44 protein-coding genes and 1 pseudogene (1 of these 45 running past the window's edge) are annotated in these 57,671 nt (G+C 72.1%); 22 read left to right on the forward strand and 23 right to left on the reverse strand.

Annotation, left to right across the window (positions count from 1 at the left end; genetic code table 11):
* Positions 1 to 134: 134 nt before the first annotated feature.
* The gene (locus AAFN69_RS08845; protein ID WP_347727791.1) at positions 135 to 2,471 is read right to left on the reverse strand and encodes an MMPL family transporter; all 2,337 of its coding nucleotides are present in this window, start codon (positions 2,469 to 2,471) and stop codon (positions 135 to 137) included.
* Between the two features lie 673 nt (positions 2,472 to 3,144).
* Here AAFN69_RS08845 and AAFN69_RS08850 point away from each other — a divergent pair.
* The 3 genes from AAFN69_RS08850 (at position 3,145) to AAFN69_RS08860 (ending at position 6,666) form a co-directional block, all read left to right on the forward strand.
* On the forward strand, positions 3,145 to 3,780 hold the full coding sequence (locus AAFN69_RS08850) for a TetR/AcrR family transcriptional regulator (protein WP_347728090.1): 636 nt from the start codon (positions 3,145 to 3,147) through the stop codon (positions 3,778 to 3,780).
* Positions 3,781 to 3,887: 107 nt separating this feature from the next.
* A complete protein-coding gene (locus tag AAFN69_RS08855; protein ID WP_347727792.1) occupies positions 3,888 to 4,205 on the forward strand; it encodes a cation transporter in 318 nt (105 codons plus the stop codon).
* A 196-nt stretch (positions 4,206 to 4,401) separates the two neighbouring features.
* The gene (locus AAFN69_RS08860; protein ID WP_347728091.1) at positions 4,402 to 6,666 is read left to right on the forward strand and encodes a heavy metal translocating P-type ATPase; all 2,265 of its coding nucleotides are present in this window, start codon (positions 4,402 to 4,404) and stop codon (positions 6,664 to 6,666) included.
* Positions 6,667 to 7,979: 1,313 nt separating this feature from the next.
* On the opposite strand, the gene AAFN69_RS08865 is transcribed toward AAFN69_RS08860, so the two are convergent.
* From AAFN69_RS08865 to AAFN69_RS08895, 7 genes are all read right to left on the reverse strand, one after another.
* The gene (locus AAFN69_RS08865; RefSeq protein ID WP_347727793.1) at positions 7,980 to 9,269 is read right to left on the reverse strand and encodes a citrate synthase; all 1,290 of its coding nucleotides are present in this window, start codon (positions 9,267 to 9,269) and stop codon (positions 7,980 to 7,982) included.
* Positions 9,270 to 9,495: 226 nt separating this feature from the next.
* Positions 9,496 to 11,703, reverse strand: coding sequence for an ATP-dependent RecD-like DNA helicase (locus AAFN69_RS08870; protein ID WP_347727794.1), 2,208 nt, complete (start codon positions 11,701 to 11,703; stop codon positions 9,496 to 9,498).
* A gap of 365 nt (positions 11,704 to 12,068) precedes the next feature.
* Positions 12,069 to 12,863 carry a hypothetical protein gene (locus AAFN69_RS08875; protein WP_347727795.1) on the reverse strand — a complete coding sequence of 265 codons (795 nt, stop codon included), beginning with the start codon at positions 12,861 to 12,863 and terminating at the stop codon, positions 12,069 to 12,071.
* Positions 12,860 to 13,444 carry a SigE family RNA polymerase sigma factor gene (locus AAFN69_RS08880; protein WP_347727796.1) on the reverse strand — a complete coding sequence of 195 codons (585 nt, stop codon included), beginning with the start codon at positions 13,442 to 13,444 and terminating at the stop codon, positions 12,860 to 12,862. Before AAFN69_RS08880 ends, AAFN69_RS08875 begins: the two co-directional genes overlap by 4 nt.
* Before the next feature lie 222 nt (positions 13,445 to 13,666).
* Complete coding sequence (locus AAFN69_RS08885; RefSeq protein ID WP_347727797.1) at positions 13,667 to 14,464, reverse strand: sugar phosphate isomerase/epimerase family protein; 798 nt, start codon at positions 14,462 to 14,464, stop codon at positions 13,667 to 13,669.
* Positions 14,465 to 14,505: 41 nt separating this feature from the next.
* Positions 14,506 to 15,687: a dihydrodipicolinate synthase family protein gene (locus AAFN69_RS08890; RefSeq protein WP_347727798.1), complete on the reverse strand. Its 1,182-nt coding sequence runs from the start codon at positions 15,685 to 15,687 to the stop codon at positions 14,506 to 14,508.
* The gene (locus tag AAFN69_RS08895) at positions 15,684 to 16,829 is read right to left on the reverse strand and encodes a Gfo/Idh/MocA family oxidoreductase (protein WP_347728092.1); all 1,146 of its coding nucleotides are present in this window, start codon (positions 16,827 to 16,829) and stop codon (positions 15,684 to 15,686) included. Before AAFN69_RS08895 ends, AAFN69_RS08890 begins: the two co-directional genes overlap by 4 nt.
* A gap of 226 nt (positions 16,830 to 17,055) precedes the next feature.
* On the opposite strand from AAFN69_RS08895, the gene AAFN69_RS08900 reads away from it, so the two are divergent.
* Positions 17,056 to 18,123, forward strand: a complete 1,068-nt coding sequence (locus tag AAFN69_RS08900) for a LacI family DNA-binding transcriptional regulator (protein ID WP_347727799.1) — start codon at positions 17,056 to 17,058, stop codon at positions 18,121 to 18,123.
* A 1,227-nt stretch (positions 18,124 to 19,350) separates the two neighbouring features.
* Positions 19,351 to 20,139, forward strand: coding sequence for a sugar phosphate isomerase/epimerase family protein (locus AAFN69_RS08905; protein WP_347727800.1), 789 nt, complete (start codon positions 19,351 to 19,353; stop codon positions 20,137 to 20,139).
* Here the strand turns inward: AAFN69_RS08905 and AAFN69_RS08910 are convergent.
* Positions 20,024 to 20,971 (reverse strand): annotated as a pseudogene (locus AAFN69_RS08910) (EamA family transporter); the annotation flags it as partial. The gene AAFN69_RS08905 and the pseudogene AAFN69_RS08910 overlap by 116 nt on opposite strands.
* An 89-nt stretch (positions 20,972 to 21,060) precedes the next feature.
* Here AAFN69_RS08910 and AAFN69_RS08915 point away from each other — a divergent pair.
* The 3 genes from AAFN69_RS08915 (at position 21,061) to AAFN69_RS08925 (ending at position 25,682) form a co-directional block, all read left to right on the forward strand.
* Positions 21,061 to 21,996: a LysR family transcriptional regulator gene (locus AAFN69_RS08915; protein ID WP_347727801.1), complete on the forward strand. Its 936-nt coding sequence runs from the start codon at positions 21,061 to 21,063 to the stop codon at positions 21,994 to 21,996.
* Between the two features lie 880 nt (positions 21,997 to 22,876).
* The gene (locus AAFN69_RS08920; protein WP_347727802.1) at positions 22,877 to 24,703 is read left to right on the forward strand and encodes a glycoside hydrolase family 3 protein; all 1,827 of its coding nucleotides are present in this window, start codon (positions 22,877 to 22,879) and stop codon (positions 24,701 to 24,703) included.
* A gap of 352 nt (positions 24,704 to 25,055) precedes the next feature.
* Positions 25,056 to 25,682 carry a hypothetical protein gene (locus tag AAFN69_RS08925; protein WP_347727803.1) on the forward strand — a complete coding sequence of 209 codons (627 nt, stop codon included), beginning with the start codon at positions 25,056 to 25,058 and terminating at the stop codon, positions 25,680 to 25,682.
* A gap of 112 nt (positions 25,683 to 25,794) precedes the next feature.
* Here the strand turns inward: AAFN69_RS08925 and AAFN69_RS08930 are convergent, their stop codons facing one another.
* The 6 genes from AAFN69_RS08930 to AAFN69_RS08955 all read right to left on the reverse strand — a co-directional run bounded on the left by AAFN69_RS08930 (position 25,795) and on the right by AAFN69_RS08955 (position 35,647).
* Positions 25,795 to 27,264 carry a S28 family serine protease gene (locus AAFN69_RS08930; RefSeq protein ID WP_347727804.1) on the reverse strand — a complete coding sequence of 490 codons (1,470 nt, stop codon included), beginning with the start codon at positions 27,262 to 27,264 and terminating at the stop codon, positions 25,795 to 25,797.
* Between the two features lie 127 nt (positions 27,265 to 27,391).
* The gene (locus AAFN69_RS08935; protein WP_347727805.1) at positions 27,392 to 28,042 is read right to left on the reverse strand and encodes a hypothetical protein; all 651 of its coding nucleotides are present in this window, start codon (positions 28,040 to 28,042) and stop codon (positions 27,392 to 27,394) included.
* 682 nt (positions 28,043 to 28,724) lie between these two features.
* Positions 28,725 to 32,552, reverse strand: coding sequence for an ABC transporter ATP-binding protein (locus AAFN69_RS08940; RefSeq protein WP_347727806.1), 3,828 nt, complete (start codon positions 32,550 to 32,552; stop codon positions 28,725 to 28,727).
* A gap of 91 nt (positions 32,553 to 32,643) precedes the next feature.
* Positions 32,644 to 33,609 (reverse strand): serine hydrolase, encoded by a 966-nt coding sequence (locus tag AAFN69_RS08945; RefSeq protein WP_347727807.1) that lies wholly within the window; start codon positions 33,607 to 33,609, stop codon positions 32,644 to 32,646.
* A 320-nt stretch (positions 33,610 to 33,929) separates the two neighbouring features.
* Positions 33,930 to 34,724, reverse strand: a complete 795-nt coding sequence (locus AAFN69_RS08950) for an ABC transporter permease (RefSeq protein ID WP_347727808.1) — start codon at positions 34,722 to 34,724, stop codon at positions 33,930 to 33,932.
* A gap of 2 nt (positions 34,725 to 34,726) precedes the next feature.
* Positions 34,727 to 35,647 (reverse strand): ATP-binding cassette domain-containing protein, encoded by a 921-nt coding sequence (locus AAFN69_RS08955; protein WP_347727809.1) that lies wholly within the window; start codon positions 35,645 to 35,647, stop codon positions 34,727 to 34,729.
* Between the two features lie 117 nt (positions 35,648 to 35,764).
* Here AAFN69_RS08955 and AAFN69_RS08960 point away from each other — a divergent pair, with 117 nt between their 5' ends.
* Both AAFN69_RS08960 and AAFN69_RS08965 read left to right on the forward strand, forming a co-directional pair.
* Complete coding sequence (locus tag AAFN69_RS08960; protein WP_347728093.1) at positions 35,765 to 36,943, forward strand: histidine kinase; 1,179 nt, start codon at positions 35,765 to 35,767, stop codon at positions 36,941 to 36,943.
* A 254-nt stretch (positions 36,944 to 37,197) separates the two neighbouring features.
* Positions 37,198 to 37,761, forward strand: coding sequence for an HAD domain-containing protein (locus AAFN69_RS08965; RefSeq protein ID WP_347727810.1), 564 nt, complete (start codon positions 37,198 to 37,200; stop codon positions 37,759 to 37,761).
* A 124-nt stretch (positions 37,762 to 37,885) separates the two neighbouring features.
* On the opposite strand, the gene AAFN69_RS08970 is transcribed toward AAFN69_RS08965, so the two are convergent.
* Positions 37,886 to 38,662 (reverse strand): sulfite exporter TauE/SafE family protein, encoded by a 777-nt coding sequence (locus tag AAFN69_RS08970; RefSeq protein ID WP_347727811.1) that lies wholly within the window; start codon positions 38,660 to 38,662, stop codon positions 37,886 to 37,888.
* A 137-nt stretch (positions 38,663 to 38,799) separates the two neighbouring features.
* Between AAFN69_RS08970 and AAFN69_RS08975 the strand changes: the two genes are divergently transcribed.
* A complete protein-coding gene (locus AAFN69_RS08975) occupies positions 38,800 to 39,450 on the forward strand; it encodes a response regulator transcription factor (RefSeq protein ID WP_347727812.1) in 651 nt (216 codons plus the stop codon).
* Between the two features lie 66 nt (positions 39,451 to 39,516).
* On the opposite strand, the gene AAFN69_RS08980 is transcribed toward AAFN69_RS08975, so the two are convergent.
* The gene (locus AAFN69_RS08980) at positions 39,517 to 41,199 is read right to left on the reverse strand and encodes a thiamine pyrophosphate-binding protein (RefSeq protein WP_347727813.1); all 1,683 of its coding nucleotides are present in this window, start codon (positions 41,197 to 41,199) and stop codon (positions 39,517 to 39,519) included.
* On the reverse strand, positions 41,196 to 42,167 hold the full coding sequence (speB, locus tag AAFN69_RS08985; protein WP_347727814.1) for an agmatinase: 972 nt from the start codon (positions 42,165 to 42,167) through the stop codon (positions 41,196 to 41,198). Before speB ends, AAFN69_RS08980 begins: the two co-directional genes overlap by 4 nt.
* 204 nt (positions 42,168 to 42,371) lie before the next feature.
* Here speB and AAFN69_RS08990 point away from each other — a divergent pair, with 204 nt between their 5' ends.
* The 5 genes from AAFN69_RS08990 (at position 42,372) to AAFN69_RS09010 (ending at position 48,121) form a co-directional block, all read left to right on the forward strand.
* Positions 42,372 to 44,348 carry a PucR family transcriptional regulator ligand-binding domain-containing protein gene (locus tag AAFN69_RS08990; RefSeq protein ID WP_347727815.1) on the forward strand — a complete coding sequence of 659 codons (1,977 nt, stop codon included), beginning with the start codon at positions 42,372 to 42,374 and terminating at the stop codon, positions 44,346 to 44,348.
* A 158-nt stretch (positions 44,349 to 44,506) separates the two neighbouring features.
* Positions 44,507 to 45,664, forward strand: a complete 1,158-nt coding sequence (locus AAFN69_RS08995) for an acyl-CoA dehydrogenase family protein (RefSeq protein WP_347727816.1) — start codon at positions 44,507 to 44,509, stop codon at positions 45,662 to 45,664.
* A gap of 101 nt (positions 45,665 to 45,765) precedes the next feature.
* On the forward strand, positions 45,766 to 46,755 hold the full coding sequence (locus AAFN69_RS09000; RefSeq protein ID WP_347727817.1) for a cation diffusion facilitator family transporter: 990 nt from the start codon (positions 45,766 to 45,768) through the stop codon (positions 46,753 to 46,755).
* Between the two features lie 51 nt (positions 46,756 to 46,806).
* Positions 46,807 to 47,706, forward strand: coding sequence for a hypothetical protein (locus AAFN69_RS09005; protein ID WP_347727818.1), 900 nt, complete (start codon positions 46,807 to 46,809; stop codon positions 47,704 to 47,706).
* A gap of 154 nt (positions 47,707 to 47,860) precedes the next feature.
* Positions 47,861 to 48,121 carry a hypothetical protein gene (locus AAFN69_RS09010; protein ID WP_347727819.1) on the forward strand — a complete coding sequence of 87 codons (261 nt, stop codon included), beginning with the start codon at positions 47,861 to 47,863 and terminating at the stop codon, positions 48,119 to 48,121.
* Positions 48,122 to 48,209: 88 nt separating this feature from the next.
* Here AAFN69_RS09010 and AAFN69_RS09015 read toward each other — a convergent pair whose 3' ends face one another.
* Entirely contained in the window at positions 48,210 to 48,341 is a 132-nt protein-coding gene (locus AAFN69_RS09015) for a hypothetical protein (protein ID WP_347727820.1), read from the reverse strand.
* An 813-nt stretch (positions 48,342 to 49,154) separates the two neighbouring features.
* Here AAFN69_RS09015 and AAFN69_RS09020 point away from each other — a divergent pair.
* Together AAFN69_RS09020 and AAFN69_RS09025 are read left to right on the forward strand one after the other, a co-directional pair.
* On the forward strand, positions 49,155 to 50,048 hold the full coding sequence (locus AAFN69_RS09020; protein ID WP_347727821.1) for a DUF5753 domain-containing protein: 894 nt from the start codon (positions 49,155 to 49,157) through the stop codon (positions 50,046 to 50,048).
* A gap of 31 nt (positions 50,049 to 50,079) precedes the next feature.
* Positions 50,080 to 50,250 (forward strand): DUF397 domain-containing protein, encoded by a 171-nt coding sequence (locus AAFN69_RS09025; protein WP_347728094.1) that lies wholly within the window; start codon positions 50,080 to 50,082, stop codon positions 50,248 to 50,250.
* A gap of 95 nt (positions 50,251 to 50,345) precedes the next feature.
* On the opposite strand, the gene AAFN69_RS09030 is transcribed toward AAFN69_RS09025, so the two are convergent.
* Positions 50,346 to 51,149, reverse strand: coding sequence for a serine protease (locus AAFN69_RS09030; RefSeq protein WP_347727822.1), 804 nt, complete (start codon positions 51,147 to 51,149; stop codon positions 50,346 to 50,348).
* Between the two features lie 478 nt (positions 51,150 to 51,627).
* On the opposite strand from AAFN69_RS09030, the gene AAFN69_RS09035 reads away from it, so the two are divergent.
* From AAFN69_RS09035 to AAFN69_RS09050, 4 genes are all read left to right on the forward strand, one after another.
* Positions 51,628 to 52,071 carry a tyrosinase family oxidase copper chaperone gene (locus AAFN69_RS09035; protein WP_347727823.1) on the forward strand — a complete coding sequence of 148 codons (444 nt, stop codon included), beginning with the start codon at positions 51,628 to 51,630 and terminating at the stop codon, positions 52,069 to 52,071.
* Between the two features lie 16 nt (positions 52,072 to 52,087).
* Positions 52,088 to 52,906 carry a tyrosinase family protein gene (locus AAFN69_RS09040; RefSeq protein WP_347727824.1) on the forward strand — a complete coding sequence of 273 codons (819 nt, stop codon included), beginning with the start codon at positions 52,088 to 52,090 and terminating at the stop codon, positions 52,904 to 52,906.
* 437 nt (positions 52,907 to 53,343) lie between these two features.
* Positions 53,344 to 53,757: a tyrosinase family oxidase copper chaperone gene (locus AAFN69_RS09045; RefSeq protein ID WP_347727825.1), complete on the forward strand. Its 414-nt coding sequence runs from the start codon at positions 53,344 to 53,346 to the stop codon at positions 53,755 to 53,757.
* Positions 53,758 to 53,774: 17 nt separating this feature from the next.
* The gene (locus AAFN69_RS09050) at positions 53,775 to 54,593 is read left to right on the forward strand and encodes a tyrosinase family protein (protein WP_347727826.1); all 819 of its coding nucleotides are present in this window, start codon (positions 53,775 to 53,777) and stop codon (positions 54,591 to 54,593) included.
* A 146-nt stretch (positions 54,594 to 54,739) separates the two neighbouring features.
* On the opposite strand, the gene AAFN69_RS09055 is transcribed toward AAFN69_RS09050, so the two are convergent.
* The 3 genes from AAFN69_RS09055 to AAFN69_RS09065 all read right to left on the reverse strand — a co-directional run.
* Positions 54,740 to 55,369 carry a DUF6879 family protein gene (locus tag AAFN69_RS09055; protein WP_347727827.1) on the reverse strand — a complete coding sequence of 210 codons (630 nt, stop codon included), beginning with the start codon at positions 55,367 to 55,369 and terminating at the stop codon, positions 54,740 to 54,742.
* Positions 55,362 to 55,631, reverse strand: a complete 270-nt coding sequence (locus AAFN69_RS09060) for a hypothetical protein (protein WP_347727828.1) — start codon at positions 55,629 to 55,631, stop codon at positions 55,362 to 55,364. Before AAFN69_RS09060 ends, AAFN69_RS09055 begins: the two co-directional genes overlap by 8 nt.
* 163 nt (positions 55,632 to 55,794) lie before the next feature.
* On the reverse strand, positions 55,795 to 57,671 hold the 3' portion of the coding sequence (locus tag AAFN69_RS09065; RefSeq protein WP_347727829.1) for a S8 family serine peptidase. 733 nt of this gene lie beyond the right edge of the window; 1,877 of the gene's 2,610 nt are visible here — the last part of the coding sequence; its start codon lies off the right edge, out of view; its stop codon occupies positions 55,795 to 55,797.

Here is a 57,671-nt window from a genome sequence, read left to right on the forward strand (position 1 = left end):
ATCGGTGACCCGGAGTCCCGCACCCCGATCAAGGGGTGCGGGACTTCCCCGTACGGGACTCCCTCCGCAGGGGACATCCGGGGCCGGCTCTCCCGGCCGGGAGCCGCAGGACCGCAGGACCGCAGGACCGCAGGTCAGGAACCCCCTCCGGGGGCGGTTGATGCCACGGTCTCCCGGCCGGGTGGCGCCGCGCCGCCGGTGCCGGAGGCGTCCGGGACCTCTTCCCCGGAGGCGGCGGGCGGCGCGGGCGGGGCTATCTCCTCCCCCTCACTCAGCCCGAAGCGCTGGTGGAAGCGGCGCAGTGGAGCGGGCGCCCACCAGGACCGGGCCCCCATCAGCTTCATCACCGAGGGAACGAGCAGACTCCGGACCACCATGGCATCCATCAGCACGGCCAGCGCGATCCCCAGACCCAGCATCTTGGTGTTGGTCACCCGCGAGGTGCCGATGGCCACCATCACCACGGCGAGGATCACCGCCGCGGCCGTGATCAGCCCGCCGGTGCGCTGAAGCCCGAACCGGACAGCGGCGTCATGGTCATGAGTGCGGTCGTACTCCTCCTTGATCCGGGAGATCAGAAAGACTCCGTAGTCCATGGAGAGCCCGAAGGCGATGCAGAACATCAGTACCGGCAGATTGGTCTCTATGTCCCCGGTGGGTGTGAAGCCCAGCGCCCCGGAGAAATTGCCGTCCTGGAAGATCCAGACCATCGCCCCGAACATGGCCGTCAGGCTCAGCGCATTGAGCACCACCGCCTGGAGCGGTATCAGCACACTGCCGGTGAGCAGGAAGACGATCAGCAGGGTCGTCACCACGATGATCCCGAGCGCGAGCGGCAGCCGGTCGCCTATCGCGGTCTTGGAGTCCTCCAGGACCGCGGCCCGGCCCGTGACCGCGGTGGCGAACGGCGCGGGGGTGTCGCGCAGCTGATGCACCAGCCGCTGAGCTCCCTCACCCACCGCCTCTCCCCTGGGCTGTACGGAGTAGTGGCCCGTGCCGCCGGCGGTGAAGACCGGGCCGTCGACCCGCAGCACACCCGGCAGGGCGGCGACACGGTCGCGGTACTCGGCATGGGCGGCGGTCCGCGCCGCTTCCCCGCTCTCCCGGCGCTCCTCGGTGAGGATCTGCAACCCGCCGTCGGGGCTGCCCGGGAAGCCTTCCCGTATCTGCTGCTGGACAAGGTGCGACTCGGCGGTCGTCGGGAGCTGGCGGTCGTCGGGCGTCCCGAACTTCACCCCGAGGAAGGGCAGCCCGAGAAGGAGAAGGGCGGCGATGGTGGAGAAGGCGAAGAGCGGGGCCCTGCGCATCACCAGATCCGCGAACCTCCCCCATCCCGCACCGCTCGCGGCTCCTTCCCCGGCGGCGGGCGCGGTCTTCCCGGCCGCGCCGGCCCGGCGGCGCCGGAAGAGCCGGCGCAGGTCCAGGGCATTGACCCGGTGTCCCAGCACGATCAGCGCGGCCGGGAGAACGAGCAGCGCGGCGGCGGCGGCCAGCAGCACCACGGCGATTCCGGCATAGGCGAAGGAGCGCAGGAAGTACTGCGGGAAGACCAGCATCGCGGCCAGCGAGACGGCCACGGTGAGCGCGGAGTAGAGAACCGTGCGGCCCGCGGTGCGCAGGGTCGTCGCCACCGCTTCGCGCACCTCCGCGCCGCGCTCCAGCTCCTCGCGGTACCGCCGGACGATGAAGAGGGCGTAGTCGATGGCGAGACCGAGCCCGAGCGCGGTGGTGAGGTTCATCGCGAAGACCGAGACATCGGCGAACTCCGTGATGCCGCGGAGCACGGCGTTCGTCCCCAGGATGGCGACGATGCCGACGGCGAGCGGCAGCATCGCGGCGACCGCGCTGCCGAAGACCATCACCAGCAGGATCAGGGTGACCGGCAGGGCGATCATCTCGGCCAGCAGCAGATCCTCCTGGACGATGGTGGTCATCTCATGGGACACGGCCACCGGGCCGCCGATGGTCACCTCCACCGGGCCGTGGTCGCCCCGGAAATCGGGGGCTATCCGCTCCAGCACCTCGGCCGCGGTCTTCTCGTCCCCCAGGATGCGGGCGGCGATCAGCGCCTGGCGCCCGTCCTCGGCGCGCAGGGCGGGCGAGGGGGTCTGCCAGTACGACCCGACCCCGGTGATGCCCTCCTCGGCCGCCAGCGACTCCGCGAGCCGCCGCCCCTCGGCGGCGACCCCGGGGCTGTCCACCCCCTGCCGCCCGCCGTCCACCAGCAGCAGCAGATTCGGCTGGGAGGCGGGGAACTCCCGCTGGAGCGCCTTGGTCGCATAGCTCGATTCCGCGGCCGGGTCCTCCCAGCCGCCACTGCCCATCCGGTCCGCCACCCCACTGCCGGCGAATACCGCGAGCGCGGTGAGCACCAGGGCCGTGAGCAGGGCGAGCCTCGGCCGCGCGACGACGAAGCGCGTCCATCGCCCGATCGGCGGCCCTCCGGGAGGCGCAGTGTTGACTTCGGACATGGTGCGATGTCCCCTTCACCGTGGCCCATGCGCAGGCGTGCAGTCAGCCGGTCCTTCAGGCAGTCGGGCAAGCGGACAGGCAGCATGGGTCGACCATTGCCATCAACTCGGCAAATACGAGTGATCACTCGCATTAACCCAAGAATGCGAGCGCTGACTCGCGTTTGTCAACCGCATGAGGAAGCTGGGGATTTCAGTGCCGGAGCCGACACAGCCGGAGCCCGCGAACGATTCGGGGCCCGCGAACCACTCGGGATCCGCGAACGGTTCAGGGCGCGCGGCCGGCTCAGGACGCGCGGGCAGTTCAGGACGCGCGGCCGGCGAGGCGCCCGCGACCGGCGACGGCGGGTTCACGACTGACGGCGGGCCCGGGGCGGCCCGGGAGCACCCGTCGGACCCCGGCGCCACGTCCGGCCCCGGTCCCGCGCGGAGCCATGGCCGTACCGGCGCCCGGAAGCCCCCGGCCCGCCCCGGGCGCGCGACGGGCGCCCGCCCCGAGGCGGCGGCCACCGCGAGCGAGCCGGGCAGACCGGACGACGCCGACACCGACATCGACATCGACATCGACACCGGCGACGCAGGCACGGACACGGGCACAGGCGCCGGCACAGGCACAGGCACGGACTCGGCCGCCGCCAGGCCGCGCCGGCGCCAGGCGCGGGGCGAGCGCCGGATCGCCCAGCTGCTGGAAGCGGCGGCGGATGTCTTCGCCACCAGCGGATACGCCGCCGCCAGCACCAACGCCATCGCCCGGCGGGCGAAGGTCTCCCCCGGCACGCTCTATCAGTTCTTCCCCAACAAGGAGGCCATCGCCGTCGAGCTCGGCGGGCGCCTGCTCCACCAGTGGCGCGAGTCCCACGGCGCGGCCCTGGTCACCGCCGGGCTCGATCTGCCGCTGGACGAACTGCTGGACGCGATGCTCGACCCGCTCTTCGCCTTCAACTACGAGAATCCCGCCTTCGCCGTGCTGATCCACGGCCCCGACACCCCGGGGCAGATCGCCGAGGAGTTCCACACCATCCATCAGGGACTGCTCACCCGGATCGAGACGATCCTGGGCATGTACCTGCCCGAGACGCCGCCCGCCGAGCTCTCCCGGATCGCCCATGTCTCCCTGACCCTCTTCAAAGCGGGGCTCGATCTGGCCCTCACCCATGAGGGCGAGGAGCGCCAGGCGTACGTCCGGGAGATCAAGAAGGTGATGTTCCGCTACCTGGAGCCGCTCTTCCCCGACCACGACACCTGCCCCTTCAGGAACGGCGGCGGCACACCGGTCGAAAATCCCCCAGGACCTCGCGATACCCCCTAGGGGTATTGTATAGTGAGTGTCACAGGGTCCCGGGAGTCACACGGGCCCCGGTACACCACGAGTGCGCGCTGCGATGCGCACCTCATCCGCCCTGCGAGGAGAGCGATATGACCGCGAAGACCGAGATCGAGATCACCGAGGCGACTCCGGCCTCCGGCTGCTGCGGCGGCAGCTCCTGCGGCACCGGCGCGGCCGAGGCCGGCGAGGGCGCCGTCACCACCGTCTACGAGGTCTCCGGCATGACCTGCGGACACTGCGAGGGCGCGATCTCGGCCGAGATCTCCGCCATCGCCGGGGTGACCTCCGTGACGGCCGTCGCCGCCACCGGCAAGGTCACCGTGGTCTCGGCCGCCCCGCTCGACGAGGCCGCCGTGCGCGAGGCCGTGGACGAGGCCGGATACGAGCTGGTCGGCACCGCCGCCTGAACCCCGCGCGCCGGGCCGTACCCGACCCGTCGGAGACTGGTTCCGTACGGCCCGGCCACGCCCCGCCCCTCTTGGAGTCCCGATCATGGAATCGCACCGGACGGAATCGGCCCCGGCACCACGGGCGGCCCAGGAGCCGGGCACCTCGCCGGCGCCTCCGGCGGAGACCTCCCGCGTCGAACTCGTCATCGGCGGCATGACATGCGCCTCCTGCGCCGCGCGCGTGGAGAAGAAGCTCAACCGCATGGAGGGTGTGGAGGCCACGGTCAACTACGCCACCGAGAAGGCGCGCATCTCCTGTCCGCCGGATCTCGCGGTGGCCGATCTGATCGCCACCGTCGTACGGACCGGCTACACCGCGACGGAGCCCCCGCCGCCGGAACCGGAACCCGAAGCGGAACTCGAAGCGGAACCGGAAGCGGAACCCCGGCCGGAAGCGGGAACGGAGCGCTCGGCGGACTCCGGGGCGGGCCGTTCGCGTACCGGCGGCGATGATGACGGACCCGCGGGAGAAGACCCCGGGACCGCCGCCCTGCGCCGGCGCCTGACCGTCTCCGCCGTGCTCTCCGCACCGGTGATCCTGCTCGCGATGGTCCCGGCCCTCCAGTTCGACAACTGGCAGTGGCTCTCGCTGACCCTCGCCGCGCCCGTCGTCGTCTGGGGCGGCCTGCCCTTCCACCTCGCCGCCTGGAAGAACCTCCGGCACGGCGCGGCCACCATGGACACCCTGGTCTCCGTCGGCACCCTCGCCGCCTTCGGCTGGTCCCTGTGGGCCCTCTTCTTCGGTCATGCCGGAATGCCCGGAATGCGGCACGGCTTCGACTTCACCGCCTCGCGCGGCGACGGCTCGTCCGCGATCTATCTGGAGGTCGCCGCCGGTGTGGTGACCTTCATCCTGCTCGGCCGGTATCTGGAGGCCCGTTCCAAGCGGAAGGCCGGGGCGGCACTGCGGGCCCTGATGCGGCTGGGCGCCAAGGACGTGGCCGTCCTGCGCGACGGTACGGAGGTACGGATTCCGGTCGGCCGGCTGGTGATCGGCGACCGGTTCGCCGTCCGGCCCGGGGAGAAGATCGCCACCGACGGTGTCGTGGTCGAGGGATCGTCCGCGGTGGACACCGCCATGCTCACCGGCGAGTCCGTGCCCGTGGACGTGGCGAGCGGGGACGCGGTCACGGGCGGCACCGTCAACACCTCCGGCCGGCTCGTCGTGGAAGCCACCCGGGTCGGCGCGGACACCCAGCTCTCCCGGATGGCGAAGCTGGTCGAGGACGCGCAGAACGGCAAGGCCGACGTGCAGCGGCTGGCCGACAGGATCTCCGCCGTCTTCGTCCCGGCCGTGCTGCTGATAGCCGCCGGCACGCTGATGGTCTGGCTGCTCACCACCGGCGACACCACCGCCGCCTTCACGGCCGCCGTGGCCGTGCTGATCATCGCCTGCCCCTGCGCCCTGGGCCTGGCCACCCCGACCGCGCTCATGGTCGGCACCGGCCGGGGAGCCCAGCTCGGCATCCTCATCAAGGGACCCGAGGTCCTCGAATCCACCCGCAAGGTCGACACCGTCGTCCTCGACAAGACCGGCACCGTCACCACCGGCAAAATGACCCTGCTCGGCATCCACCCCGCCGACGGCGTCACCGAGAACGAGATCCTGCGGCTCGCCGGCGCCCTGGAACACTCCTCCGAACACCCCATCGCCCAAGCCGTCGCGGCGGGAGCGCAGGAGCGGATCGGCACGCTGCCGGTGCCGGCGTCGTTCGAGAATGTGCCGGGGCTCGGTGTGCGCGGGGTGGTGGACGGACACACCGTCCTGGTCGGCCGGGCCCGGCTGCTCACGGAGGCGGGGATCGAGCCGTACGGGATCACCGACGGCGGCGGCACGGCCGTCCACGCCGCCCGGGACGGCGGGGCGCTCGGCGTGCTGACCGTCGCCGACGCGGTGAAGGAGACCAGCGCGGAGGCGATCACCGAGCTGCGGGCCCTGGGGCTGACCCCGATCCTGCTCACCGGCGACAACAGGGCCGTCGCCGAGGCCGTCGCCGCCGAGGTCGGCATCGACGAGGTCCACGCCGAGGTCATGCCCGAGGACAAGGTCGACGTCGTCAAGCGCCTCCAGGCCGAAGGACGCAGCGTCGCCATGGTCGGCGACGGAGTCAACGACGCCGCCGCACTCGCCCAGGCCGACCTCGGACTCGCCATGGGCACCGGAACCGACGCCGCCATCGAAGCCGGCGACCTCACCCTCGTACGCGGCGACCTCCGGACCGCGGCCGACGCCATCCGTCTCGCCCGCCGGACACTCGGCACGATCAAGGGCAATCTTTTCTGGGCTTTCGGCTATAACGTCGCCGCACTGCCGCTCGCGGCATCGGGCCTGCTCAACCCCATGATCGCTGGATTTGCCATGGCCTTTTCGTCCGTCTTTGTGGTGACGAACAGCCTGCGTTTGCGGTCCTTCAGGTGACTACATGTGACGCACAAGACCTTCACAAAGAGACCTAGATCACAGATATTTGGGGGTAACCATTCAGACTCTCTGAGAGTCTAAGTGGGCGATGCCAAGGACGTCTTGGGGGACGTCCGGGGAGTGTCTTGGGGGACACTCCGGGCAAGCGTTGGCCGGGGCACGTGCCCGGGGAGCTTTGAGCGGCCCTCCCGTGCGTACGTACCCCGGCAGACCGCGCAAGCGTGTGTGCGACAGAGTGTGTGCGACAGAGTGTGTGCGACACAGACACCCGGCCGGATCCCGTGGGGGGAATCCGCTCCGGGGATATGGGAAGCGCCCCGCTCGCCGACCCGTGGGGGGATCGGCGGCGGGGCGCTTTCGTCGTCTGCGGGCCGTACGGGGCGGGGTGGGCCCCCGGAGGCACCTCGGGGGCGTACGTCCGTCACGAGGCCGCACAGGGCCGTACAGGGGCCCGCGTGGGCCGCCGGGTGCGGCTCAGGGACGGCGGGGGCGGTCTCCGCGTCCCCGCGGAGGGGCATGCGGCACTCAGTGCCGCGGGCGGGGGTTCCGGGCGCGCGGTGAGGGCTCTCGCGCCGCCCGCGACGGGGCCGGCCTTGTCCTCGGGCGGACCGCGGCGGAGGGCGATCCGGAATCGCCGGGAGGGGTACGCGACCGTGTTTCCCGGGGCTCCGCGCCGGACCCGGCGCCTCGAACTCCGCCGAAGCCTCGCCCGGGCGGGGGCCCCCGGCACAGTTGGGGAAGCGCCCCCGGCGGGGCTCGCATGTACTCGACCCGGGACCCGAGTCCGGCGCCTCGGACCCCCCGAGGCTTCGCCCGGAGGCGCCCCCGGTCGGGCCGCACCGCTCGGCGCCGGCCCGCGCGTACGGGACGGTGGCTCGGGGCACTGACGGGCCGGGGTGCGCGCTCGCCCCACTCAGGGGGACTCCAGAGGGCTCCGCGGCGGGCCGGGATCACTCAGCCCGATCCCGGGCGGGTTTCCGGGGCTCCGCACGAGCCCGGCGCGCTCCGCCGGAGCCTCGCCCGGAAGGTGCCCCCAGCGGGGCCGGCTTCGCCCGCCCCGCCCGGAGTGCGGGGCAAGGGGCAAGAGGGCGCTCGCCCTGCTCAGGAAGGCCGCGGAGGGCTCCGTGCCGCCGGCGGGGCCGGGATCCATCACCCCGCGCCGCCGACGGGGGCGGGGTGGCCCGGCTCGCCCCCGGATGCGATTCCCGGGGGCGGGATCGCGGTGCGGGCGGGGGCGCGGGAGCCGGGTTGGCCGGGACCTTGTAGGTCCCGGCCGGGGGGCTTGCGGGGTGGGGCGGGGGGTGAGGGCGTCAGCGGGCCTCGACCGGGACGAAGTCGCGCTCGACGACGCCCGTGTAGATCTGGCGCGGACGGCCGATGCGCGAACCGGGCTCCTTGATCATCTCGTGCCACTGGGCGATCCAGCCGGGGAGCCGGCCGAGCGCGAAGAGCACGGTGAACATCTCGGTCGGGAAGCCCATCGCCCGGTAGATCAGACCGGTGTAGAAGTCGACGTTCGGGTAGAGCTTGCGCTCGACGAAGTAGTCGTCCGAGAGCGCGTGCTCCTCCAGCTTGAGGGCGATGTCCAGCAGCTCGTCGGACTTGCCGAGAGCGGAGAGGACGTCGTGCGCCGCCGCCTTGATGATCTTCGCCCGGGGGTCGAAGTTCTTGTAGACGCGGTGCCCGAAGCCCATCAGGCGGACGCCGTCCTCCTTGTTCTTCACCTTGCGGATGAAGGTGTCGACATCGCCGCCGGATGCCTGGATGCCCTCCAGCATCTCCAGCACCGACTGGTTGGCGCCGCCGTGCAGCGGGCCCCAGAGGGCGGAGATGCCGGCGGAGATCGAGGCGAACATGTTCGCCTGCGAGGAGCCGACCAGACGGACGGTGGAGGTCGAACAGTTCTGCTCGTGGTCCGCGTGCAGGATGAGCAGCTTGTCCAGCGCCGCCACGACGACCGGGTCGAGGTCGTACTCCTGCGCGGGGACCGAGAAGGTCATGCGCAGGAAGTTCTCGACATACCCGAGGTCATTGCGCGGGTAGACGAACGGGTGGCCGATCGACTTCTTGTACGCGTACGCCGCGATCGTGGGCAGCTTGGCGAGCAGCCGGATCGTGGAGAGGTGGCGCTGCTTCTCGTCGAACGGGTTGTGGCTGTCCTGGTAGAACGTGGAGAGCGCGCTGACCACGGAGGAGAGCATGGCCATCGGGTGGGCGTCGCGCGGGAAGCCGTCGAAGAACCGCTTGACGTCCTCGTGCAGCAGCGTGTGCTGGGTGATCTCGCCCTTGAAGGCGGCGAGCTCGTCGACGGTCGGAAGCTCACCGTTGATGAGCAGGTAGGCCACCTCGGTGAAGCTGGAGCGCTCGGCCAGCTGCTCGATCGGGTACCCGCGGTACCGCAGGATGCCCTCTTCACCGTCGAGGTAGGTGATCGCGGACTTATAGGCGGCGGTGTTGCCGTAGCCGCTGTCCAGGGTCACCAGACCGGTCTGGGCTCGGAGCTTCCCGATGTCGAAGCCCTTGTCGCCGACGGTGCTCTCAGCCACCGGGTAGGTGTATTCACCGTCCGCGTACCGCAGTACTACAGAGTTGTCGCTCACGTCATCCCTCACCGACGTAGTGCCTCTTCTTCGAGGTGCCCTGACTGTCTCTACCATCCCCCATTTGGCTCAGCAGAGTGCACTCGGGGTCGCCCGTTGGGCTATTTGGCGGCACTCAGTGCCGCCAGCCTGCCCATCCTGCCCCGTCAAGCCGCATTCCGGAAGCCGGGGTGTCATTTCCCACCCCGGCACGGGGGTGCTTCCCCCGCCCGGCGGAGCCGGCGCGTCAGCCTCCGGCGAGCCGGTGGTCGAGTGCCGTGAAGCGTCTGCCTGCGGAAACCGTGCGCACCGCCTGCCCTATGGCCTTGCGGGACCCCACCAGCACCACCAGCTTCCTGGCCCGGGTGACCGCCGTGTAGAGGAGGTTCCGCTGAAGCATCATCCAGGCTCCGGTGGTGACCGGAATCACCACGGCGGGGTACTCGCTGCCCTGGGAGCGGTGGATGGTCACCGCATACGCGTGGGCCAGTTCGTCCAGTTCGTCGAAATCGTACGGAATCTCTTCGTCCTCATCCGTGAGCACCGTCAATCGCTGATCCTCCAGGTGAAGTGAGGTGACGACGCCGACCGTGCCGTTGAAGACGCCGTTCTCGCCCTTCTCGTAGTTGTTGCGGATCTGGGTGACCTTGTCGCCGACCCGGAAGATTCGACCGCCGAAACGCTTCTCGGCCACATCGGGCCGTGCGGGGGTAATGGCCTGCTGGAGCAGACCATTGAGGGTGCCCGCGCCTGCGGGACCCCGGTGCATGGGGGCGAGAACCTGTACATCTCGCCGTGGATCGAGACCGAATTTGGCCGGAATCCTTCGCGCAGCGACATCCACGGTGAGCCGTCCCGCGTCCTCGGTCTCTTCCTCGACGAAGAGAAAGAAGTCGGAGAGGCCGGTGGTGACGGGCTGGGAACCGGAGTTGATCCGGTGGGCGTTGGTGACCACGCCGGACTGCTGGGCCTGCCGGAAGATCCGGGTGAGCCGGACGCTCGGCACCGGGCCGTCCTCGGCGAGGAGGTCGCGCAGCACCTCTCCGGCGCCCACGCTGGGGAGCTGGTCCACATCGCCGACCAGCAGCAGATGGGCTCCCGGCGCGACCGCCTTCACCAGCTTGTTGGCGAGCAGCAGATCGAGCATCGACGCCTCGTCCACCACCACCAGATCGGCGTCGAGCGGCCGGTCCCGGTCGAAGGCGGCGTCACCGCCCGGTTTGAGCTCCAGGAGCCGGTGGACCGTGGACGCCTCGGCGCCCGTCAGCTCGGCGAGCCGCTTGGCCGCCCGGCCGGTGGGCGCGGCCAGCACCACCTTGGCCCGCTTGGCCCGGGCCAGCTCGACCACCGACCGTACGGTGAAGGACTTTCCGCACCCGGGGCCGCCGGTCAGCACGGCCACCCGGCTGGTGAGCGCGAGCCGGACGGCCGCCTGCTGCTCCGGTGCCAGCTCGGTGCCGGTGCGCTCGGCGAGCCAGGCCAGGGCCTTCTCCCAGTCGACGTCGCGGAAGGCGGGCAGCCGGTCCTCGGGGGTGCGCAGCAGCCGGTGCAGCTGGGCGGAGAGGGAGAGCTCGGCGCGGTGGAAGGGGACCAGATAGACCGCCGTCACCGGCTCGCCGCCGTCCGGCGCGGGGACCTGCTCCCGGACCACCCCCTCGCCCTCCCCCGCCAGTTCGCCGAGGCATTCGATGACCAGGCCGGTGTCGACCTGGAGCAGCTTCACCGCGTGCGCGATCAGCTGTTCCTCGGGCAGGAAGCAGTGGCCCTGGTCGGTGGACTGGGAGAGGGCGTACTGGAGCCCGGCCTTGACCCGCTCCGGGCTGTCGTGCGGGATGCCCACGGCCTGGGCGATCCGGTCGGCGGTGAGGAATCCGATGCCCCAGACATCCGCCGCCAGCCGGTAGGGCTGGTTCTTCACCACGGAGATCGAGGCGTCCTCGTACTTCTTGTAGATGCGCACGGCGATGGAGGTGGAGACCCCGACACCCTGGAGGAAGACCATGACCTCCTTGATGGCCTTCTGTTCCTCCCAGGCGGCGCCGATCAGCTTGGTCCGCTTCGGACCGAGACCGGGCACCTCCACCAGCCGCGCGGGCTCCCGCTCGATGACATCGAGGGTGTCGACACCGAAGTGCTCCACGATCCGCTCGGCGATCCGGGGACCGATGCCCTTGATCAGGCCGGAGCCCAGATAGCGGCGTATGCCCTGAATGGTGGCGGGAAGTACCGTCGTGTAATTCTCCACGGTGAACTGCTTGCCGTACTGCGGATGGGAGCCCCAGCGGCCCTCCATCCGGAGCGACTCCCCCACTTGGGCGCCGAGCAGCGAGCCGACCACCGTGAGGAGATCGTCGGCACCGCGCCCGGTGTCGACCCGGGCGACCGTGTAGCCGTTCTCCTCATTGGCGTAGGTGATCCGCTCGAGGACCCCTTCGAGCACTGCTGGATTGGACATGTCCCGACGCTACCGCCGAGGTCGGACAACGCGTGCGGCCTGTGGACAACTCCCGCGAGCGGGTTGTCCACAGGCCCGCCGCAGCCCTTGGGCCCGCCGGAATCAGAGGAGGCCCGGCCGTACGGCCGGGCCTCTTCATCCCCCCGTCAGGGCTCCCTGATCCCCCCGGATCCTCCCCCTGGACACATCCCCCCGGGAACCTTGACGCCAGATACGACCCGCCCGGCCCGGAAAGGGTTGTACGGCGGACGCCTTCTTTTTCGGCCTCTTCCGGCGGGCTCTTTCGGCCTCTTCCAGCGGGCTCTTCGGGCGGGCCCTCCCGGCGTCGGCGGGAGCACGGCGGCGCCCGGCCGGCCGCGCGGGTCTCAGATGTCCGACCAGTACCAGTCGGGCGCCCGGTCCGGGGCCGCCTCCGGGCCCCCCGAGGGGTCGAACCAGCCCTTGGCCAGCACCTTCCCATCCGACGCGTATGCCGTGACCGCATACCCGTCCGCCAGCGCCCCGGGCCCGACAAAGGCGTAGTAAACCCCCCAGAGCTGGCCCGGGAGCCGCAGCGCGCCCGTCCGGTGTTCCCTTCCGTCCCGGGTCCGCACCACCAGCCGCGCGGGCGGCCGGGCGGTGCGGAAGGCGGCGCGGACAAGGCCGAGTTCCGCGCTGTATCCGCCGGTCACACCGGTGAGGCCGGGGCTGCCCGAGGCCACCGAGCGCTCCCAGTCGATCTCCTTCGCCGAAGCCCCCTGCCCGGCGGCGAAGGTGCCCCTCCCCTCCGGGGCCAGGACCATGCAGACCCCCCGGCCGAGGTCGACCGTCTCGTACGCCTGCACCACCCGGACCCGCCCGGCGCCGATCACGGGCGGGCCGGGGGACGGCACCACCGGGGTCACGGTGACGGCCTCCACGGTGGTCGGGCCGGCCCGCTGGAGCTGGGGGACGGCGGCGTATCCGAGCACCGTGAGCGCCGCCACCGCCAGTGCGCCCGCCGTCACGGCGGTACGGCGGCGGCGCGCGGCCCGGCCCCGGCTCAGCACCCGGGCGACGGGGGCCGAACCAATCGGCTCGGCGTCGGCGACTTCGCGGAGCAGGGACCGCAGGGCGGTACAGATCCTGCCGTCCTGCCCCGCAGTGTCCTCGTGGCCGCCGGAACGGCAGTCGCGGCTCATGAGCGGGCCGCCTTCCTCGGGGCCCGCGGCCCCGCGGGGATCCGGGCGCGCTCCGCCGGGGCCGGGCCGGCGGAGTCGGCGGCACCGGTCCGATCGGTCACCCCCGGATGTTCACGGAGCTTGCGCAGAGCACGCGCCGCATGGCTGCGGACGGTGCCCACCCGCGTACCCAGCAAGGTCGCCACCTCCGATTCACTGCGGTCCTCCAGATAACGCAGCACGATCACCGCCCGCTGACGCGCCGGGAGCCGGTGCAGGGCCGCCATCAGCTCGCCTCGGTCGGCGATGCGGTCCGTGCGGTCCGGGGCAGCGGACTCGGGGAACCGCGCGGTGAGCCACTCGCGGGCGCGATTGCGCCGGAGCCGGTCCGTATTGGTGTTGATCATGATCCGCCAGACATAGGCGTCCGGGTCGTCCGCGCGCACCACCCGCTCCCACTTCGCGTACGCGGTGGCGAGCGCCGACTGAACCAGGTCCTCCGCGTCGTGGTGATGTCCGGTCAGCAGACGCGCGGTTCTCAGCATGCGCGGCCAGCGGCTGACCACGAACGCCTGGAACTCCGCCTCCGCGCTCGACTTCACGTCAGGGTCCTCCGTCGGGGGGCCGCTGTTCATTCGTGGGTGAATGGGTGGTGAGTGCGCCGGGCCGGCCTCCCCTCGAGACCGCCGGAGCCGGTCCTCGCCCGGTCCGGGACCTCCCGCGCCCGGACGCGTTCACCCAACAGACGGGACAGGAACCCGATCTCTATGTCAACGCGACGAATCTTTTTCGGACCACCACGAGCTGATCAGTGAAGCCGCAGGTCAGAGCAGGTGCTTGGTAAAACGGGCCACGGTGTCCGCCAAGACCTCCGCCCCGTCCTCGGCCCACAGGCCGTCATGGAAAATCTCCACCTCGATGGGGCCGAGGTAGCCGGCCGTGTCCACCAGCTCCCGCCACCCGCGCAGATCGATCGCCCCGTCACCGAGCCGGCCGCGACCATGGAGCACCCCCGCCGGAAGTGGCGTGATCCAGTCGGCGACCTGGAAGCCGTGGATCCGCCCGGCCGCGCCCGCGCGCATCACCGCGCCCGGGGCGGTGTCGTCCCACCACACGTGGTACGTGTCCACCACCACGCCCACCCGTGACGGCGGGAACCGCTCCGCGATCTCCAGCGCCTGCGCCAGGGTGGAGACCACACACCGGTCCGCCGCGTACATCGGGTGCAGCGGTTCGACGGCCAGCCGTACGCCGCGCTCGGCCGCGTACGGGACGAGCTCCGCCAGCGCGTCCGCGATCCGCTCCCGCGCGCCGGACAGATCGCGGCTGTGCGCCGGCAGCCCGCCCGACACCAGCACCAGGGTCTCGGTGCCCAGGGCCGCCGCCTCGTCGATGGCCGCGCGGTTGTCGTCGAGTGCGGCGGCCCGCGCCGCCGGGTCGATCGCGGTGAGGAAACCGCCGCGGCACAGACTCGTCACCGTGAGCCCGGCGGCACGGACGAGCCGCGCCGCGGCCTCCAGGCCATGGGCCCGGACCGGCTCGCGCCACAGACCCACCCCGGTGACCCCGAGGCCGGCGCAGGCCGTGAAGAGCTCGGGCAGGGAGAGCTGTCGCACCGTCATCTGGTTGATGCTCAAGCGGCCGAGCGGCCCCGCCCGGCCCGTCACGCCTCCGCTCCGTACACCCTCAGCAGGGCCGCCATCCGCGCCTCGGCCAGCACGGGATCCGGGAACAGGCCCAGACCGTCGGCGAGTTCATACGCCCGCGCGAGATGCGGCAGCGACCGCGCCGACTGGAGGCCGCCGACCATGGTGAAGTGCCGCTGATGGCCCGCGAGCCAGGCCAGCAGGACCACGCCCGTCTTGTAGAAGCGGGTCGGGGGTTGGAAGAGATGCCGGGCGAGCGGCACCGTCGGATCCAGCGCCGCGCGGAACCGGGCGGCACCGGAGGTCCGTACGCCATCGGTGTCCAGCATCCGCGCCGCGTCCGCCGCCAGCGGGGCCAGCGGGTCGAAGACACCCAGCAGGGCATGGCTGAAACCGTATTCGTCGCCGGCGATCAGCTCCGGGTAGTGGAAGTCGTCACCCGTGTAGCAGCGCACTCCCGGCGGGAGCCGGCGCCGCAGGGCGATCTCCCGTCCGGCGTCGAGGAGCGAGACCTTCACCCCGTCCACCCTGCCCGGATGCGCGGCGACGAGCTCCAGCAGGGTCTCCGTGGCGGCGTCGGTGTCGGTGCTTCCCCAGTAGCCGCCGAGCGCCGGATCGAACATCGGGCCGAGCCAGTGCAGGATGACCGGTTCGCGCGCCTGGCGCAGAAGTTCGCCGTAAACCGAGTGATAGTCCTCCGGGGTGCGGGCCGAGGCGGCGAGCGCGCGGGAGGCCATCAGGATGATCCGGGCACCCGAATCCTCGACGAGCGCGCACTGCTCCTCGTACGCCGCGCGGATCACGGCCGGCGTGCGCCCGTGCACGCCGGGGGGCAACTGGTCGGTGCCCGCGCCGCAGGCGATCACACCACCGACCGCTCGCGCCTCGGCCGCCGACCGGCGGATCAGCTCCGCCGCCGCGTCCCACCCCAGGCCCATGCCGCGCTGGGCGGTGTCCATCGCCTCCGCCACTCCCAGACCGTGCGACCAGAGATGGCGGCGGAAGGCGAGGGTGGCGTCCCAGTCGACGGCCCCCGCACCGCTGTCGGGGTGTGGATCCGCGTACGGGTCGGCGACGACATGCGCGGCGGCGAGGACCGTGCGCGCGGCCGGCGGTCCGGTGCCGGCGGGGACGAACGGGTCCGCGCGCGGGATGTGCGTACGCCACCGGCCGTCCGCGTCCGGCAGCCGCAGGCTCACAGCTCCAGCTCCGGCACGTCCAGCCGGCGCCCCTCGGCCGACGACCGCATCCCGAGCTCGGCGAGTTGCACACCGCGCGCGCCCGCCGCGAGATCCCAGCGGTAGGGCTCGCCGAGGGCCACATGGCGCAGGAACAGCTCCCACTGTGCCCGGAATCCATTGGCGAACTCCGCGTTGTCCGGCACCTCCTGCCACTGGTCGCGGAAGGATTCCGGAGCGGGGAGGTCCGGATTCCAGACCGGCTTGGGCGTGGCGGCCCGGTGCTGGATCCGGCAGCGGCGGAGCCCGGCGACCGCCGAGCCATGGGTGCCGTCGACCTGGAACTCCACCAGTTCGTCCCGCATCACCCGGACCGACCAGGAGGAATTGATCTGGGCGACGATTCCGCCGTCGAGCTGGAAGAGGGCGTACGCGGCGTCGTCGGCGGTCGCGGCGTACGGGGCGCCCCGCTCGTCCCAGCGGCGCGGGACATGGGTGGTGATGTGCGCCCAGACGCTGAGCACCCGGCCGAACAGCTCATGCAGGACATACTCCCAGTGCGGGAACATATCGGTGGTGATGCCTCCGCCGTCCTCGGCCCGGTAATTCCACGAGGGCCGCTGCGGGCGCTGCCAGTCGCCCTCGAAGACCCAGTAGCCGAACTCCCCGCGCACCGAGAGGATTTCGCCGAAGAAACCTCCCTCCACCAGGCGTTTCAGCTTCAGCAGCCCCGGCAGGAAGAGCTTGTCCTGGACCACGCCGTGCCGGACCCCGGCCGCCCGGGCGAGTCGGGCCAGCCGCAGGGCCGCGTCCAGATCACCGGCGACGGGCTTCTCCAGATAGACATGCTTGCCCGCGGCGATGGCGTGCTCGGCGGCCCCGGCCCGGGCCGAGGTGATCTGGGCGTCGAAGTAGATCTCCACCGCCCGCTCCCCGCCGGCGGCGAGCACCGCGCCGAGATCGGTCGACCAGTCGGTGAGACCGTGGCGCTCGGCGATGGCGCGCAGCGCGTCCTCGCGGCGGCCGACGAGCACGGGTTCCGGCCACAGGATCTCGCCGTTGCCGAGGTCGAGACCGCCCTCCTCCCGGATGGCGAGCAGTGAGCGCACCAGATGCTGGCGGTACCCCATCCGGCCGGTGACGCCGTTCATGGCGATGCGCATGGTCCGGACCGGCCGTGTGGTCACGAGGCTGCCTCCGCGGTTGTCGGCCATGGCTCTCGGGGCGCCGGCGGACCGGCGGACTCGGCCCGGTTGGCGTGTTCCGGACTATGTTTTTACGACTGTGTTACCCCGGCACAGCGGTAGCAAGCGCTTTCTACGGGGTATGACGCTAGCCTGCCGGCAGGTGCCGGACAAGAGCCATGGCCCATCCCCGCGGAGGAACCCCATGACCGTCACCCTCGCGGATGTCGCGGCGCGCGCCCAGGTGTCCCCGGCGACCGTCTCGCGCGTCCTCAACGGCAATTATCCGGTCGCGGCGGTGACCCGGGAGCGGGTGCTGCGCGCCGTCGACGAGCTCGACTACGTCCTGAACGGCCCCGCCAGCTCACTCGCCGCCGCGACCTCCGACCTCGTCGGAATCCTCGTCAACGACATCGCCGACCCCTTCTTCGGCATCATCGCCGGGGCGGCGCAGAGCGCGATCAGCGGGCAGGCGGGGGCGGGGCGCTGCGGTGGCGAGAAACTTGCGGTCATCTGCAACACCGGCGGCTCCCCGGAACGCGAGCTCACCTATCTCACCCTGCTCCAGCGGCAGCGGGCCGCGGCGGTACTGCTCACCGGGGGCGCGCTGGAGGACCCGGCGCACATCGCCGCGATGTCCGCGAAGCTGCGCAAGCTGACGGCGGCGGGTACGAAGGTGGTGCTCTGCGGGCGGCCACCGCTGCCCGCGGACACGGCCTTCGCCGCGCTCGCCTTCGACAACCGGGGCGGGGGGCGGCGGCTGACCGAGCATCTGCTGGCCCTCGGCCACCGCCTCATCGGGTACGTGGCCGGGCCGCCCGAGCGCACGACGACGCGGCACCGGCTGGAGGGACACCGGGCGGCACTGGTGGCGGCGGGGATATCCGGGGGCGCGTCCGATCAGGACCGGCTGACGCTGCACGGTTCCTACGCGCGGCGCTGCGGGTACGACGCGACCGCCGAGCTCCTCCGGCGGGAGCCCGCGCTGACGGCGATCGTCGCGGCCAACGACACCGTCGCGCTGGGGGCGTGCGCCGCCCTGCGGGACCACGGGCTCCGCGTCCCGCAGGACGTCTCGGTGGCCGGCTTCGACGACCTCCCGTTCGCGATGGACGTCATGCCGGCGCTGACCACGGTCCGGCTGCCGCTGGTGGAGGCGGGGGCGCGGGCGGGGCGGATGGCGATGGGGCGGGAGGGGGCGCCGCCGGGAGGGATCGCGATGGTCGGCGCGGAGGTGGTGGTGCGGGGGTCGACGGGGGTTCGACGGGGGTGAACATGCCCTCCCGTGGCTCCGCCCCGGACCCGGCTGCCTCCGGCGGGGCCGAATCTTGTGCGCCCCTGCCCGTGGTGCGGGTGCTTTCCCGGGGCTCCGCCCCGGCCCCGGCGCCTCAATCGCCGGCGAGGCTGAATTTTGCTCGCCCTCGTTCGCGGGTGCGGCCGGGTGCGTGGGCGGTGTCGCGTCCTCGCCCGTGTCGTTCGGATTGTCCGGGGTGCGGGTATCTTCCCGGGGCTCCGCCCCGGGCCCGGCGCCTCAAACTCCCCCAGAGCTTCGCCTGGGAGGTACCCCCAGCGAGGCTTGATTTGGCACCGTTGGTCGCTGGTGCGGGCGGGTGTGGGGGCGGTGTCGCGTCCTCGCCCGCGTCGTTCGGGGTCCCGGGGTGCGGGTGCTTTCCCGGGGCTCCGCCCCGGACCCGGCGCCTCAAACGCCGGCGGGGCTTGGTTTTGGTGCTGTTGGTACGGAGCGGGGCGCCTTGTTCCATGGCGGCCCGGGGGTCCTCCGGGCTCGACTCGTTCCATGACGGCCCGGGGGCCCTCCGGGCTCGACTCCTCAGAGCCGGCGGAAACCGGCCCGCTTGTATCGCGCACCCGGGTATAGCCGCCGGCTCTTCCGGGGACGACCCTGCACACCCCCTCCACGAGCATCGCCCGATAAGCGGCCCCCGGCCCGGAACCGCTTGTTTCCGGTGCGGGAGCGCCCGCCCAGAAGCACCCGCCCACTCTGACGCCCATCACCCACCCACCCCCGGATGACGTTCCGGAGCGGGGTTCCCCGCCTTGTGAAACCGACTCGGAACGCACGGACGGACAGAGCACAGTCATCACGCACTGGGGTCACTCGCGGAAAGGGGGACGCGCAGGAGCGGTACTGGGGCGTCAAGCGTGATTTGTGGCGCACAGGAGAGAGACCAAAACAAGGGCGGTACATGCGCCGTAAATCATGCAGCCCCAGTACCGAACCGGAGCGGCACCCAACCCGCACACACAAGAACCCCACCCGAGGAAACAGGCAACCCGCACACCCAAGCCCCGCCGGAGGCAGACGCGCCAACCCCGGGGCCGAGCCCCGGGCCAGCAGAGGGCCAATCGGCGCCGTGAGGGATTTCGCGTGGAATGTGGGGTACCGGGAACTCGTGCCGTGGATCACGGGCCCCCGGCCCGGTCGGTGCTCACCGGATACGGCGGACCTGCCCAGCCAAGCCCCACAGAAAGGAAGCGCGAAATGAAGTTCGCGTTCTCGACACTCGGCGTGCCGGGTATGCCCGTCGCGGAGGTGGCCGCCCTCGCGGCCGACACCGGCTATCAGGGGGTGGAGCTGCGGGCGGCGCCCGATGAGCCGGTGCACACCGGGCTCGGCCAGGCGGACCGGGCATCGGCGGCGGCCGAATTCGCCCGGGCGGGCGTGGAGGTGCTCGCCGTCTGCGGTTACACCGGTGTCGCGGCGGAGGGGGACGACGAGCCGGTGCTCCAGGAGATCGGGGAGCTGCTCTGGCTCGCCCGGGATCTGGGGGCGCCGCACATCCGGGTGTTCCCGGGCGGCGGGGAGCAGGATCCCGCCGTCGCGGCGGCGACGGCGGCCCGCAGGCTGGGCACGGCGGCGGAGACGGCCGCGGGGATCGGGGTGCGGATTCTGCTGGAGACGCATGATTCGCATCCTTCGGGCACCGCGGTCTCGGAGGTGCTGGGTCCGGTCGGCCACCGGTACGCCGGCGCGGTGTGGGATGTGCTGCATCCGTGGCTGCACGGTGAGGATCCGGTCACCTCGTACACCTCGCTCGCTCCCTTCCTGGGTTATGTGCAGCTGAAGGACGTGGCATCGGCGGATGACCTCACTCCGCTGCCGCTCGGCGCCGGGACGCTCCCGCTGGCGAAGTGTCTGGCGGAGCTCAGCCCCGGGACATGGCTGAGCTGGGAGTACGAGAAGCGCTGGAATCCGGCCGCGCCGGAGCTTCCGGCTCTTCTGGTGCCGGGCCGGGAGTACGTGGAGAGCCTGCTCGGGCCAGGGAGGTGAGCGCGACGCCGCCGACGAGCAGGGCCGCGGCGGCCCAGCCGAGGGGGCTGATCGGTTCGCCGAGCAGCAGCGCCGCCGAGGACATCCCGAAGACCGGGACGAGGAGGGTGAAGGGGGCGACGGCGGAGGCGGGGTAGCGCTGGAGGAGGTGGCTCCAGGCGCCGAAGCCGAGGACCGTCGACACCCAGGCGACGAAGAGAACGGCGCCGACGCCGGCCCAGTCCAGTGCGCGCAGGGCGTTCATTCCGGTCTGCGGGCCCTCGAAGAGCAGGGAGAGCCCGAGCAGGGGGAGTACGGGGACGGCACATACCCAGACCATGAAGTTCAGGGCGTCGGCCGGGGCCGCCTTGCGGGTGAGCACATTGGAGACGCCCCAGCCCGCCGCGGCCGCGACGACCAGGGTGAAGCCGAGGAGGGAACCGGATGTGCCCTCGTCGTACGCGGCGACCGCGATGCCGGAGAGGGCGATCGTCATGCCGATGACGCGGATTCCGGACGGGCGTTCGCGCAGGACCGCGGCGGCGAGGAGGGCGGTGAAGACCGCCTGGATCTGGAGGACGAGCGAGGCGAGCCCGGCGGGCATTCCCCGGTCCATGCCGATGAAGAGCAGACCGAACTTGGCGACTCCGAGCGCGAGACCGACTCCGATGATCCACTTCCAGGCGACCTTCGGGCGGCCGACGAGGAAGACCGCGGGCAGTGCGGCGGCCAGGAAGCGCAGGGCGGAGAAGAGCAGGGGCGGGAGACGGTCCAGCCCGAGGTCGATGACGACGAAGTTCACTCCCCAGAGCGCGGCGACGAGTACGGCGAGAGCGATATGGGCGGGGCGCATGGGGATGAGCATCACGCCTCATGACTCTGTAGCACCAGCGAACATTCCTTCATGATGGGATTCAGCTCTGCTGATGAATGGGGTGGGCGATGCTCGATCTGGGGAGGTTGCGGGCGCTGCACGCGGTCTCGGTGCACGGCTCGGTCGCGGCGGCGGCCATGGCCCTGGGGTACACCCCGTCGGCGGTCTCGCAGCAGATCACCAAGCTTGAGCGGGAGACCCGCACCACGCTGCTGGAACGCCGGGGGCGCGGGGTCGCGCTCACCGATGAGGCGCTGCATCTGGTGACGGCCGCGCGGGAGCTGATGGCGATCGTCGAGCAGGCGGAGACCACCCTGGAGGAACGGCGCGGCAGGCCCACCGGACGGCTGACGATCGCCGCCTTCGCGTCGGCCGCGCGCGGGCTGCTCCCGGGCGTGCTGGCCGAGCTGGCCCGGCTCCATCCGGGGCTGGACGCCCGGATCACGGAGGTCGATCCGCATCTCTCGGTCGATCTGGTGGTTCGCGGGATGATCGATCTCGCGGTGGCCCATGACTGGGACATCGCGCCGCTGCCGGCTCCGGACGGGGTCGAGCAGGTGTTCATCGGGGAGGACATCTGCGATCTCCTCGTGCCCCGGGGGCACCCTCTCGCCGAGCGGAGCGGCGAGCGGAACAGGAGCGGCGAGAGCGGGCGCCCGGTGCGGCGGGAGGAGCTGGTCGGGGAGCGCTGGATCTGTCAGCCGCCCGGGACGGTCTGCCATGACTGGCTGGTGCGGACTCTGCGCTCGGCCGGGTCCGAGCCCGATCTGGTGCACCGCGTGGAGGAGAGCCATACCCAGCTCGCGCTGGTCGCGGCCGGGCTGGGGGTCGCGGTGATCCCCCGGCTCGGGCGCGGGACGCTGCCTCCGGGGGTGGTGGCCGTGGAGCTGGATCCGGTGCCGAGGCGCCGGATCCACGCCCTGTGGCGTACGGGGGCGGCGCGGCGGCCGGCGATCACCGCGACGGTGACGGCGCTGCGGGAGCACTACGCCCGGACCGAGTGAGCCCGTCCGGGTCATGCCCCGGGCGGGGCATGACCCCGAACCGCAAACCCCCGGCAGGGCACGCCCCCGAACGGCAACCCCGGGACGGCAGACTCCGGACGGCAGACCCCGGCCACCGCGTACGCGGCCGGGAATCACCGGCGGGCGAGATCGCGGGCAACCCCCGGGCCCTCTTCGCCGTCTAACCGGGCGGCCCCGTCGGGTGGGTTCGCAGGCGGTGTCGGCTTGTGTCGTTCGGTGCGGCCGGCCGGCTCCATCCCCTCTCCAACGCCTGCGATCGGCAGGGCCTCCCGCCACCGGCGCGCTTCCCTCCCGAACGCGCCGGTGGCGGATCCATGTCCGGACCGCGCCCCGGCCCCGGACGTGGATCCGGACGTGGATCCGCCCCGGCCCCGGACGTCGATCCGGACGTCGATCCGCCCCGGCCCCCGGCGTGGATCCACGCCGGCCGCGGACATGGATCCACGCCCCGGGGCCGGCGCGCGGCCCGGTGGCCGGATGCCTCTCCCGTACCCCCCGACCGAACATTCCCGGCCGTTCAAACGAACAATGACGGGCGCCCCCGCAGACCAAACAATGACCCTCGCGAAGAGGATCCGGACAGTTCAGCGGGGTACACAATCCAGCCACGAGCGGCTCTCAAGGCTTCCCCGACGAGGGCGTGAACAGGCCGGATGCGATTGGGGCAGTCAACTTCTCGGCCGAGTTCAAGATGCTTCACCGCAGGTCCGACCCCCTGCCGTACCGGTGAGCTTTCAAAAGGTCTATGCCATTCCCCTTGCCGCAAGCATGATCGGACAGATACTTTCCGGCTGTCCGCGTGCCACTGGCAATTTCCATCAACTCCTGTGACCAGCAAGGCCGGAAGGGGCACCCCCCAATGCATGACAACCACTTGTCCAGAAGAACACTGTTCGCCGCGACCGCGGCAACCGTCGCGGTGGCCGCCACCGCGTCGACGGCCGTCGCGGCCCCCACCGCCGCCGACAACAGCAAGCGCGACAGGAAGCTGAAGAAGCTCATCGCCGGGATGAGCGTGGAGCAGAAGGTCGGCCAGCTCTTCGTCCCGTGGGTGGTGGGAAGTCACGCCACCGAACTGACCCCGGACCAGATCGCGGTCAACCGCCGGAACCTCGGCGTCGACACCCCGGCCGAGGCGGTCCGCAGGTACCACCTCGGCGGCATCATCTACTTCCGCTGGTCGGCCAATATCGTCAACCCGCGCCAGCTCGCCACCTTCTCCAACGGCATCCAGACCGCCGCCGTGTCGCAGAACGGCGTACCGGTGCTGATCTCGGTCGACCAGGAGCACGGCGGCACCACCCGTATCGGCAGGCCCGCCACCCAGCTGCCCGGCGCGATGGCGCTCGGTGCCGGCTACTCGGTCTCCGCCGCCCGCACCGCGGGCAAGGTCGCGGGCACCGAGCTGGCCGCGATGGGCATCCTCCAGAACTTCGCGCCCGTCGCCGATGTCAACGTCAACCCGGCCAACCCCATCATCAATGTGCGGTCCTTCGGTTCCGACCCGCAGGCCGCCGCCAGGATGGTCGCCGCCCAGGTGCAGGGCTACCAGGGAGCCGGGGTGGCCACCTCGGCCAAGCACTTCCCCGGCCACGGCGACACCGGCCAGGACAGCCACACGCATCTCCCGGTGATCACCCACACCCGTGAGGAGTGGGAGCGGATCGACGCCCCGCCCTTCAAGGCCGCCATCGCCGCCGGTGTCGACTCGATCATGACCGCGCACCTCCAGGTGCCGGCGCTGGACCCGAGCAATGACCCGGCCACGCTCTCCCACCCCATCATCACCGGGGTGCTCCGCGAGGAACTGGGCTACGACGGTGTCATCGTCACCGACGCGCTGAACATGGAGGGCGTGCGGATCAAGTACGGCGACGCGCGCATCCCCGTCCTGGCCATCAAGGCGGGCTGTGACCAGCTGCTCTTCCCGTTCGACTTCCCGCTCGCCTACAACTCGGTCGTCGCCGCGGTCAAGGGCGGCGAGCTGACCGAGGCCCGTATCGAGGAATCGGTTCTGCGGATCCTCCGCCTCAAGGAGAAGCTGGGTCTGCTCAAGAACCCGTTCGTCTCGGTCGCCGATGTCGACCGCAAGGTCGGCAACCGCCGGCACCTCCGGACCGCCGACCGGATCGCCGAGGACACCGCGACCCTCATCGTCAACGAGGGCGACCTGCTGCCGCTGAACCGGCGCAAGCAGCGGAAACTCCTGGTCGTGGGCGCGAACCCGCAGTTCCCGACCCAGGACGGCAACACCATCCCGGCGCTCACGGCGGCGCTCACCGAGCAGGACTTCGAGGTCACCTCGGTGGTGGCGGCCCCGCAGGAGGCCCCCACCAGTACGGCCGACCGGGCGGTGGCCGCGGCCGCCGGCAAGGACGCGGTCGTCGTCACCACGCAGAATGTCACCGGCTCCTCCGCGGCCCAGCGGGCCCTGGTGCAAAGGCTGGTGGCGACCGGTGTGCCGGTGGTGCACGTCGCGGTCCAGAACCCGTACGACATCGCCCAGCTCCCGGGGGTCAAGGCATCGCTGGCCACCTACTGCTGGACCGACACCGAGATGCGCGCCACCGCACGGATCATCGCGGGCCGCGCCGAGCCGGGCGGCCGGCTTCCGGTCACCGTCCAGCGGGCGGACAACCCCGCCCAGGAGCTCTACCCGCTCGGCCACGGTCTGAAGTTCGACTGACCCCGTGGTGCTCACCCCGCCGGTGACCGGTTGCCGACCCCGTGAACGCGGACGGGGCGATCGGCCGGGCGGTGGTCGCCGGTCACGGGCCGGCAGCCGGAGACCCGTCGCGGGTGAGCGGTGCGGCACATGAGAAGCGCGAACCCCGAAGGCCACCGGCCCGCTGTGATCCAGTGGGCCGGTGGCCTCGGCGCGTCCCCGGGTGTACTGCGACCGGCGTAGCCGGGCTCATCCGCGCGCCGGGCAAACCCCCCTCAAGCGGCCCCTGCCCTCCGACAGGGATGACGTGACGCGCGTACCCGGGCCACTCTGGACCCACCGGCCGGGCGGCCGGGGCTCCAGGGGGTTCGCCATGGCAAAGCGCCAGTGGCCGGCGGCGGTGCGCGGCACCCTGTTCGCCGGACTGCTTCTGCTCATCGCTGCCTGCGCGCAGCCCGCGGGCGGATCCGCGCCGGGGAGCTCCGCCGGCGCCGCGTCCGCCGGTCCCGGGTACGGCGCGGTCTTCCTCGGCACCGGCGACTGCGGCTCGCGCGGGAGGGATCCCCGGGAGGTGCCCTGTACGAGCGAGAAGGCCGTCGCCCGGGTGACCGTCCGGCGGAACGCCGGGACGGGCGAGGACTGCCCCGCCGGCACCGACTTCGTACTCAACATCTCGCACCGCCACTCCTCGGCGGACGAGGACGGCGATGGCGATGTACGTCAGGGGTATGCGTGCATGCGCAATCTGGAACCTCCCCATCCGGGCGATCCGGGTGGTGGCGGCGGACCGCACACGGTGGTCGGTGACTGTCTCCGCGGCTCCGGCGGGAAGGACGGGCGAGAGGTGAGGGAGACCGCCTGCGACGGATCGGGCGCGCACCGGCCCGAGTACACCGTCACGGCGGCGGTGACGAACCGCGCCCGCTGTCCCCGGCCCGTCGATCTCCATGTCCAGCTGCGCGGGAGCCAGGGGAAGACCGGCTGCGCCCGCCGGTTGTGAGCACGGGCGGCACCGGACACGGCACCGCCCGGGGCGGAGGTGGAACTCCCGCCCCGGGCGGCCATACCGGCACTGCCGCACTACGGCGCTACGGCGCTACAGCACTGTCGTGCTACGGGCGCAGGGCCGTCCGCCGCTCGACGTCCTTCTTGTCGAGCTTGGCGTTGGGGCTGGCCAGCGGACGCGCCTTCGACTCGTCCTTCCTGACCGCGGCCGGGGCGACGCCCGCCCACTCCAGGATCGAGGCGGTGGCGGCGGCCCGCTCGGCCGGCACCAGCGCCGCGACATTCGCGCCGTGGTTGGCGCCGGGGGCCGTGTAGACGTAGCTGTCACGGCTGCCGCTGCCCAGACGGAACGGTTCGGCGCTCCACGGGTCGTTGCCGCCGTTGACGAACATCATCCGCTCGGAGTTGCGCTGCACCCAGCGGTCGACATCCCGCATGATGCGCTTCTTGAAGTGCATCGGGATCTCACGGGGCACGAAGTTGCGCGGCGGCTGGTAGCCGTACCGGCTCAGGTCCTTGAGGTGGGGCTGCTCGATGTCGGGCGAACCCAGCTCCGTACCGGCCTGGTAGTAGTACGGGGTGTACGGCGTCAGGCCCTGGTCGGCGTAGGCGGACCAGCCCGCGATCGAGTTGATCGTGTTCCACAGCTGGTCGTCCGTCGCCGTCCTGGCGTCCGGAATCGCGGTCAGGCAGTTGGCCTCGCGGTTGTACTGCCAGAAGCCCCAGGTGTAGTCGAGGACGGTGGCCTCGAAGGCGTGGTCCAGCGAACCGACCGTCTTGAAGGTGTAGTTGTTGTCGGTGGCGTACTGGCTGAGCCGGGCCGACAGAGCCTCGCGGCGCTTCAGTGCCTCGACCTGCACACCGTCGAGCCGGTCCCGGCACTCCTTGGTGCCGACATTGGCGAAGAAACGGTCGTACGCCGAGTCCTCGTCGTTGTCGACGTCGTTCGGGGCGACATAGGCGACGATGCCGTCCATGTCATCGGGGTGGAAGCGCTCGTAGTAGGTGGCGGTCATGCCGCCCTTGGAGCCGCCCGTGGCCAGCCACTTCTTGGAGTAGATCGCCTTCAGCGCGGTGTAGATCCGGTGCTGGTCATTGGCGGCCTGCTCGATGGTGAGCTTGGACCAGTTGGCCGGGCTGGGCCGGGAGGGCGTGAAGAACCGGTACTCCATGGAGACCTGGTTGCCGTCGACGATCCGCGTCGGCTCGCTCCGGCCCGGCGAGGTGTTCAGCCCGTACCCGGAGGTGAAGAAGACCGTGGGACGGTCGGTGTTCTTGTGCAGCAGAGTGAGCCGCTGCTGGAAAGTCCCCTTGTTGGGCCGGTCGTGATCGATCGGCTGAGTGTAGTTGAGGACGAAGAAGCGGTATCCGGTGACCGGCCTCTCCTCCACCACACTCATGCCGGGTATCGCGAGGATCCGGTCCTTGATGTCCACGGTGGCGTCGGTGGCCTTCAGGCCGGACAGTGCACCGGTCGCGGATTCCGCGGCGGTGGCCGCACCCGCCGTCGCTCCGGCCGTGCCGACCGTGCCGATGAGCACCGCGAGCGACAGCACCCCTGTGAGCGTCTTGCGCATTAACCCTCCCCTGATTCTTCTGTGGGTCGCGGTGAACCTAGCGGGGCGCATGCCTCGAACGCCAGACCCAATTGCGTGCACCCGGCATGAAATTGGGTGACAGAAGGGGTGTATGTGGCCAATGGGGTCAGCAAAGTATCCAGCCGGAGGAGCGATGGGAGCCTGCGACCTTGCCGGTGGCACGGACACAGCGGCCGAGGGAGTACACCGTCCGGGGGCCCGCCTTGCTGCGGTACACGCCGCTGTCGATACTCGGCCGGCCGCCGCGCGCCTGGATCGAGACGGACATATGCCTGCGCGGGCCGGGGTTTCTGGCGAGGGTCACGGCGCAGGCGTAGCGGCTGTTCTTGTAGATCCGCAGCTCACCGGTGGCGAAGGGCAGAATTCGCCGGGGGGTTCCGGAGCAGGCGGCGGCCTTGGCCGCGGCGTCGAACCCGGCTCGTTCGGAACGCGCCGGGTGGGCGGACCGGCGCTCCGAGCGGAACGACGGCAGAGCGGCCGCCCGGACCGACGCCGGGCCGGCCGCGGACAGCGGGGGCGGCCCGGCGGCGGTCGGCGCCCATCGCGTACCCGCGGCTCCCTGCGCCGCCCCGGCACGGGCCCGGTCCTGGCCGGGGCCGAGCGCGGCGAGGCCGGTCAGCACCAGGAAGACGGCGAGAAGCCGGGCCGCCGGCCGCACTCCCCGGCGCCGCCGGGCGCCGACATCCTGCCCGGAGCCACCTTCTCCGGGCCCTTCCCGCTCGCCGGACCCTTCCCGCTCTCCGGCGCTCGCTCGCACTCCGCTCGGAACTCCCTGGCTGCGCGGCATCGCTTCCTCCACCGTCGTCCCCATCCCCTGCGTACGACGGGAATGGCGGCCGATTGGTTGTCACTTCCGGCGCACGGCAATGGAAATGGCGCCATCCGGGGGGTTGGATGGCGCCGGGTGGGCCGGAACCGGCAGTTCGGCGGCAGGTCTCTCCCGCGGCGGTACGCGGCGGGGGCGTGACGGCTGCGCGACGGGGGCGCGGAGGGGGGTCGGCCCGGGGCCCGGGGACGCCGCGGGACCGCCGGCCTCCACGCGCGGCCGGGAGGGGCGTGGGCACACCCGGCCGCACCGGAATGCCGGCAACCGGGCGCACCGTGGGTCCCGGGGGCGTAACCCCGTACGGCGGGCGTACCCGGGGGCGTAACCCCGTACGGCGGGCGTACCCGGGGGCGTAACCCCGTACGGCGCAGGAACACCGGCCGGCGGGCGTACCCGGGGCAGGCCGGGCTCGGGCCGGAACACCGGCCGGCGGAGGCCGCCCGGCTGTCCCGGAGGACGTACCCGTACAGCGCCGGAACACCGGCCGGCGGGCGCGGTGGGAACAACCGTCGCACCCCGAGCCGTCCCGGACCGCCGGCCACTCACCGGCGCGCGGCCACGGGCCCGGGAGCGGCGCCCCCGCGGCCCCGCACCCCGGCCGAGGGCGCCCCGCTCAGCTCACCACCCGCACCGCCGGCTCGTCCTCGCCGATGAAGGTGCGCCAGAGCGTGGCGTACCGCCCGTCCCTGGCCAGGAGTTCGTCATGGGTGCCGTCCTCGGCGACCCGACCGCCGGCCATCACCACCACCCGGTCGGCGCGGGCCGCCGTGGTGAGCCGGTGGGCCACCACCAGGGTGGTGCGGCGGCCGGTCAGGCGGTCGGTGGCCTGGTTGACCTGGGCCTCGGTGGCGAGATCGAGCGCCGCGGTCGCCTCGTCCAGCAGCAGGATGTCCGGGTCCACCAGCTCCGCCCGCGCCAGCGCGATCAGCTGCCGCTGGCCCGCCGAGAGATTGCGCCCGCGCTCCGAGACCGCGTGCAGATATCCGCCGTCGAGCGTGGCGATCATGTCGTGGGCGCCGACCGCCCGCGCCGCCGCCTCCACCTCCGCGTCGCCGGCGCCGGGGCGGCCGTAGGCGATGGCGTCCCGGACCGTGCCCTCGAAGAGGTACGCCTCCTGGGGCACCACGCCGAGCCGGTGCCGGTACTCGGTCATGTCCAGTTCGCGCAGATCACGGCCGTCCACGGTGACCCGGCCCCGGGTCGGGTCGTAGAACCGGGCGACCAGCTTCACCAGGGTCGACTTGCCGGCGCCGGTCTCGCCGACGAAGGCGACGGTCTGCCCGGCCGGTATCCGCAGCCGCACTCCGCTGAGCGCGGCCCCGCCCTCGTCCCCGTACGCGAAGTCGACGCCCTCGAAGGCGATCTCGCCGCTGAGTTCGCGCACCGCGGCGGGCCGCTCCGCGGCGGCGGTCGAGGTGGGCTCCTCCAGCAGCTGCTGGATCCGCTTGAGCGAGACGGCGGCCTGCTGATAGCCGTCGAAGACCTGCGAGAGCTGCTGCACCGGGGCGAAGAAGAGCTCGATGTAGAGGAGATAGGCGACCAGCGCACCGGTGGTGAGGGTGCCCGCGTCGATCCGGCCCGCTCCGACGATCATCACCGCCGCGGCGGCGACGGAGGAGAGCAGCTGGACGAAGGGGAAGTAGACCGAGATCAGCCACTGACCGCGGACGCGGGCCGAGCGGTAGCTGTCGCTGCCGGTGACGTACCGGTGGTTGGCGTCGCCCTCGCGGCGGAACGCCTGCACGATCCGCAGCCCGGAGACGGACTCCTGGAGGTCGGAGTTGACCACGCTCACCCGGTCACGGGCGAGTTCATACGCCTTCACGCTCTGGCGGCGGAAGTAGTACGTACCGATGATCAGTACCGGCAGGGTGGCGAAGACCACCAGCGCCAGATGGAGATCGATCACGATCAGGGCCACCATGATGCCGCTGAAGGTGACGAGCGAGACGAAGGCGGTGACCAGGCCCGTCTGGAGGAAGGTCGACAGCGCGTCGACATCCGTCGTCATCCGGGTCATGATCCGGCCGGTGAGCTCGCGTTCGTAGTAGTCGAGCCCGAGCCGCTGGAGCTGGGCGAAGATCCGCAGGCGTACGGAGTACAGCACCCGCTCACCGGTGCGGCCGGTCTTGCGGATCTCGCCGGTCTGCGCGGCCCACTGCACCAGTACGGTGACCAGCGCGACCGCGGAGGCGGCCCAGACGGCGGCGAGCGCGGCCTGTTCGACGCCCTGGTCGATGCCGTACCGGATGAGGACGGGCAGCAGCAGGCCCATGCCGGCGTCGACGGTGACCAGCAGCAGGCTGATGAGGAGCGGTGCGCCGAAGCCGCCCAGCAGCAGCCGCAGGCCGCGGTTGCGGCGGTCCTTCCCGGCCGGGGAGGGCGCGGGCACCGGGCGCACCGCCCGCGCCTCGTCGATCTGCGGGGTGTCGTCGGCCGGGGGCAGCGCCGCGACCAGGGCGAGCAGTTCGGGGGTCGCGTCGGGGGCGGCGGCGCCGGGGTTCTTGCCGCCGGCCGCGCTCTCCTCGCGGGCCCAGAGCCGGGGGGTGATGCCCTGTTCGGCGTCGAACTCCGCGTCCAGCTCGGCCCGTACCGTACGGGCGTCGTCGGCCGGCGGACCGGCCGCCTCCAGGGCGGTGGCATGGCCCGGGGAGACCGCGCCCAGCTCCTCGGGGTCGGTGAGCAGCTTGCGGTAGAGGGGTGAGCGGGCCGTCAGCTCGTCGTGGGTGCCGATGTCGGCGAGCCGGCCGCCGTCGAGGACGGCGATCCGGTCGGCGAGATTGAGGGTCGAGCGCCGGTGGGCGATGAGCAGGGTGGTGCGGCCCGCCATCACGGTGCGCAGCGCCTCGTGGATCTCGTGCTCGACCCGGGCGTCGATGGCGGAGGTGGCGTCGTCCAGCAGCAGCAGCCGGGGGTCGGTGAGGATGGCGCGGGCGAGTGCGACGCGCTGGCGCTGGCCGCCGGAGAGGGTGAGGCCGTGTTCGCCGACCTTGGTGTCATAGCCGTGCGGGAGCTCCGCGATGAAGCGGTCCGCCTGGGCGGCGCGGGCGGCGGTGGTGATCTCCTCGTCGCTCGCCCCGGGCTTTCCGTAGGCGATGTTGGCGCGGATGGTGTCGGAGAAGAGGAAGCTGTCCTCGGGGACGAGGCCGATCGCGGCCCGCAGCGAATCCGTGGTCAGCTCGCGCACATCGTGGCCGCCGACGAGGACCGCGCCGGCGTCCACGTCGTAGAAGCGGGGCAGCAGCAGCGAAACGGTGGACTTGCCGCTGCCGGATGCGCCGACCACGGCGACGGTCTCGCCCTCGCCGATCTCCAGCGAGAAGCCGTCGAGCACCGGGCGGGCGGGGTCGTAGCCGAAGGTGACGGAGTCGAATTCGACGGTGGCGGGGGCGTCGGCGGGGAGTTCCCTGGTGCCGTCCTTCATCGTGGGTTCGGTGTCGATGAGCTGGAGTACGCGGTCGACGCCGGCCCGGGCCTGCTGGCCGACGGTGAGGACCATGGCGAGCATCCGGACCGGGCCGACGAGCTGGGCGAGGTAGGCGGAGAAGGCGACGAAGGTGCCGAGGCTGATCTGCTGCCGGGTGGCGAGCCAGCCGCCGACCGCGAGCATGGCGACCTGGCCGATGGCGGGGACGGACTGGAGGGCGGGGGTGTAGCGGGAGTTCAGCTTGATGGTGCGCAGCCGTCCGGCGAAGAGCTGCCGGCCCGCCTCGCGGAGTTTGGCGGCTTCCTGCTCCTCCTGGCCGAAGCCCTTGACGACCCGGACGCCGGAGACGGCGCCGTCCACGACCCCGGCGACGGCGGCGGCCCGGCTCTGGGCGTACCAGGTGGCGGGATGCAGCCGGGTGCGGCTGCGCCGGGCGATCCACCAGACGGCGGGGGCGACGGCGAGGGCGATCAGGGTGAGCGGCAGCGAGAGCCACGCCATGACCACGAGGGAGATGAGGAAGAGGAGGAAGTTCCCGACGGTCATCGGGAGCATGAAGAGCAGGCTCTGGATCAGCTGGAGGTCGCTGGTGGCGCGGCCGACGACCTGTCCGGTGGAGAGTTCGTCCTGGCGGCGGCCGTCGAGCCGGGTGATGGTCGCGAACATCTCGGTCCGCAGATCGTGCTGGACGTCGAGGGCGAGCCGGCCGCCGTAGTAGCGGCGTATATAGGTGAGCAGATAGACGACGACGGCGGCGGCTATGAGGACGCCGGTCCAGACCGCCAGGGAGCGGGTCCTCGTGCCGATCACATCGTCGATGACGACCTTGGTGATCAGCGGGATGAGCGCCAGAACGCCCATGCCGACGAGTGACGATCCGAGTGCGAGGAGTGAATTGCGCCGGTACCGCCAGGCGTATCCGGTGAGCCGGCGGGCCCAGCCGCCGCGCTCCGCCGGCGCCTCGCGCGCCGCCCCCGCCCCGGCTTTCGCCGGTGTCGCGTCCTGCTCTGCCACCGCCACGTGGTGCCTCCCGATATTCGCCCCGCTCGGAAGGCACCAACGCGTCTGCGTGCGGATTTCATCCCGCCGCAACAATTCGGCTGGTTCAGTCAGTGGCCGAAACGGTGTTCATTCCGTCGCACTCGGGGGTGGGCGGGACGGCCCCGGTCGGCACCGCGGGCGGCACGAAGAGGGTGCGCGCGGCGGCCTTGGGGGTGATCCCCTTGTGGATGGCGCGGGCCACCGCCTGGATGCTGTTGACGCCGTCCTGCATGGTCTTGTTGCCATGGGTGAGGACGGTCATCGAGTAACGGGTGGTGTCCTTGGTGAAGGCGCCGATGCTGTGGACCCGCCAGCCGTGGGTGGCGCGGGGCAGCCAGCCGTTCTTGACCTGGATCTTCAGCGCGGTGGGGGCGCCGGCCGGGGTGCCCCAGCGCTGCGAGGGGACGACCTCGTTCATCAGCTTGAGGGCGTACGCCCGGTTGGCGTCGGTGAGCAGGCCGTTCTTCTTGGTCAGCCGGTCCAGCAGTTTCTGCTGGTCGCGCGCGGTGATCTGGGTGAGCCCCCAGTAGCCGCCGGCGCCCGGGACGGTGTCGGTCATCAGCGCGCCCTTGAGGAAGCGCTTGATCTTGGTCAGGCCGAGCTGCTTCCACAGGGCGCTGGTGGAGGCGTTGTCCGACTTGGTGATCATGGCCTTGGCCAGGGACTTCTCACGGGTGGTGAGGGATCGTTTCTGCTTCTCCGCCTCCAGCAGGAGGGCGCCGAGCACGGTGGCCTTGACGACGCTGGCCGAGTCGAACTTGGTGGCCGCGCGGAGCGTACAGGTCGTCTTGGTGGCCGGGTCGTCGAACTGGAGGGCGATGGTGCCCTTCCGGTTCTTGAGCGCGGCGGTGATCCCGGTCTGGAGCTTGGCCGCGAGTGCCGGGTCCTTGGAGACACAGACGACCTTGGGGGCTGTGGCGGCGACCGCGGGCGTGGTGCCCACGGCGACCGGCGCGAGCACGGCACCGGCGAGCACCGCGGCGGCGACGCGGCGACGCGCGGCCGAGCCGGATATTCGGTGGTGAGTCATGAAGGGTTTCCCCGTCCCCTGTAGCTGTCGGGGGGTGCGCCATGGGTGCGCACCCGCCGTTCCTGACTCATGGGGGCCGGGATGGTTGTATGACGTTATACGGGGGACGGGGAATGGTTACCGAGCGGTGACCGGCGTACGCCCCCGGCCGTGCGAAGGGCCCGCGCGCCACCCGCCCGCGCCCCCTCCCGTGCCCGCACCCCCACTCGCCCGCGCCCCCACTCGCCCGCACCCCCTCCCGAGCCCGCACCCCCTCCCGTGCCCGCGCCCCTCCCGTGCCCCGGCCCCGTACGCCTCCCGTGCCCGGTGCTCTCGTGTCCTCACGCGTCCCGGCGCCTGAGGGCCCACCATCCCGCCCAGAGCACCGCCGCCGCCCACAGCACCAGCACCCCGAGGCCGCTCCACGGGCCGAGCGGACCCGTCGGCTCCTGGAGGAGCATCTGCTGCCCGGCGCGGTCGGGCAGGAAGTCGGCCGGTCCGGCACCCTCGTCCAGGTCGCCGAAGACGAAGGAGAGCATGAAGAGCACCGGGACCAGGATCCCGATCGTGCCCGGGGCACTGCGCAGCACCATGCCCACCCCGGCCGCGAAGAGCCCCATCAGCGCCAGATGGACGGTGAAGCCCAGCACCGCGCGGAGTGCCACCGGATCGGTCAGGGCGACACCGCCCGTACCCATCAGCGTCTGGCCCGTCACATGACAGACGATCGCGGTCAGCAGGCCCACGGCCAGCAGCACCCCGCCGATGACCGTGATCTTCGCGCCGTAGAGGACACCCCGGCGCGGCACCGCCGCGAGGGAGACCCGGATCGCGTGGTTGCGGTACTCCCCCGCCACCGCGACCGCGCCGAAGCAGAGCGCGCCGATCTGCGCGAAGTTCAGCCCGTAGAAGGCGGAGCGCACCGGATCGAACCCCGGCTCCGCCATGTCCCGCGCGGTGAAGGTCCCGCTCATCAGCAGCGAGAAGCCGACACCGGCGGCGAGGACGGCCACCAGGGCGACGCACTGGGACGGCACGGAGACGATCTTCCGCCACTCGGACCGGAGCGCGGAGCCGAACACGGCGGGGAAGGAGGGCCGGGCCGCCGTCGTGGCGGGGGCGGATGCGATGGACATGGTCATGCCTCCTGGGCGGTGGTGGTGTACTCGGCCTCGCCCGCCGTCAGGGCGAGATACGCCTGCTCCAGCGAGGGCTCGTCCCCGGCCAGTTCGAGAATCGGGATGCCCTCGCGGGCGGCGACCGGACCGATGTCCGTGACCCGCGCGCCCTCGACAGTCCAACTTCCGTCCTCCTGCCACACGGCCTCGTGTCCCCGGGCCCGCAGCGCGGCGCGCAGCCGCTCCCCCTCGGTGGTGCGGAGCCGGACGCTGCGGGTGGTCCAGGTCTCGATGAAGTCGTCCGTCCCGGTGTCAGCGAGGAGACGCCCCCGGCCGAGCACCACCAGATGGTCCGCGAAGGAGGCGGTCTCCCCCATCAGATGGCTGGAGACCAGCACCGCCCGGCCGTCCCCGGCCAGTTCGCGCAGCAGCTCACGGATCCAGATGATCCCCTGCGGGTCGAGCCCGTTGGCCGGCTCGTCCAGCAGCAGTACGCGCGGGTCGCCGAGGAGAGCGGCGGCGATCCCCAGACGCTGGCGCATGCCGAGGGAGTACGTGCGGATCCGGCGTCCCGCCGCGCTCGCCATCCCGGTCTGCTCCAGCACCTCGTCCACCCGGCGCTCCGGAATCCGGCCCGCCGCCGCGAGGATCCGCAGATGGGCGCGGCCGGTGCGGGAGCCCAGGGCTGCCTGCGCGTCGAGCAGCGCACCGACCTCGCGCAGCGGGTCGGGGAGATCGGCGTACGCCCTTCCGCCGACCGTCACCGTGCCGGAAGTGGGCCGGTCCAGGCCGAGGACGAGCCGCATGGTGGTGGACTTGCCCGCGCCGTTGGGGCCGAGAAAACCGGTGACCCGGCCGGGCAGCACCTGGAAGGTGAGCTCGTCCACGGCCCGCCGGCCGCCGTACTCCTTGGTGAGGTTCTGAACGTCGATGCTGGTCATGGCCTCAGCCTCGCCGCCGCGAGGGCCCGCCCGCCTCCCCCGGCCGGGGAGTCCCGCTCCCCCGCGCGGGGGAGGAGGGCGGCCGGGCCGGACTGACAGGATCGCGGTATGCCCCGACTGCCCGCCCTCCTGCGGCCCCTGGCCCGCTCGGTCACCTACACCCGCTGGCTGCATCTGTTCATCAGTGTCGTCATCGTCGGCATGTGGATCTTCATCGACGACGGCAAGATGTGGGTCCCGCCGGTGCTGCTCTTCTTCGCGGGCTTCGTCCCGGCGGTGCGGCTGGTGGAGGGGCTTCAGGCCCGGCTGCTGCTCACCCCGCACGGCTTCAAGGACCCGTCGTCGGGGATCGCCGCCGCGTCCTCGGTGACCTGGGGCGACCGCTGGCGTACGGTCCTGTGGCTGGAGATCCGGCTGCTCCTGGGCAACCTGGTGGGCATGCTCACCATCCAGTTGCCGGCCCTCGCCGTCGATCTGGCGGTGGCGTCCGGCGGCGGTGACGGCCGGACCTCGGTCCTCGAACTGCCGGGCGGCCACTGGTGGTACGCGCTGCTGGTGCCCCTGCCCGTGGTCGCCCTGCTCGCGGTCGTCGTCGGGATCGGCGAGCTGATCACCGTGATCGCCCGGCGGCTGCTCGGCCCCTCCGCGCAGGAGCGGCTGGCCGCGCTGGAGGAGCGCACCGAGCAGCTGCTGGAGCGCAACCGCATCGCCCGGGAGCTCCATGACTCGATCGGACACGCCCTCACCGTCGCGGTGGTGCAGGCGGGCGCGGCGCGGGCGGCGGGCGATCCGGACTTCACCGACCGGGCGCTGAGCGCGATCGAGGAGACGGGCCGGGCGGCCCTGGAGGATCTGGAGCGGATGCTGCTGGTGCTCCGCGAGCCGGGCCGGCCGAGAACCGCGCGCCCGACCCTGACCGAGACGGACCGGCTGCTGGAGTCGGCACGGGCGGCCGGGGCCGAGATCGACGCGCAGATCACGGGCGCGCTCTCCGAGGTCCCGGGACCCGTCTCCCGGGAGGGCTACCGCATCGTCCAGGAGGCCCTGACCAATGTGCTGCGCCATGCGGGCCCGGTCCCGGCCCGGGTGCGGATCGCGGTCGCGGACGGCCGGCTGGAGCTGGAGGTGGGCAACCCCCTGCCGCACCCGCCGCCGCCGGGCGGTTCGTCCCTCCGGGACAGCGGGCTGCGCGGGATACGCGAACGGGCCACCCTGCTGGGCGGGGAGGCGACGACGGGCCCGTACGAGGGCGAGTGGCGGGTACGGGTGGGGCTGCCGCTGACGGGCCCGGGATGAGGGGGCGGGCGCGACGGGCCGAGGGGCCCGGGGGCGCGACGGGCCCGGGGCGACGCCCGCTCCCCGCAGACTCCGGCCGCCCCCGGATCCCCTCCAACCGCCCCCGGATCACCCCCGGATCACCCCCCGAACCGCTTCCGGGCCGCCATCCGCCGGGCCGGCCGGGACCCGCCCCGGCGCCCCGTACCGCCGGCCCGGGGCAAGGCCGGTGTTCTCCCGGGAAGGCGGCCGTCGCGCCGCTATCGTGTCGGCCCATGCCCGAATCCGCCGCGCGCCCGCTGCTCTTCCTCGATGTCGACGGCCCGCTCATCCCCTTCGGCCCGCCGCCCGACGATTCCCCGGGCGGGCACCCGGTCCACCCGCCGGCCCCCGGCCGCCCGGATGACGAGACCGCCAACCCGCTGCTGGCCAGGATCAATCCCGATCACGGACGCAGGCTGGCGGCGCTGCCGTGCGAGCTGGTCTGGGCGACGACCTGGATGGCGGAGGCGAATGACGTGATCGCGCCCCGGCTCGGGCTGCCGAGGCTGCCGGTGGTGATCTGGCAGGACGCGGAGGCGGGCGCGGGCGGCCCGGCGGAGCGGTACCGGCCGCGCGGACTGCACTGGAAGACCCGCCCCCTGGTCGCCTGGGCGGCCGGCCGCCCCTTCATCTGGGTGGACGACGAGATCACCGGCACCGACCGGCGGTGGGTCCGGGCCCATCACCCGGGCACCGCCCTGCTCCACCGGGTCGACCCGCGCCGGGGCCTGACCGACGCGGATTACGGGGTGCTCCGGGAGTGGCTGCACGGCCGCCCGGGCCCGTACCCGGCCTGAGCGGCGCCCACCCCCGTACCCGGCCCGTACCCGGCGTGAACGGCGCAGGCCCGCCCGTACCCCGCGTGATCCGGCCGGCCTCCCCCGCGTGAACGGCGCGGGCACCCCGCCCGCGTCCGGCCGCTCAGCGCGGCAGGTACAGAACGCCGAGACCGGCCGCGATGGTCCCCAGCAGCAGCCGCAGGGCGGTCTCGGGGAGACGGGGCTGGAGGCGGGCGCCGAGATAGCCGCCGATCAGACCGCCGATGCCGCAGGCCAGGCCGAGGGGCCAGTCCGGGGCCACCTCGCCGCCGCTGCCGAGGGAGAGCAGGGCGTAGGTGACCGCGCCCGCCACGGAGGTGACGAAGGTGGCGGCGAGCGCCGCCGGGGCGACCCGGGCGACGGGCAGGCCCCTGCCGACCAGGACCGGCCCGAGGAGGGAGCCGCCGCCGATGCCGTAGATGCCGCCGATGACACCGACCGCCAGGGCGAGGGCGGAGAGGGCGCGCGGGGACGGTTCGGCGGCGGGTCCGGCGCCGCGCGCGGGGCGGAGGGTGCGGAAGCAGAGCCAGGTCCCGAGCGGGAGCAGCAGGGCCGCGATCAGGACGCGGAAGACCTCGGGGCCGGGCAGGGCGAAGACCCGGACGACCGCGCCGATGACCACCCCGGGGAGGGTGCCGGCCACGAGGCGCCGGGTGAGCGGGGTGCGGAGCGCGCCGCCGCTCCGGTGGCGCCAGAGGGCGCCGGGCCCGGCGACGACGTTGTAGAGCAGATTGGTGGGGGTGACCGCCGGGTTGGGCACCGCGAAGACGCTCAGCTGGACGGGGAGGAGGAAGACCGCCCCGGAGACCCCGACGGGGGCCGTGACCACGGCGATGAGCAGCCCGGCGGCGAGGCCGCCGAGCAGCGTCCACCACTCCATCGATGCGCCCCCGCCCGTCCCGGCCCGTCATGATCGGCCCAGTATCGGCCGGTCCGCTCCACCGTCGCGGTACGGCAATGTGATGTTCACACGTCACTGGAGGAGTGGGCTCCGGCCCGGCCGCCTACCCTGGCCACGTGGCCATCCGTGTACTCCTTGTCGATGACGAACCCCTCGTACGGGCCGGTCTGCGGGCCGTGCTGGCGGCCCAGCCCGATATCGAGGTGGTCGGCGAGGCCGCCGACGGCGCCTCGGTGATCCCGCTGGTGCGGCAACTGCGTCCCGATGTGGTGGCGATGGATGTCCGGATGCCGCTGCTCGACGGGATCGAGGCCACCCGCGCGGTGCTGCGCACCGTCGCCGACCCGCCGAAGATCGTGGTCATCACGACCTTCGAGAACGACGAGTACGTGTACGAGGCGCTGCGCGCGGGCGCCGACGGATTTCTGCTGAAGCGGGCCCGGCCGGCGGAGATCGTGCATGCCGTGCGGCTGGTCGCGGAGGGCGAGACGCTGCTCTTCCCGGCGGCGGTGCGCGCGCTGGCGGCGGAGTACGGGAGCGGGGCGGCCCGCGCCGCGATGGAGCGGGCCGCGCTGACCGAACGCGAGGCGGCGGTGCTGCGGCTGATGGCGCGTGGGCTGTCGAACGCGGAGATCGCGCAGCGGCTGACGGTCGGCACGGAGACGGTGAAGACGCATGTGAGCGCGGTGCTGGCGAAGCTGGGCGCGCGCGACCGCACGCAGGCGGTTATCGCCGCGTACGAGTCGGGGTTCGTCGCGCCGGGCTGAGCGGGGGCGCGTGCCCCCGCCCGGGGCCGGGCTGGGCGGGGGACGTGCCCCCGCCCGCCGGCCGGCTCAGAGATGGGTGGGCGCGAACATCCTCAGCAGCGCGGGCAGGACCACCACCGAGGGACCCGGTTCGGCCAGTGCCCGCGCCAGGTCGGCCTCCAGATTCCCGGGCGAGGTCCGCACCGCCGGGACGCCGAAGGAGTGGGCGAGCGCCACGAAGTCGGGCCCGGTCAGCTCCGTGCCGGTCGTCTCGCCGAAGGCGTCCGTCATGTACTCGCGGAGGATGCCGTATCCGCCGTCGTCCACGATGAGCCAGGTCACGGGCGCGCCGTACTGCTTGGCGGTGGCGAGCTCCGCGATTGAGTACATGGCACCGCCGTCGCCGGAGACGGCGAGCACCGGCCGGGTGGGGTCGGCCGCCGCCGCGCCGATGGCGGCCGGGAAGCCGTAGCCGAGACCGCCGGCGCCCTGTGCGGAGTGCATGGTGTTGGGGCGCCTCGGGTCGAAGGCGGACCAGGCCCAGTAGGCGAGGATCGTCATGTCCCAGAAGCTCGGCGAGTCGTCGGGCAGCGCCCGCCGCACCGAGTCCAGGATCCCCTGTTCCAGGGTGCGTTCCTGTGCGCCGATCCGCTCCCTCACGCGGGCGAGCACCGTCCGCACCCGGTCGGGGGCGGCGGGGTCCGGCCGCCGGTCCACGGTCTCCAGCAGGGCGGACAGGGCGATCCGGGCGTCCGCGTGGATACCGATGCCAGCGTGGTTGGACTCCAGTTTCCCGGCGTCCGCCTCGATCTGGATCACCCGGCCGCGCGGGGCGAAGGTGTGGTAGTTCGAGGAGAGTTCACCGAGTCCGGAGCCGACGACGAGCAGCACATCGGCGTCCTCCAGGAAGTCGGTGATGTGGCGGTCCTCCAGCCAGGACTGGAGGGAGAGCGGGTGCTCCCAGGGGAAGGCGCCCTTGCCGCCGAAGGTGGTGACGACCGGTGCGCTGATCCGCTCGGCGAGCGCGCGCAGCTTCCCGGAGGCGTCGGAACGCACCACTCCGCCGCCCGCGATGATCGCCGGGCGTTCGGCACCGGCCAGCAGATGGGCGGCGACGGCGGTCAGTTCGGGCCTCGGCACCAGCTCTTCGGGTGTCGCGTCCACGGCGGTGACCTGCGGCAGCAGGGTTTCGGCGAGCAGGACGTCCTGCGGGATCTCCACCCAGACCGGCCCGTGCGGGGCGGTCAGCGCCGACTCCCAGGCCGCCGCGATGGCGGACGGGATCTGCGAGGCGGTACGGGCGGTGTGCACCGACTTCACGATCGACCGGGCCGCCGCCGGCTGGTCCCGGAGCTCGTGCAGATAGCCGTGGCGCCCGCCGCCGAGCCCGGCGGCGGGGATCTGGGACGCGATGGCCAGCACGGGCGCGCTGGCCGCCGCCGCCTCCTGGAGCGCGGCCAGCGACATCAGCGCGCCGGGACCGGTGGAGAGCAGCAGCGGGGCGACCTCGCCGGTGATCCGGCCGTACGCGTCGGCGGCGAAACCGGCGTTGTTCTCGACCCGCAGTCCGACATAGGTCAGCGAGGAGCGGCGCAGGGCGTCGAACACGCCCAGCGCATGCTGCCCGGGGAGACCGAAGACCGTGGTCGCGCCGAGGCCCTGGAGGGTTTCGGCGACGAGGTCGCCGCCGTTGCGGCCGGGCGGCGGGGCGAGCGCCGCCTCGGTCTGGGCCGGGGTCGGCCGGAGCACCACATCGTGGTCGTGGCTCACCCGAGGTCCCTCGCGGCGGCGATCTGCCGGGACATGATCGTGGTCAGCTCGTACGCGGTGTGCGAGGCGGCGACCGAGGTGATCTCGGCGTGGTCGTAGGCGGGGGCGACCTCCACCACATCGGCGGAGACGAGGTTGCAGGAGGCGAGGCCGCGCAGGATCTCCAGCAGCTCGCGGGAGGTCATGCCGCCCGCCTCGGGGGTGCCGGTGCCGGGCGCGTGGGCCGGGTCGAGGCAGTCGATGTCGATGGAGATGTAGAGCGGCCGGTCCCCGATGCGCTGCCGCAGCTGGTCGGCGATCTCGTCGGCGCCGCGCCGGTAGACGTCGGAGGAGGTGACGATGCCGAAGCCGAGCTTCTCGTCCTCGGTGAGGTCGCCCCGGCCGTACAGCGGGCCCCTGATGCCGACGTGGGAGAGGGCGGAGGTGTCGAGGATGCCCTCCTCCACGGCGCGGCGGAAGGGGGTGCCGTGGGTGTACTCGGCGCCGAAGTAGGTGTCCCAGGTGTCGAGGTGGGCGTCGAAGTGGAGCAGGGCGACGGGCCCGTGCCTCTTCGCGACCGAGCGGAGCAGCGGGAGGGCGATGGTGTGGTCGCCGCCGAGGGTCATCAGGCGGGCGCCGGTGGAGAGCAGGTCGTCGGCGGCGGCCTCGATGGTCTCCACGGCCTCGTTGATGTTGAAGGGGTTGGCGGCGATGTCGCCCGCGTCGGCGACCTGGGCCAGCGCGAAGGGAGCGGCGTCCTGGGCCGGGTTGTAGGGGCGCAGCAGCCGGGACGCCTCACGGATCGCGTTGCCGCCGAAGCGGGCGCCGGGCCGGTAGGAGACACCGGCGTCGAAGGGCACACCGACCACGGCGACATCGGTGCGGCCGACCTCGTCGAGGCGGGGCAGCCGGGCGAAGGTGGCGGGACCGGCGTAGCGGGGGACGCGGGAGGAGTCGACCGGGCCGCGCGGCTGCTCGTTGCTGCTCATATGCGATTGCCTTCTTTTCTTTGCTTCGGTGCGATTCGACTGTAACCAGAGAGGCTGGTGAGCCGGAAAGGACGGGAGGTGGGCCCGTCGCTCCGCCGGCGGCCCGTGGCCCGGTGATCCCGATCCCTGACGCTAGGTGGCCGAAAAGCAGCGCTGAAGTGTACGTTTCCTCCATTCCCGGCCACTTCCACGGATGGATCATCCATGCCCGACACCGCACCCGGCGCCGTGCCGCCCGCCCCGCCGGTGCCGCTGGCCGCGCTGCTGGAACTCGGGGAGCTGGGACTGCGCCGGATCGCCGGGCCGGGCCCGGCGGGGGTGATGGTGCAGTGGGTGCACACCTCGGAGATGGCGGACCCGTATCCGTATCTCCTCGGCGGTGAGCTGCTGCTGAGCGCCGGGGTGCTGCTGGACGACCCAAACACCTATGTCTCCCGGGTCGTGGCGGCGGGCGCGGCGGCGCTGGGTTTCGGGGTGGCGCCGGTGCACGACACGGTCCCGCCGGGGCTGATCGACGCGTGCGAGCGGCACGGCCTGCCCCTGCTGGAGGTCCCGCCGAGCACCACCTTCACGGCGGTGACGCGGGCGGTGTGGCGGCTGATGGCGCGGGCCCGCCACCGCGAGCTGCGCCGGGTGACCCGGGCCCAGCAGGGTCTGGCGACGGCGGCGGCCCGCCCCGACCCGGTTCCGGCGGTGCTCGGACAGCTGGCGGCCCGGCTGGGCGGCCGGGCGGTGCTGTTCTCCCCGGACGGCACGGAACTGTCGGCGGCGGGCCGCGCGCCCTCGGCGGCCGCCGGAGCCGCTCTGGCCCGGCTGGCCCGGGTGGTCCGCGACGGCGGGGCGGAGTCCGCCCCGGCGGGTGCCCCGGCGGGGGAACCGGCCTGGCCGGCCCCCGCGTCGGCGAGCGATTCGTCCGGCGGGGTCCACCTCAGCGCGTACGCCCTCGGCGCCGGCCGCAGTGGCCGGAAACCGGTCCTCGGCCTGGCCACCGCGGACCGGGAGCCCGGCGACCACACCGTCGCCGGGGTCGCGGCGGTGCTGCTCTCCCTGCTCACCGCCCCGCATCAGGGCCCGGACGGCGCGGGCCGCAGCGCCGCGCTCGTACGGCTGCTCCTCGGCGCCCCCGCGCCGGAGGCGGCGGAGCCGCTGTCCACCGAGTGGTGGACGGTGGTGCACGCGCGCGGCGGCGACGGGAGCCCGCTCGCCGCGTCGGCGCTGGGCGCGGCGCTCGGCAGCGCGCTGGTGGACCCGGGCGGCGGCGGTACGGGCCCGGACGGCACCGTACGCGTACTGCTCCCCTCGGCCGGGCCGGCTCAGGGCCGGGGGTTCGCACCCTCGGCGTCACCGGCGGAACCGGCACGGGGCCGGGGAGCCGGGACCTCGGCGGAACCGGCGCGGGAGCCCGGCACCTCGGCGTCACCGGCGTGGGAGCCCGGGACCTCGGCGGAACCGGCGAGGGAGCCCGGCACCTCGGCGTCACCGGCACCCGACCGGAAACCGGAGGCGCTCCCGGGTCCGTACCCGGAGACGACCCCGGCCCCGTACCCGGCCCCGGACCGGAATCCGGGCATGGGCGCTTCCCCGGAGCCCGAGCAGGCGCGGAATCCTCCTGCGGCCCCTCCCGTCGCACCGGCCCGGAAGCCGGAGGCCCGCCCGGAACCGGACGGAGAGCCGGGCACCACCGTGCCCCCGGCGCCGGACGGCCGGAGTCCGGACGCGACCGCGCTCCCCGCACCGGCCCGGAAGCCCGCCCCACCGCGCCACGCGCCCTCACCCGCCCCCCAGCCGGGGTGGACGCTCGGGGTCAGCGACCCCGTCCGCACCGCCGACCTCCCGGCGGCGGACATCCGCGCCGCCCGCGCCCTGCGACGCGCGCTCGCCACCCACCGGGAGGTGGTCCGGCACCGGAGCGCCGCCGGCCTCGCCGATCTGATCCCGCCCGAGGACGCGGCGGCCCACGCCCGGCTGCGGCTGGCCCCGCTGGCCGGCTCGCCCGCCCTGCTGGAGACCCTGCGGGTCTGGCTGTCGCTGCACGGCGGCTGGGACCGCACGGCGGCGGCGATGGAGATCCACCGCAACACGGTCCGCCAGCGCATCGCGCGCTGCGCGGCGCTGCTGGGGGACGACCTGGACGACGCGGACGTACGGATGGAGCTCTGGTTCGCGCTGCGCCTGCTCTGACCCGCGCGGCGTGCGGCGTGCGGCGTGCGGCACCCGGTGTGACACCCGGTCCCGGCCGACCCTGGACAGCCCGCCCAACCAGCCGGTAACTTCATCAGAGAACTGAGCAAGCGCTTAGATATGCCACATCGGGCTGCTGGACTCCAGAGGAGGCGTTCGTGCGCCGCAGCGTGTACAACGAGGACCACGAGGCGTTCCGGGAGACCATCCGCGCCTTCATCGAAGCCGAGGTCGTCCCCGTCCACGACGAGTGGTACGCGGCTGGCCAGGCCCCCCGCGACTTCTACTACAAGCTCGGTGAGCTGGGCGTCTTCGGCATCGAGGTGCCGGAGGAGTACGGCGGTGCCGGCGAGGAGTCGTTCAAGTTCCAGGCCGTCATCACCGAGGAGACCACCCGCGCGGGCGTCTCGTTCGGCGGCTCCGGTGTGCATGTGGCGCTCTGCCTCCCCTATCTGATGGCGTACGCCACCGGCGACCAGAAGAAGCGGTGGCTGCCCGACTTCGTCACCGGCGCGTCGATGTACGCGATCGCCATGACCGAGCCCGGCACCGGCTCCGACCTCGCGGGCATGAAGACCACCGCCAGGCTCTCCGACGACGGCACGCACTACCTCCTCAACGGCTCCAAGACCTTCATCACCGGCGGCGTCCACGCCGACAAGGTGATCGTCTGCGCCCGGACGGCCCCCTCGACCCCCGAGGACCGCCGCCACGGCATCTCGCTCTTCGTCGTGGACACCCGGCTGGAGGGGTACGCGGTCGGCCGCAAGCTGGACAAGCTCGGTCTGCGCACCTCGGACACCGCCGAACTCTCCTTCACCGATGTCCGCGTCCCGGCGGAGGATCTCCTCGGCGAGGAGCACAAGGGCTTCTCCTACCTCGGGCAGAATCTGCCGCAGGAGCGGCTGGCGATCGCCGTCGGCGCGTACGCCCAGTCCGCCGCCGCGATCCGGTTCACCCAGGCGTACGTCCAGGACCGCACGGTCTTCGGGCAGTCGGTCGCCTCGTTCCAGAACACCAAGTTCGAACTGGCCGCCTGCAAGGCCGAGGTCGACGCGGCCGAGGCGGTGGTGGACCGGGCGCTGGAGGCCCATGACGCCGGAGAGCTCTCCGCCGCCGAGGCGGCGTCGGCGAAGCTGTTCTGCACCGAGGTGGCGCACCGGGTCATCGACAAGTGCCTTCAGCTGCACGGCGGCTACGGCTACATGAACGAGTACCCGATCGCCCGCCTCTACGCGGACAACCGGGTCAACCGCATCTACGGCGGCACCAGCGAGGTCATGAAGTCGATCATCGCCAAGTCCATGGGCCTGTAGGGCCTCTCCCCCGGATCGCGGCGGGGCCGGCGGGTTTGCCGGCCCTGCGGGCCCGAGCGTGGTGCCCCTCCCCCGGGCCCCGGCCCGCCTACCGTCCCCGTATGACCGAAACGGACATTCCACCCGCCGGGCGGGACGGGGACGCCGAACCCCCCGAGAGCACCTTCACCGTGCTCGTCGCCGCCTGCGCCAATCTCGGTATCGCGGTCGCGAAGGCGGTCGCGGGAGTGATCAGCGGCTCCAGCGCGATGCTGGCGGAGGCGGCCCACTCGGTCGCCGACACCGTCACCGAACTGATGCTGCTGGTCGCCCTCAAGCGCGGCGACCGCCCCGCCGACGAGGACCACCCGCTCGGCCACGGCCCCGAGCGGTACATCTGGGCCCTGCTCGCCTCCGTGGCGACCTTCGTCGGCGGCGGTGTCTTCGCCGTGTACGACGGCGTCCACACCCTCACCCACGGGGAGGAACCGGGCGATCCGCTGATCTCCTATCTCGTCCTCGGTATCGCCTTCCTGCTGGAGAGCTGGTCCCTGCGGACCGGGGTCCGCCAGGCCCGCGCCGAGGCGGCCCGGCTCTCCACGCCGGTCGGCCACTATCTGCGGCTCACCCCGGACACGGCCGTCAAAGCGGTGGTCCTGGAGGACACGGCGGCCCTCGCCGGACTGCTCCTCGCCGCCGCCGGACTCCTCGGCGGGCAGCTCACCGGCTCGGGCGTGTACGACGGCGTCGCCTCGGTCCTGATCGGACTGCTCCTGGTGTACGTGGCCTGGGTGCTCGGCCGCAGCAACGCCCAGCTGCTGATCGGCCGCCCGCTGCCGCGCCGGATGCGCGAGGCGGTGGTGGAGGAGATCCTGACCGTCCCGCACATCGTGGCCGTACTGGAGCTGACCACCCTGATCCAGGGCCCGCGCGAGATCCTGATCGCGGCGAAGGTCGACTTCCGCGACGCCTCCAGCGCCCGGCAGATCGAATGGGCCTGCGAGGAGGCCGAGGAACAGCTGCGCGAGCGCTTCCCGTCCATCCGCCGCGTCTATCTGGACCCCACCCCGGACCTGGGATCGGAACGGGAGCCGGGCCCGCGCACCGAGTGAGCGAACGGATGTCTGTTCCCCGGCTCGAACAAGCGTTGATACCGTCCCGGCATGGCTGAAACAGAGCGCGCACCGGGCGTCCGGGACCGGACCGTCACCGCGTCGGACGTCGAGTACGCCGTCCGCCTCGCGGTCACCGCCCTGCGCGCGGGCGAGGCGCTGGACTGGAGCGTCGCGGCGGGCTCCCTGGAGTGGGACTGCCGGGAGACGGCCGAGCATCTCGCCGACGATCTCTTCGCCTACGCCGCCCAGCTGGGACCGGCGGAACCGCCGCTGGACACGCTGGTCCCGTTCGCCTTCGCGCGGCAGCGCCCGGGCGGGCCGGCCAACGCGGTCTTCGCCGACCGGGAAGCCGGTGTGCCGGGCCTGCTCCAGGTCATCGAGTCGGCCGGCGCCCTGCTCACCGCCATCGTGCGCACCAAGCCCGCGACGGTCCGCGCCCACCACGGCTTCGGCGCCTCCGACCCCGAGGGCTTCGCCGCCATGGGCGTACTGGAAACCCTGGTCCACACCCATGACATCGCCGAGGGCCTGGGCCTCGCCTGGGATCCGGACCCCGATCTCTGTGACCGCGTACTGCACCGTCTCCTCCCCGACGCCCCGGCCGGCACCGACCGCTGGACCACCCTCCTGTGGTGCACCGGCCGCGCGGACCTCCCGGGCCGCCCCCGCCTCACCGAGTGGCGCTGGTACGGCGAACCGCGCCCCGCCGGCGCCACCCCCGCCCCCGTTGCGGAATCACGGCGCGCGGACGTCTCACGCAGGAGCCCCGTCCCCTCGGCCCACCACTGGAAGGTCGGCGCGGAGACGACGGCGGCGGCGCTGATCAGCGTCCTGGCCGTCGACCTCGTGATCACCGGCGACTATCTGTACGCGGCCTTCGCCTCCTTCGGCGCGGCCACCTTCGCCCGGGACGCGGTGAAACGGATCCGCTCCCGCGCCGGGCGCTGACGCCCCGACCGGTCCGGTTACCGACCGGTTGTAATGGTGTAGACCCCTTGTTCCCCTTTCGGGGGCCTCACTACATTGCTCCTGGGTCGTCGGCCGGGCGGCTCTCGCCTACGTACGTTCCGTTCATGTACCCCTCTTCACAAGGGAGTTCCACATGTTCAGACGCACCGGAATCGCACTCGGAGCCGCCCTGGCGGCCGCCGCCCTCACTCTCGGCACCGCCTCCGCGACCGCCGCCGCCCCCTCCGGAACTCCCACCGCCGCGCCCGTGTCGGCCGCCTCCCCCTTCTACGTCCACGGCTACTACGTCAACCTCGCGAGCTGCGAGGCCGCGGGCAGGCAGGGCCTGCCCGTCTGGGGCCCGCTCTGGTGGTGCAGCTTCAACGGCAACGCCTACGAGCTCTGGGCCCACTAGCACGACGAGGGGACGGGCCCATTCCGCGGCGGCTTCCGCGGAATGGGCCCGTCCCCCTTCATGGTGGCGACCGGGTGTCACTTCAGGCTCAGGAACCGGGGGAGCCGTCGGTCACGGCGACCAGGCCGACGATGGTTCCGTCATTGCCCCGTCCGCCATTGCCGCCGGGGATCGAGCCGGCACCGTCGCCGCCGTCGCCGCCGGTGGAGGTGCTGCCCACGCCGACGACGGCGAGGGAGCCGTGGTTGCCCCGTCCGCCGTTGCCGCCCTCCGAGCCGTTGACGCGGGTGTCTCCGCCCCTGCCGCCCCGGAGGACGGCGGTTCCGGCGACATTTCGGCGAGCGCGGAGACGAGATGGGGCCCGCGCCCGGATTCCTCGTCGGGTCCGGCGATACGGGGTACGGGGCCGGCGGCCGGTCCGGGGCCGCCGGCGACGTGGATCCGGATGGGAGGGTCGGCACGGGTCAACCGGACGATGACGTTCCGCCCGTGACCGTGTTCGAAGCCATTCGTTACCAGCTCGAAGATGAGCAACTCAGCGGTTTCGATGCGGACTTCGAGTCCCCGGAGCCGAATGTGCGTCCGCCCGAGCCGCCGCATCCGCCCGGTCGGCGCCGGGCAGCGGCTCACCGGGCCTCCCGGCCCGGAGCAAGATCACCTCGAAGCCGCCCGGGGTGCGGGGTGGGTCAAAGGTGAGGGTGCCGGTGTGGTGCACGGTGCGCGTGTCCCGGCGTGTGGCGCTGATCGGCACGGATCAGTCCTCCGCACGGAGTGGGGGTGGGAGCGCGAGTGCGGCGCACAGCCGTTCGAAGGGCGATGAGATCTTCCATTGCGGCCCTTGCTCGCCTTTGCTCAACTACCGTGACGGATAGGCGGAATGGCTGGCAACCAATCGTCTGTGAAAAACCGCCGTGGCCCCCGAATTGGACTATGCGCCGATGTGCGTGGCGAGTTCACGCGGCTGCGCAGGGGATGCAGGTCCGTGCGCAGGGGGATACCGAGGATGCGCAAAGGCACTGGGAGGGTGCACACCATGGCAGCGAAGCGCGGGGCGACCGGAAGGCGTCTCGAATTAGGAATTCAGCTCCGCCGGTTGCGGGAGAACTGCCCGTCGGTCGAAGAGGACCGGAGCAAGGGCATGACCCGCAGGGAGGCGGTCCGCGGACTCCGCGACATCTCGGAACCGACGCTGGCCCGGATCGAGCTGGGCGAGCTGAACTTCCGCCGGAACGTCGGAAATCTGCGGACACTGTTGAAGCGGTACGGGGTGACCGATCCGGCGCTGGTGGAACAGCTCGTGGAGCTGAACCGGGAGGCGCCGAACGAAGACTGGATGACGCGGTACCGCAGCTTCATGCCGACGGGGATGCCGCACTATGTGGGCTTGGAGGCGGAGGCCAGTGCGATCACCGCGTACCATCCCACGGTTGTCTACGGCCTGGTGCAGACCGAGGCGTACGCGAAGGCGATCTTCGAGATGGAACGCCCGGTCGAGGACACGACCGGCGAGTTCATCAAGCGCAATGTGGAGCTCCGGATGGAGCGCAAGCGCAGGGTGCTGAACCGGGAGGATCCCGCCCGGCTGCGGGTCATCATCGGAGAGGCCGCACTTCAGAATCCGGTCGGTGAGCCGGATGTGATGCGCGAACAGTACGAGGAGATCATCCGGCTGGCGCGCGAGGACCAGGTGTCGATACAGGTCATCCCCTTCAGGCGCGGATACCGGTCGATCACCGACTTCACCATCCTGGCTCTCGGCGATCTGCCGTCCCGTGTACAGGTCGACAACGGCTGGGGTGCGATCTCCACATCGGACAAGCCCCGAGAAGTGGAACGGTTCGAGCGCCGGTTCAACGCGATGGCGGGGGTGGCTCTCGGGGTCGAGGAATCCATTGAATTCGTATCGGAACTAGCCAGAGAGCAGTAGAGCCATCAATATTCACACCCCGACCACCCGAATAGCATGGTTCAAGTCGTCCTACAGCGGCGGTACCGGCAACAACTGCGTTGAGATCGCGGACCTCGCCCCCCGGGTGGCCGTCCGCGACTCCAAGAACAGCCAGGGCCCCGCCCTTCTCGTGCCCATGACGGCATGGACCCGGTTCGTGGGCTTTGTGACCAGCCGCTGACCGCTCGGAAGCCAGGCGCGAACGGTGTGCTCCTCCCCGGCTCTCGCGGGGAGGAGCACACCGCTTTTCGGGCGGCCGGTCAGCCCGGCCCCGGATCAGCCGCGCTTGGTGATGGTCTTCTCGATCCAGCCCTCGTACGCGGAGGCGTTGCTGTACAGCCCCGGGCCCTCGATACAGCTGGGGGACGGGGCGCCGGGGCCCGAGGTGACACCGATGAGTTCCCACCGGCCGCCCTTGCCGCGCTGGATCTGCGGACCGCCGGAGTCGCCGTTGCACGCCATCGCGTCCGGCACCCGGGTGACGGTGCAGATCCGGGTCTTCCCGGCCCAGCCGGGGGCGCACTCGCTCGTGGCGCCGACGCGGGTTTCGAGCTGCTGGAGACGGTTCGGGAAGTCCCACTTGGTGAGGTCGACGGTGCCGAAGCCCAGGAGACGGGTGTGGGTCCCGGGGCGGCCGGGCTCATCGGCGATACGGATGGGCTTCTGGGTGACCGGGCGGTCCAGGCGCATCAGGGCGACATCGTTCCGGTTCGGCTGACCCTGCGCGTACGCCCGGTGGATCACCATCTTGTCGATGGTGCGGACCGTGCCGCCGGATGTCCGGTGCTCGCTGCCGATACGGATCGTGCCGTCCGGCTTCGTGATCTTCGGGTCGATGCAGTGGGCAGCCGTCAGCACCCACTGGGGGTGGATCAGGGACGCCCCGCAGATGCCCTTGATCGTCGGGTCCTCGACCGCGGTCACCGGATAGGACGCCATGAAGGAGTAACGCCCGCTGGAGTCCTCCCCGTTGATGATCGCACCGGCGGTTCCGGTGGTCATGGTGGCGCACGCCGCGCCGGCCAGGACCACGGCGGCGGCACGGGCGGCTTGGCGGCGCGCAGACTTCAGAGTGAACACGGAGGGGTGCCTTCCATCAGATGTACGGGTGGCGCGGCCGGGGGTTTCCGCACTGCCGGCTTCACGCACCACTCATCCTCCGCATGGACCCCGGCGGTAAAAACCGGCCTGGATGTCAACCACGGCCAAATTCCGGACACCCCGACGGTCAGGGGCTTGGCCCCGGGCCAAGTGGGAGCCCGAGTTCCGGACACGTTGCCTGTGTGAACGTGGACACGACAGGTGGCCCTGTGGCGAAAGTTTTGCGCGGGACAAGGGAGGATCCCGCCGATTCTTCACACCGGCGCCCTCGCGCGTCCGGGCACATCGAAGGAGCGAAAGGTTCCGGCCTGAGCTGTCCAATTGCGATATGTCCGGTTGGCGATCAACCAAAAAATCGCTCCTTCCACCCGCTCCCGACCTCCCGGTAGGCATGGCGAAAGCGGTCGGAACACACCGTGTGACCGCCTCCAGCCATGTATCAGGGGGTTTCTCTGTCATGTCCAAACTCAACAGACGACAGGTCGTGGGGACCATCGCCGGCGCCGCCGCGGGACTGGCCGTGGCCGGCGTGGCCACCGCCTCGGCCAATGCCACACCGGAGAAGACCGGCGGTACGAACGGCAGGGCCGGCGGGGCAGCCGCGGCCACCCGCCCCCCGCGCACCCATACGGACGGGCCGGCGCCCTTCGACGAGGTCTTCGAGGGCCGCAGGATCCAGGGCTTCCCGGCCGCCGGCAAGGCCGGGGCGCACGCGCACCACGGCGCGGGATTCCACGTGCTCATCGACGGCCGCGAACTCCATGTGATGCGGCTGCGGAACAACACCTGGACCAGCGTGATCAACCACTACCAGACCTTCCCCGACCCGCACACCGCCGCCCGCGCCGCCGTGACCTCACTCAAGGGCGCCGCCCTCGTCCCCTACACCCCCACCGCCTGAACCGGGAGCAGCAGCCATGACCGTACGGAAGAACCAGGCGAACCTCACCACCGCCGAGAAGAGAGCCTTCGTCAACGCCGTCGTGGAGCTCAAGCGCAGGGGCCGGTACGACCCTTTCGTCACGGCCCACCGCGAGATCTTCCACGCCGACATGACGGGCCCGATACGCCAGGGGCACGGGTCGCCGTCGTTCCTGCCCTGGCACCGCCAGTATCTGATCGACTTCGAGCGGGCGCTCCAGTCGATCAACCCCGATGTGTCGATCCCCTACTGGGACTGGACCAGGGACCGCACCCCCGCCTCCTCCATCTGGGCGGCCAACTTCCTCGGCGGTGACGGCCGCGCTTCGGACGGCAAGGTGATGACCGGCCCGTTCGCCCACTCCACCGGCAACTGGCCGATCACTGTCCAGGACGACACCGCGCCCTTCCTGAAACGTTCCATGGAGCCGCCGGGCATGGCCCTGCCGACCCGGGCGGAGCTGAACTCCGTTCTCGCCATCACCCCGTACGACGCGGCGCCATGGGACTTCACCGCCCCGGGCTTCCGCAATTTCCTGGAGGGCGGGGACGGTCCGGGCATGCACAACAAGGTGCACAACTGGGTCGGCGGGCAGATGCAGCAGACCGTCTCGCCCAATGATCCGGTCTTCTGGCTGCACCACTGTTTCGTGGACAAGCTCTGGGCGGACTGGCAGCGCCGCCACCCGCAGCAGTCCTATCTGCCCGCGTCGGGCACGACCGGGGTGGTCTCACTGCACCAGCCGATGGCGCCGTGGAACAACGTGACCCCGGCCGCGATGCTCGACCACACCCGTTTCTACGTCTACACCTAGAGGGACGGAGCAGCCGGGCCGCCGCCGCGATCGCCGCGATCCGTCTTCCGGCGGCGGCCCGGCCCCGGGTGGGAGTACTGACACGTTTACACGACTCCCCTCGGCCCCGGGCCGGGCCCGTCGCTAAAGCCGCGCTGAACTGGGGGAACGAGTTCCGGACTCCGTTTCCGTGTGCGCAGGATCCGGCGGTCCGCGCCGCCACGGGAAATCACCCGCGAAGAGGGCCGGCCGGCCGCAGATTCTTCATCCGGGCGAGGCCATCCCCCGGCCGGCACCGAAGAACCGGCCCGACTCCGGACGCGGCCGGCTGTCCATATGACGACCCATCACCGGAGCGGATTCCCGGCGGTCCCGAAGCCGGCCTGTACGCATGGCGCACGCGGTCCACAACAGCATGTGTGACCGCTTCCAGCCGTGTATCAGGAGGTTTCTCCGTCATGTCCGAACTCACCCGACGCCAGACCATGGGCGCCATCACCGCCGCCGCCGCGGGACTGGCCGTGGCCGGGGTCGCCACCGCGTCCGCGCACACCCCCTCGGCGAAGGAGAGGACGCCCGAGGACAACGGCGCCGCGTCTCCCGGCGAGGCCGCGGCCTTCGACGAGATATTCGGGGGCCGCCGGATCCAGGGCTTCCCGGCCGGCGCTCCGGCCGGGGCGCACGCGCACCACGGCACGGGCTACCGCGTCCTCGTCGACGGCCGCGAACTCCATGTGATGCGGCTGCGGAACAACACCTGGACCAGCGTGATCAACCACTACCAGGGCTTCCCGGACCCGCGCGCGACCGCCCGCGCCGCCGTGACCTCACTCAAGGGCGCCGCCCTCGTCCCCTTCCACCACGCCGCCTGAGCCCGGGAGCAGCCGCCATGACCATTCGGAGAAACCAGGCTCACCTCACGCCCGCCCAGCGGACGGCGTTCGTCGAAGCCATTCTGGAGCTCAAGCGCAGAGGAGAGTACGACCCCTTCATCACCGCCCACCGCGACATCTTCCTCTCCGACATGACCAACCCGCTCCGGGTGGGCCACGGCGCCCCCTCGGCTCTGCCCTGGCACCGCAAGTACCTGCTGGACTTCGAGCGGGCGCTCCAGTCGGTGAACCCGCGGGTGTCCCTCCCGTACTGGGACTGGACCCGGGACCGCACCCCCACCGCCTCCCTGTGGGCACCCGACTTCATGGGCGGCAACGGCCGCGCGTCGGACGGCCAGGTGATGGACGGCCCCTTCGCCCACTCCACCGGCGACTGGACCATCACCGTCCAGTACGACGACGCTCCCTTCCTGCGCCGCTCCATGACCACGACGATGAGCACCCTGCCCACCCGGGCGGAGGTGCGGCACGTACTCGGCATCGACACCTATGACGCGGCGCCCTGGGACATCACCGCCCCGGGCTTCCGCAACCACCTGGAGGGCTTTGTGGGGGCCGACATCCACAACCGGGTGCACCGCTGGGTGGGCGGCCACATGGAACAGCCCGTGTCACCGAACGACCCGGTGTTCTGGATGCATCACTGTTTCGTCGACAAACTGTGGTCGGACTGGCAGTGGCGCCATCCGTTCCGGTCGTATGTCCCCACCGCCGCCACGCCGGGTGTGGTGAGCCTCCATGAGCCCATGCCGCCGTGGAACACCATCACCCCGGCCGCGATGCTCAACCACACCCCGTACTACCTCTACCTCTAGATCAGCACCCCCGGGCGAGCCGCCCCCGCACGGCCTCCGCCCGCGGGTCGCCCTCGCCCCCGTCGTGCCCGCCCGGCAGGAGACCCAGCGCCTCCTGCCGGTGGCGGCGGGCGGCCGGGCAGGACCGCTGTCGAGCCGCTGGTCGTCTACTTCGTGGTCAAGCTCGGCGGCGGGAGGGGTGCCACCTCGCGTTCGAAGTACTGCTCCATGTCCTCACCGGCCCGGAACAGCTCGGAGATGTAGTACTCCCACGAGCCGACGACATCGGGGTCGGTGTAGCGAATGGCTCCGCTGCAGGCACCCGATTCGGTGTAGAGGACGCGGTAGAGGGTGTGCCCGCCGAGGACGACCACCTCCGGCAGCGGGCCGGCCCCCTCGGAACCGGCGACCGCGCCGGCGCGGACGACCCGGACTCGCGTACCGCACTCGGCCTGTTGGCGCAGGGAATGCAGCTCCCACTGGAGGTAGGGGGTGAAGGGCTTCTCGACCACCCGGACGCGGTGGAAGACGGTGCCCATGAGCTCATCCTCCCGGGCCGCCGCGAGCAGGCCCTCCCGATCCTCCTCAAGGAGCCGGAGCGCCTCCTTCCACTCGCCGGCGCGCAGCGCGTCCCTGCTCGCACTGCCCTCCTCCTCGAAGTGCTGGAGCCGTTCCAGCTTCCAGGAGTCCCGCTGGGAGATCTGCGCGTAGCGCTGCCGGAAGTCCTGCTTGTAGACAGGCCGGGTGAGCCTCGATCCCTGGGCCAGCGGAAGACAGGGGGCACGGAGGTCAGACATCCGGGATATCTCCTTTGGCGGCGCTGAGCATGTTCCCCGGGATGACGACCAGCCGCTCATCCGCACCGAGGGAGACACCGTCCGGGAGGCGGGAAGCATAGGCACCGGTCAGGTCCCGGCCGATCACCGCGATGTCGCCGTTGCTGAGCCGCCAGATGTCGGGGCAGTCGTCATGACCGTCGGAGTTCCCCAGTTCCCCGGCGGACTTTCCCAGCCGCCGCTCGAATAACGCGGCGGGGTCTGCTTCCCAGGCTCGGGCCATGATCTGTCTCCACTCGGGTCTGCCGGCGGTGCAGTCGATACGGAGTGTAGGCACGGCTGTCACTGCGAGCAATGCGCCGGAGGTGGAATCGCGCCGCCGCCCGCGTGCTCCGTTCGCGCCCCGCCACCGGGTACCCGCCGGCCGTCGGCGGGTACCCGGGCGGTCAGCGGAGCGGTGCCGTGGCGGGCGCCGGCGCTGGGCGGAAGTGGATGCTCATTCCGTCGCGCAGGACGGGCTTGTTGAAGGAGTGGACCAGGGCGTGAGCGCTCTCGTGGTCCTCGACCCCGACCGTCGCCGATGCGCCCTTCTCGGCGGCGGTGGCGCCGATGTCCTTGTAGTGGAAGGAGTAGGAGCCGTCCTCGCCGACCACGGCCGCGAAGGTGATCCGCTGTTCCGGCGTCACCCCGGTCAGGACGAGGTTGCGCCACTCGACGGTGACCTTGCGGTGCGGGGCGGTGCCGGTGGTCGACCAGTACACGTCGGACCAGTGGGCCACGGTCAGCGAGTCCCAGAAGGGGTACAGCGTGGCGCTCGGGTCACCGGGGTGGGGCAGCAGGTTGTTGCCGATGCTGATGCCCTGCTGGGTGAAGGCGAGCATTCCCTCGGAGAGCGCGTGCAGCTTGCGGGTCGGGACCCCGTACAGCGAGACGGGGAACGGCAGATCGATCTCCGCGCGCGGAGGGTTGCTGCCCTTCATCTGGAGCCTGTTGACGCCTTGCGGGAAGGGCTCGCCCTGGGCGACGGAGCAGGTGGTGCCCCGGCCGTCGGTGCGGGGGCGGAGTGCGAGGTTCTTGACGGTGCCCGTGCCCGAGGGGCCCGAGGCGGCCACGTCCGCCCTGATCGCGGTGGTCTCGGCGCAGCCGTGCGCCGGGGTGACGAGGAGTTCGTACGCGCCGGCGGGCAGCGGGAGCGTGTAGCTGCCGTCGGCCGCCGATGTGGTGGTCAGAGCGGCGCCCCGGACGGTGACGGTGGCGCCCGCCTCGCCGCCCGCGTTGCCGGTGACCTTTCCGGTGAGGCGTCCGGCCGGTGCCGGGGCGAGGGTGAAGTTCCGTACGGTGGTGCCGTTCTCGGTGACGGTCAGGCTCGCGGTGGCGGTGACATGGCCGAAGGCGGTCGCGGTCACGGTGTAGTCGCCGGTCATCAGCCGGGGCGCGGTCCAGGTGCCCGAGGCGTCGGTCACGGCCTGCGCCTTCATGGCGCCGGTGAAGTCCAGGGTCGCGCCGGCGATCGGGCCGGCGGCGGAGGCGACCGTGCCGGTGCCCGTGCCGAGGGGGCCCCGGGGAGCGGCGGCGACGGCCGCGTGGACGTCGAGACGGCCCTCGCCGTAGGAGTTGTTGCGGGTGGCGGTGCCGCCGCAGCGGGTGTCGTCCGTGTCGATGGCGGTGCGGCCGAGCAGCTTCTCCGTCTCGGTGACGTTTCCGCGCAGGGAGGGGGCGGCCGAGTAGATCAGTGCGACGGCGGCTGCGGTGTGCGCCGACGCCGGCTGGGTGCCGGAGTGGACCCAGTGGCCGCCGCCGGGGAACGCCGAGCGGATGTCGACGCCGGGAGCCGTGATGTCGGGCTTGATCGCGCCGTTCTCGCCGTTGCCCCTGCCGGAGTAGAAGGTGACGATGTTGTTCCGGTCGAAGCCTCCGGTGGAGTAGGCGTCGCTGTACGCGCCCGGCTGCGTACTCCCGGAGCAGCCGCCGGTGTTGCCCGAGTCGAACGACGGGAAGATGCCCGCGTCCCGCCAGGACTGGATGACCGTCTTGAACCAGGGGCTGTACGCGAGGGTGCCGCTCCAGGCGTTGTTCACCACGTCGGGGGCGAGGTCCGGGCGCGGGTTGGCGCCGGACGGGTCGGTGGGGGCGGCCAGCCACTGTGCCGCGCGCAGCAGCTCGTCCCGGTAGCAGCGGTCGGTGGCGCATCCCTTGGCCGCGATCCACTTGGCTCCGGGAGCGGCGCCGATCGCGCTGCCGGAGCTGTTGCCGCCGGTCATGATGCCCGTCTGGAGGGTGCCGGCGCCGGTGTTGTCGCAGGGTTCGCCGCCGGTGCAGACGC

It is taken from the genome of Streptomyces sp. CAU 1734, from assembly GCF_039888735.1.
GTDB lineage: Bacteria > Actinomycetota > Actinomycetes > Streptomycetales > Streptomycetaceae > Streptomyces.

What these genes read in the sequence shown, in the direction of transcription:
- AAFN69_RS08855 (WP_347727792.1), top strand. Translation starts at nt 3,888, where the DNA reads ATGACCGCGAAGACCGAGATCGAGATCACCGAGGCGACTCCGGCCTCC.
- AAFN69_RS08965 (WP_347727810.1), top strand. Translation starts at nt 37,198, where the DNA reads ATGCCCGAATCCGCCGCGCGCCCGCTGCTCTTCCTCGATGTCGACGGC.
- speB (WP_347727814.1), bottom strand. Translation starts at nt 42,167, where the DNA reads ATGAGCAGCAACGAGCAGCCGCGCGGCCCGGTCGACTCCTCCCGCGTC.
- AAFN69_RS08970 (WP_347727811.1), bottom strand. Translation starts at nt 38,662, where the DNA reads ATGGAGTGGTGGACGCTGCTCGGCGGCCTCGCCGCCGGGCTGCTCATC.
- AAFN69_RS08945 (WP_347727807.1), bottom strand. Translation starts at nt 33,609, where the DNA reads ATGACTCACCACCGAATATCCGGCTCGGCCGCGCGTCGCCGCGTCGCC.
- AAFN69_RS08990 (WP_347727815.1), top strand. Translation starts at nt 42,372, where the DNA reads ATGCCCGACACCGCACCCGGCGCCGTGCCGCCCGCCCCGCCGGTGCCG.
- AAFN69_RS08895 (WP_347728092.1), bottom strand. Translation starts at nt 16,829, where the DNA reads ATGCGCATCGCCATGAACGGCGTCACCGGCCGGATGGGGTACCGCCAG.
- AAFN69_RS09050 (WP_347727826.1), top strand. Translation starts at nt 53,775, where the DNA reads ATGACCATTCGGAGAAACCAGGCTCACCTCACGCCCGCCCAGCGGACG.
- AAFN69_RS08930 (WP_347727804.1), bottom strand. Translation starts at nt 27,264, where the DNA reads ATGCGCAAGACGCTCACAGGGGTGCTGTCGCTCGCGGTGCTCATCGGC.
- AAFN69_RS08925 (WP_347727803.1), top strand. Translation starts at nt 25,056, where the DNA reads ATGGCAAAGCGCCAGTGGCCGGCGGCGGTGCGCGGCACCCTGTTCGCC.
- AAFN69_RS08955 (WP_347727809.1), bottom strand. Translation starts at nt 35,647, where the DNA reads ATGACCAGCATCGACGTTCAGAACCTCACCAAGGAGTACGGCGGCCGG.
- AAFN69_RS08875 (WP_347727795.1), bottom strand. Translation starts at nt 12,863, where the DNA reads ATGAGCCGCGACTGCCGTTCCGGCGGCCACGAGGACACTGCGGGGCAG.
- AAFN69_RS09000 (WP_347727817.1), top strand. Translation starts at nt 45,766, where the DNA reads ATGACCGAAACGGACATTCCACCCGCCGGGCGGGACGGGGACGCCGAA.
- AAFN69_RS09035 (WP_347727823.1), top strand. Translation starts at nt 51,628, where the DNA reads ATGTCCAAACTCAACAGACGACAGGTCGTGGGGACCATCGCCGGCGCC.
- AAFN69_RS08915 (WP_347727801.1), top strand. Translation starts at nt 21,061, where the DNA reads ATGCTCGATCTGGGGAGGTTGCGGGCGCTGCACGCGGTCTCGGTGCAC.
- AAFN69_RS08905 (WP_347727800.1), top strand. Translation starts at nt 19,351, where the DNA reads ATGAAGTTCGCGTTCTCGACACTCGGCGTGCCGGGTATGCCCGTCGCG.
- AAFN69_RS08885 (WP_347727797.1), bottom strand. Translation starts at nt 14,464, where the DNA reads ATGACGGTGCGACAGCTCTCCCTGCCCGAGCTCTTCACGGCCTGCGCC.
- AAFN69_RS09040 (WP_347727824.1), top strand. Translation starts at nt 52,088, where the DNA reads ATGACCGTACGGAAGAACCAGGCGAACCTCACCACCGCCGAGAAGAGA.
- AAFN69_RS09060 (WP_347727828.1), bottom strand. Translation starts at nt 55,631, where the DNA reads ATGGCCCGAGCCTGGGAAGCAGACCCCGCCGCGTTATTCGAGCGGCGG.
- AAFN69_RS08900 (WP_347727799.1), top strand. Translation starts at nt 17,056, where the DNA reads ATGACCGTCACCCTCGCGGATGTCGCGGCGCGCGCCCAGGTGTCCCCG.
- AAFN69_RS08860 (WP_347728091.1), top strand. Translation starts at nt 4,402, where the DNA reads ATGACATGCGCCTCCTGCGCCGCGCGCGTGGAGAAGAAGCTCAACCGC.
- AAFN69_RS08950 (WP_347727808.1), bottom strand. Translation starts at nt 34,724, where the DNA reads ATGTCCATCGCATCCGCCCCCGCCACGACGGCGGCCCGGCCCTCCTTC.
- AAFN69_RS08845 (WP_347727791.1), bottom strand. Translation starts at nt 2,471, where the DNA reads ATGTCCGAAGTCAACACTGCGCCTCCCGGAGGGCCGCCGATCGGGCGA.
- AAFN69_RS08920 (WP_347727802.1), top strand. Translation starts at nt 22,877, where the DNA reads ATGCATGACAACCACTTGTCCAGAAGAACACTGTTCGCCGCGACCGCG.
- AAFN69_RS09005 (WP_347727818.1), top strand. Translation starts at nt 46,807, where the DNA reads ATGGCTGAAACAGAGCGCGCACCGGGCGTCCGGGACCGGACCGTCACC.
- AAFN69_RS08870 (WP_347727794.1), bottom strand. Translation starts at nt 11,703, where the DNA reads ATGTCCAATCCAGCAGTGCTCGAAGGGGTCCTCGAGCGGATCACCTAC.
- AAFN69_RS09010 (WP_347727819.1), top strand. Translation starts at nt 47,861, where the DNA reads ATGTTCAGACGCACCGGAATCGCACTCGGAGCCGCCCTGGCGGCCGCC.
- AAFN69_RS09045 (WP_347727825.1), top strand. Translation starts at nt 53,344, where the DNA reads ATGTCCGAACTCACCCGACGCCAGACCATGGGCGCCATCACCGCCGCC.
- AAFN69_RS09020 (WP_347727821.1), top strand. Translation starts at nt 49,155, where the DNA reads ATGGCAGCGAAGCGCGGGGCGACCGGAAGGCGTCTCGAATTAGGAATT.
- AAFN69_RS09055 (WP_347727827.1), bottom strand. Translation starts at nt 55,369, where the DNA reads ATGTCTGACCTCCGTGCCCCCTGTCTTCCGCTGGCCCAGGGATCGAGG.